Here is a 57,671-nt window from a genome sequence, read left to right as displayed (position 1 = left end):
AAGCGTAGAAGCATTTTCCGCGTCGGGATGTAGCGCAGTCTGGGAGCGCACTTGAATGGGGTTCAAGGGGTCGAAGGTTCAAATCCTTTCATCCCGACCAGGTATCCAGAAAAGAACAAGGGACTTGATCCAAAGGGTCAGGTCCCTTTTTTCATATCCCTTTGTTGCCCTTGGATAACATCTTGTGAACATGAGACAAGTTGCCATGTTGTGCAAACGCTTGTGTTGCAGGGCAAGGGCTTTTCAACTATGTTTTTTCGGATACTTCCCATTCCCTGCCACGTGTTTGTTTGTGTGTTACGGTTTTGGAAATAACAAGCATTGAGCCTTCCGTATCCCTCACGGAATTTGCAAGACATGCCTGACAAACAGATTGCAAAAAGAAGGAAATCTTAGATGGAAACCTGTCATATCCTGCCCCTGGGCCCGTCTTCTATAGGGAAGACAACACTAGTCTGCAGTGTCCTTGATGCCATGCGCACGCTCTTTGCCGGCAGGAAGGGCGGCATCACCATACAGATAGACAACGAGGCTCGCCTCGACGCCTGTGTGCGTTCCCTGCGCCCTGCCAAAGGCGAGCTTCCCGAAAAGCTTCTTGAAGGGACTCATGATCCTGTAAGCTTTTCCGTGAAGGCCGGAAGCACTGCAGGACTCTTGGGCAAGGTTCTTGGCAACAAGGCTGCCCTGGAACTGGTCTTTCACGACTACCCCGGTGATCTTGCCGAGGATTTGCCAGCCTTTACCGAGAGGGTGATGGGCCTTTGCGACGCAGAAGTGCTCCTTGTGCCAGTGGACGCATCCCTTTTCATGGAGGCGGACACCCCGCAAAAGGAGGTGGCAGCCCAGACCCTGCACAAGGTGGCGGCCATCGAGGAACTCATTGTCGAATGGGAAAAGGGGCGCGCAAGGACTGCCGGGCACGGGCTCATTATCTTTGTGCCCATGCGCTGCGAAAAGTACTTTGCCGACAACGGCATGCAGGCAGACCCCGCCCACGCAGACAGGCTTTCGGAACTGGTGAGGACACGCTTTTTCTCCAATATCATCGACATCATCACCTTCTTTGGCCAGAACATAAACTGTCTCTACGTGCCTGTGGACACGCTCGGCAACTGTCGTCTCACAGCCTGCAGCTGGGATACGCAAAATCCGGCCTTCAGGGCCACCTACACCATGGAAGGCGATCCAAGGCCTTTGGGCTGCGAGATGATAGCCCTCTTTATTCTCGACTACTGCACGCGCCTTGCAAGGCAAAGAACGCCCAGCAGGACTCTATCCGAGATGGAAAAGACTGTGGACGGCTTCATAGACGAGTTCAAGGAGAAGGGACAGTACAACAGGGCACTGCGTCTTTGCTAGAAAAACAGGGCATACCTTTCTCAAACAGGGGCTGCCCTGCATACGGGTAGCCCCCTCATACCCCAAACATGAAGGAGGACGCCATGGACAAGGCATACGGCATCTTGGAACGGGACATGGAGGGCTTCAAGCGCGCAAACGTGCTGGGCACCATGGCGGAATTCGACTTTGCGACCCTGATCCTTGAGGCTGGCAACAGTATGACGGCAGCCCAGCTTGCCGCAAGGGCCCAGTGCGACGCGCGCGCAACAGAGTGCCTTCTGGATGCGCTGGTTGGCATGGGCTACTTTGCCAAGAATGGATTCTCCTACAGCGTACGGGAGGAATTTGTCCCCTATCTCGACAGCAGAACCCCTGTGACACAGGTTCCCATCATGCGCCACTACGCGGGCCTTCAGCGCGCCTGGAACAGGCTTTCCTATGCCGTGAAGGAAGGAAAGCCGCAAAAGCAGAACTGCCAGCCTGGCATACTCGGGCCTGAACAGGACAGGGTGTCCTTCATCATGGGCATGAATTCGGTGGCAGTGCGTCTCACAGACGGTGTCCTCTCCTCCATGCACGAGGCAAAGGTCCTGCCTCTGGCAAAGGGAGCCGCAATTCTGGACGTGGGCGGAGCCTCGGGCACCTACACAAGGGCCTTTTTGCAGGACATGCCGGACACTACAGCTGTCATTTTCGATTTGCCCCCGGTCATCGAGATGGCGAAGAAGAGCTTTGCGGGTGATCCCCTTGAAGGCAGGGTTGGTTTCGTGGCCGGTGACTTTCATGAGGACGAGCTGCCCTCTGGCTTCGACTTTGTGTGGGTGAGCGCCATCATCCATCAGATGGACAGGGAAGAGAGCGTTCACCTCTATCAGAAGTGTCTGAGGGCGTTGAAGCCCGGGGGAACCATAGCCATCCGCGACTTCATCATGGACGAGACGCGCACCTCGCCTTGCGCAGGAACGCTCTTTGGCATCAACATGCTCGTGAACCGTGCGGGAGGGCGTGTGTTCAGCTTCCCGGAAATCCGCGAGGATCTGGAAAAGGCAGGCTTTGTGCAGCCAGTACACGCAGTGAACGTGCCCACCATGTGCGCCATAGCCACTGCAAGGAAGCCGGGGTAGGGAGCTTTCGTATTTCCTTCCCCTCGCGGGAACAGTTTTTGTTCGAGGGCCTCTTGTCGGAGGCCCTTTTTGCAGTTGCAAAAAAAGCCTGTCGAGAGATACCAACAGGCTTTGGAAATACAAAGAAATGCTCTGGTTAGGCCTTGGGAATGGGCTCCCAGGTTGTGCCCGAGAAGGCGCACAGAGCCTGAATGAGAGCCTGGGTTCCCTTCTTGCCAAAGCCCTGGCCCTGCATGGAGCGATAGAAGGAGTCTGCCAGGGTAGCTCCGGGAAGGACTATGCCCATGCGGCGGCATTCTTCAAGGACAAGGCCCAGGTCCTTCACAAAGTGATCGATAAAGAAGCCTGGCTCGAAGTCTCCGTCCATCATGCGCGGGGCAAGGGTCTGCATGGGAACGCTGCCGGCAGCGCCAACGGACACAAGCTCATGCCATTTGCGCACGTCAAGACCTGCCTTTGCGGCGTAGATGAGGGATTCGCAGACGCTGAACATGAGGCCTGCCACTGCCACCTGATTGGCCATCTTGGCCTGCTGGCCCATGCCAGCCTCGCCGCAGTGCATGATCTTCTGGCCCATAATCTGCAGGAGGGGAAGCACACGATCGAAGCCTTCCTGTGCTCCGCCCACAAAGATGGAGAGGGTAGCCTTGCGGGCGCCCACGTCGCCGCCTGTCACAGGAGCGTCCAGGGAAATGATGCCCTGGCCTGCAGCCTTTTCAGCCAGTTTGACTGCAAGGGAGGGGCTCGAGGTGGTCATATCACAGATGATGCCGCCCTTTGCCATGCCGGAAAGAGCGCCGTCTTCACCAGCGAGCACGGATTCGACGTCCTTCGGATAGCCCACGATGGAAAAGACGATGTCGCTGTTTTCGCCCACTTCCTTCGGGCTTGCGCAAAGTTTGGCACCCTTGTCCACTAGGGTCTTGGTCTTGGAAACGGTCCTGTTGAAGACGCTCACTGTGTAGCCTGCGTCCATAAGGTGTCCTGCCATGGAGGAGCCCATGACGCCTGTTCCTATCCAGCCAATGCGCGGTTTGTCCATTGTACTTCTCCCTTGCCCCAATGAGGGGGATGATGTGTGTTTAGAATACTGGACGCGCAGGAGTTGCGTATCTTGCGCGCTAGATCTTTTGCGAGGCGTTGATGTCCTCAAGGATCTTCTTGTCCCCGAGTTTCTGTTTTTTGGCAAGAGCAGCGTTGTGCCGCTTCACCATGCCGAGGTTTGAGGACATGCGCTTGTTGTAGAAGTCGTTGCCAGCATAGAGTTGCTGCAGTTCCTGCAGGGCAGCCTGCACGTCCTTCTGATCAAGTTCCGCAATGTCCTGCATGTCGTTGCGGTAGTAGGAAAGGGTCGTCTGCATGGCACGCTCAATGTTGGCAAGAGCAGTCTTCACCACCTTGTCCGCGCGCTCCATCATGTCTGCAGGAATTTTTTGCGCCTTCATTCTGGCAAGCTCTGTCTTTACCTCGTAGGCCTGCTTGCGCAAATTTGTCTTCCTGTAGAGGTAGTTGCGCACGGATTCGAGGTACATAGCGCAGTTTTGCAGCTGGGAGCGTATCATGGCGACACGGTTCTTGGACTGCAATATGTTGTTCTGCTCAAGCTGACCGCGCAGGGAAACAAGGTTCTTGCGCACATCCTCGCTTGGGGCGTTCTCTATAAGGCGATTGAGCTCGTCCAAAGGCGTGCTTGCTGCAAGGATTTTGGGCTGCTTCTTGTCCTTCGCGGGAGTTGCGTCCTTGGGCATGTGACCGCTTAAGGATGCGTATTCCTTGCCGAGGAGTTCAGGACGATTGCCGCCAGGAGTGTTCACGCCGGAAACAACAGGACGAAAGCCCAGATCCCTGGCTTTCAGGGCGCCGGTCTTAAGAAATGGGGCCATCTCCTCCCTGCGGCCGGGCATGATCTCGTCCTTGCCCGAGAGGTAGGAGCCGCCCTTGCGGACAAAGCCGCCCGCAGAGCCCTGCAGCTGGCCGCCCATGGAGAAGCGGAAGGCGTCGAGCGTCATCTCGGCAGCGTTGCCGGCTGTGTCGTGCAATCCCAAGGGATTGGGCAGGCGCGAGCCTATGGGTTCCAGGCCTTCTGCGCCGTGCGAGGTGCCTTCCATGCGAAAGACCGCGTAGTCGCCAAAGCCTGTGCCCTCGGTCATGCTGAAAAAGTCCTGCTGCCTGTAGTTGATTGTGTCCTTCTGGCCGCCGCGGGCAGCGTACTCCCATTCAGCCTCGGTGGGCAGGCGCACAAAGCCCGTGTTGCGGGTATCATTCCTGAAGGAAGGCAAGGCATCGGGGTGGTTTTGCAGAAGCCAGTCCGTGTAGCGCTGCGTAAAGGTCATGGCCTCGTACCAGCTTATGCCTGTCACGGGCTTGGCATCGTCGGGGCCGATTTTGCCTGGATCGAAGTTCTCCTCCATGACGGCGCGCCACTGCATGCGGCTCACTTCGTATTTGGCAATAAGGTAGTAGTAGAAATCGCCGTCAGCACCCTTGGGCAGGCTCTGCTTCCAGGATGCCGGAACGTCTAACGCAGAGAAGGGGGCAGAAAGTACTGCCTTGTGGGTGCTGTCGTAGTAGGAGCGGGAGGGATCGCTTGTGTCGGCAACGCCCAAATCGAGGTTGAGCGACCAGAGAAAACCGTTGGCAGGGACAGCCACCACCCTGAAGACCATGGAGAGATTGCCTGGCATGGGAAGGATCACGTCCTGTGCTTCCGGCTTGGGATTCCAGGTGTCGTCAAGGCTTGCCTCACCCTTGCGCTTGAGCGCGGCCCAAGCCTCCGGGCAGGGAAGGACAAGGGAGAAGGCAAGAAGCAAAAGGACAAGGGCGTGCACAAGGTTCGGGCGCACTGTTTTCTCAGACATCGCGGATGACCTCGGAGGGTTCGATTTTGCTGCTCTGCCAGGCAGGCGCAAGGGCAGCCAGAAGGGAGACGCCCACACTGATGGCATAGGCTAGGGCAAAGTGCCAGGGCATGAGCCTGCAAATCTGTTCAAGGCCCTGCAGGGAGCCCGCGAAGGCCTGGTTTAAGAAATGGGCTGCCAAAGCGTAGGCGCCTATGGCTACGCTTGTGCCGAGGAGGGCTGTGAGCACCACCTGGGCTAAGGGGAAGATCACAAGTGTTTCCTTGGAAAAGCCCATGAGCTGCAAAAGGCCAAGGGTGCGCTGCTTGCGCCGTATGCCTGCCAAAACGCTGCTTGTGGTGGAAAAAAAGAAGCCCGCCATGGCAGCAAGGCAGATGAGGGAGAAGATGAGGGTCAGCCCCCGCTCAAGAGTGGTTATCTGCTCGATTTCCTCTGCATGGGTGTAGGTATCGCAACCATTCTTCGCCAGGGTGTCGTGCAGCCTTGAGACGGAGTTCAGATCCTTCGCGTACATGCGAAAGCTCGCGTACTCCCTGGGAACCGAGGGCCTTGGCTCGCCGCTCCAGCCATTCTTTGTCCCAAATTCCGGACAGGCCCGGCCGTCGCGAAAGTCCTCGCAGGCTTCCACAAGCTCCAGGGGGACGTAGGCAGTCTCCTTCTGCTGGGCAGCCAGGGGGAGTACGCCGTGTACACGCAGGCGCACGTAGGCGCTTGAGACAACGCCGCCGTAGGCCCGCTCGACACAGCCTAGCAAAACGTCCCCGACCCTGACGTTCAGCTTGCGTGCAGCCATGTCCGAGAGAATGGCACCTGCCTCGCGAAGCGAGGGATCGTTGGCTTGGGGGCGCTTCACAAGCAGGGGATTGGCCGGTTTTGCAGCTTCCCCGGATTCCGGATTCGCGGACAGTGTCTGTTCGACCATGGTCACAGAGGGAAGCTTGTAGCGCTCAAGGAGCGGATCCCCGGAAGCCGTGGGCTCAAGGGAGACCACAAGATGGGGCTTTCCCTGGACGGAAAGATTCATGGTGGCCGCTATGGAGCGCGTCCTTGGCAGTACGAACGCAACACCGGAAAGTTCCGACAACCTGTGCACATCGTGCTTCGTGTAGCGCCCGGAAACCACTGGCGTGATTTCCAGGGTGTTGGGATCCGAGAGCATGCGCTCTGTCAGGGTGTTCAGAACCCCGAACTTGACCCCGTAGAGGATGAGCAGGGGGGCAAGCACTGCGGCAAGGCCAAAGATGGCGCAAAAGGAGAGCAGTCTTTCGTGGCGGTAGTCCGCAAAGGCCAGGAGAAGAACATGGATGAGCTCGCGCATTGCTATTCCCCCTGCCAGTCGAGAGAGGCCACAACCTCTCCTTCCCCTGCCAGGACTCTGATGGGCACAAGGGTAAAGCCCACCTCGCGGGCAAGGGCCTGATCGTGGCTGACCATGATGACTGTCGCACCCTGATTGCGCGCAAGCCTCAGGAAGAGCTCCATGACAGTGCGCGAGTGTGCTGGATCCAGGGCAGCAGTGGGCTCGTCAGCCAGAATGACAGCGGGTCCGTGGGCAAGGGCGCGGGCTATGGCTACGCGCTGGCGCTCGCCGACCGAGAGCTGGGCAGGGTATTTGCCCAGCAGATGGCCTATGCCAAGGGCATCCGTCATTTCCCGGATGGCTGCTATGTGGGCAGGCATGGTGTTGAGCACCTTGCACAAAAGGGTGATGTTGTCCCTGGCTGAAAGGAAGGGCAGAAGGCCTCCGGTCTGCAGGACATAGCCTATGTGGTGCATGCGATCCCCAGCCAAAACGTTGCTGCCGCCCCGCCGCCAGGCATCCAGGATGTCTATGCTGCGCTCATTATCCGGGGAAAAGAGGAAACGCGCTCTTCTTTCCCCATTCTCCCCGGGATCGTCGGGGCGCAGGGCGCAGGCCAGCAGATCCAGGGCCGTGGATTTGCCGCAACCGGATTCCCCCACAAGGGCCAGGGTGTCCCCCTGGCGCACATACAGGTGTTCGATGTGAAGCCTGTAGCGTTCGGCGCCAGGGCGGGATTTTGTCACGCGTGCGAGATCAAAGACAGCCATATGTCCATCCAAAACCTAGGGAAGCATGTTCAGAGGCACGCGATAGACCCAGTCGTTGGCAGAGAAGGTGCCGAAGGTCTCCCAGTTCTTGCGGTCGCGATCGTACTCCTCGTAGCGGGCAAGCTTGGACTTGAGTCTATTGATGAAGGCAGTCTGTTCGCCAATGCTCTTGCGATACCAATCCTCTTCCGTGAGCAGCATGACCTCGCTTCTGTAGGGCAGACCGTCCAGAAATTCCCCGAGAACGCCCAGCTCCGCTAGGGTCTTTCCTTGAGTCGGCATATTGGGATCGCGAGCAGTCCTGGCAGATGCGGACAAGATGCCCTGGAAGAAGTCCGTGGAATCCGTCTTCTTGGTGCGCTCTGCGTTGTCGATGATGGCGCCAATCTGGGCGTGGAGGTCATTGAGCTGGGCCTTGGTCAGAAGGACTGCCACTTCCACGTTGGGCACGCGCTGGCCCCTTGCCAGATGCGCAAGGTCCATGTCCGTGATCCAGCTGCTCACTACCTGGGGGGCAGGGGTCCTGTTTGCGCGGCCAAGGTATTCCAGCTGAAGGGCATAGCCCAGGCGCTGGGCAAGCTGGGCAGCGTCCTCTTCCGGATTTTTGGGTGCAGCGTCCTTGGGACGGGTGAGCATCTTGCCCTGGGTTGTCAGGGTGACAACCTGTTCCATGGTCTTGGCAAGCGATTCGGCAACAGCCGCAAAGTAGCGGGCACCCTCCTTGGGGTTGCTGGTCTTGATGCTCTGGTACTGGGCAGAGCCGTTCTTCATGCTAAGTGTGCGGTAGGCCTGTTCGGCATAGTCGTGATTGCTCGCCCCTGCAGGTGTCTTGATGTGGACAGCCACGATCCAGATGCCCTTCTGACCCGCAAAGTCGGCCATTTCCTGGGGCTCCATGGCAACGGAGCGGTAGCGGTCGTCACTTGGCAAGGGGCCTGCGTCCGTGACCAGGAGGATGATGCGGGAATCGTACTCGTCCCAGCTCAAGGATTCGATGGCATTGTAGACGCCGGCAAGGCTGTCCTCGTTGAAGCTGTGGGTGGAGACTTTGGCCTCGCGCACCTCTGCAAGGCGGCTTTCGAGTTCCTTGCGGTTCGAGGCAGTCACAAAGTCGCTGACCACAGTGGAGACGTATTCAAGCTCTGGCACAGCGGCTGTGCTGTTGCGGAAGGCCACAAAGGCAAAGCCTACGTGCTCTGCCAGCTTTTCCTTCTGCAGGCGGTCGTAGATGGTCTTTATGAGCTGGCGGGACTGCTCGATATAGGGCTGCATGGAAACAGTGGTGTCCATGACAATGGCAATACCGGTGCGCGGAGCCTTCTTGGTGGTTGGGTCAGAGGCTGTGCCCCCCTTCCCCTGATGATACTGTGATCCGGGGATCTGGCCGGGATCGATGGAGGCCACGCGCAGGAACTTCGTGCCCTCGTAGGGCTCCTGCATCTCGAGGATGGGCATGAGGTAGAAGCGATCGAGATCAACGGAGCTTGTCATGGGCTCTGAGGCAACGACCTCGGGGCCAGTCTTTTTCTTGGCGACCGCAAGCTGCAGGGAGACCAGTCGCTCGCTCATGTCCGGGGCATCGCAGATATCCTGCAGGGCCCTGGTGTCCCTGAAAAAGATGACAGGATCACGCTGCGATCTGTTGGAAAAGAGGAGAGTGAGGGACTGGTTCCAGGGTGTTGTGAGGTCGGCCTTGATCCAGCCGTCGGCCTTGTTGGTCCCCTTGCCTACGTTGAGCCAGCCCTGGCCCCTTTCGTAGACATAAAGGGGAGTGAAGGGGCGAAGGCCCTTGTCCACGACCTGGCTCTGGTCAGAGGCCTGGGCGTAGAGCTGGGCCGTAGGATGGCTTATGACACGCTGGTACAGGGTGCGTTTGCCTTCCTGCAGAAGGGGGGCAGCCTCTGTGTTCGAGGCCAGTATGAGAGTGCCACACAAAAGGCAAAGCAGGAAAACTGTCAGGCGATGCATGGAAACCCCCTCAGAAAGAAAAAAAAATACAAAGACAAAAAGTTTTTAAGCGTTAAGTATATTATTTTTTTAATCAAACTAAAAGAAATTAAATAAAATTAAAAATATTTCTTTAATCTGTTATACCCTTGAATTATTTTATTGTTATTTGATTTTAAATTATTGACAGCATGGGAATATAATGAAAATGCTTCTCTTAAATTTTTATTTTCTCCAAATGCGCCAGTTTCATAAATTGTTGCTAAAAGTAAAATAGCATCTGTGTTATTGTTATATGCAGAAATTTTTAAATAATATAATCCCTGATCCACATTTCGTTCAACGTCGTCACCCTCAAGATACATTTTAGCGAGATTTAATTGAGCTGCATCATTATTATATTTTGAAGCTTCCTTAAAAAAGACAATGCTGTCGAATGAATTTTTTTCTACACCCATACCAAATTTATTCATTATTCCTAGTATATTTGACGCAGCACCCTTAAATCTATCATGCCTTTTGCAACTTGAATTTATGACATCGATGAATTTATGATAAGATGAACTATAGTATTTTGAATTATATAAATGTATTGCTACATTGTAATTATCAATAAGTGCTGAGCAAATTTGATTTTCACGATTTACAATTTTCTCAGGAGAATTAGGAAAAATATTTAAATGATCTATTAATAAAAATGACGGAATAGCTATCAATAAAAAAGAAAGTAGATATAATAATTTACTGTTGTTTGAGTTCTTTGTACTAGTTTCTTTAGATATATTTTTCTTTTCTGTATATTTATGCTCTTCTGTAATGTTTGATTGTTGAATTATCTCAAAATCTTCAGTACTTGTATTTGTTTTATTTGAAATTATTTTTGGATCGTTTTTATTATCATTTTCTTTATTTAAATTTAAAATTTCTTTTAATTCTCTAATGCCATGAATTCTTTTTTTATAATCTAATATTAAACAATTAATAATTCCGTCTGCAAGAAATTGTGGTGCTATGTTGTATAATTGTTTTTTTAATTTATCTAAAGGATCTATATTACTACTTGCAATTTGAACAATTCGTTCTTGAGAAGAAGGTGGTGGATTACCAAGTAGGCATTTCCATAATACTGCTCCAACAGCATATATATCAGTCCATGGACCTTGACTTGCAATATCTGAAGAGTTTTGTTCGGGTGGTGCATATTCAGGTGTTAATATTATTGTATATCCATGGGTTCTCTCAAAAGCATTTCTGGCGGCACCAAAATCAATTAAAATTGGTTTTCCATCGTATGTAATATAAATGTTAGATGGTTTTATGTCTCTGTGTAATAATCCTTTTGAGTGTAAAGTTTGTAATGCGTCAAGTAAACTTGGTAACCATTTTAATATAGAATCACTAGAAATAGTTTTTTGAGGACATTTATTTAATATTGAGTCTAAAGTATCTCCTTCAAGATATGGCATCACTAAATATGCAGTATTATTTTCTTGAAAATAATCAAGAATACTACAAATATTTGGATGTCTAAAATATGCTAAATTTCGTGCTTCTTCGAGAAAAGATTTTAGACCAGCTTCAAAACTTTCTTTTGATTCAGCAGAATTTATATAAACATTTACACCTTCTCTGACAGTTAAATTTTGTGGAAAATATTCTTTTATTGCAACAGTTCTTCCAAGAGATTTATCAATTGCAGTATATGTTATTGAGAACCCCCCTCTGCCTAATATTGAATTTATTTTGTATCTCTGGTGTAATAAAATACCAATTTTAAGGCTTACTTGACGTGTTTCAATAGACATTTTATTTGCCTAAAATTTTTATAATTTGCATGGAAACATTATCAGGTGCACCATATTTTAGTGTGAGATTAATTAGTTGTTCACATATTGTCTGAGCACTATTATTAGATATTAAACATTTTGTGATTAATTTTTTTTCTACAACATTCCAAAGGCCATCTGTACATAATAAAAAGCATTCACCGCAACTAAATAAAATTTTTTTTGGTAAACATCTTTTAATATCAATATTTCCACCAAGCGATTGTGTTATTACATTTTTGGGGTAATTTTTAGCTTCTTCTGAATTAATTAAGCCTATTTCAAGCATATCTTCTACTACTGAATGATCTCGACCTATCTGATTAAGTCGACCGTCGGACAGTATATATAAACGGCTATCCCCTGCATGAATATACCATGCACAATTGTTATTAATTAATAGTGCAACTATAGTAGAACCACAACCATAGTATTCAGGATTAGATATACCTAAATTGTGAACAGCCTTTTCACTAAACTTCAACCCACCTAGTAACATTTCTTCTGATGTTCCATGGTATAGGTTGAAGTATTTATTCCAAGATTGAACTGCGCATTTTGATGCTGCAGCGCCACCTTGATGACCTCCCATACCATCTGCAATTATAAAAAGTTCTCCATACTTTGTTGTGAACCATCCCAACGAATCTTCATTTTCTTTTCGTATTTTCCCTGTATGTGTTGCTTGGCCTACATCTAATAGGAGATTGTTAGAATTATACATTTACTGTAAGCCTCTATTTGTACTTTTAACATTTGTTTAAGTTTTATTTGGAAATTGACTTTATTGAATAGTTTATTATGTTTGGAATTTTCACGAAAATATATTTATATTTCCCAATTTCTATAATATCCGCATGATTGAGTTCAATTTTTCCTAAAATGTCTATTCCATTAACATAACTTCCGTTTGTAGAAAGTAAATCTTCAAATATAAATTTGTCATGCCTACTTAGTATTACTGCATGCTCCTTTGATAATTGTTTATCATCAATTTGAATTGTAGCTGTTGTACCTCTCCCTATGATTTCTTTTCCTTCATGAATTGGATAAAACACACCAAATTCATTTATATCATATGTAATTAAAAAGCCTGTTATTCTACCAAAACCATCTAATTTATTATTTGATTTGTTTAAAACAACTGTTTTATCATTGTAGTTGTGGTCATATACAATTGTGTTTTTTGAAGAATTTTTAATTTCATGTATATCAAATGTAATAGTATTGTTTTTTGTTTCTGATTTTCTTTGATTATTTGCATCTAATAAAATTGATTCACCACACCATGGACAAAATTTAGCTCCATTAGGTACAATGTGTCCATTTATACATCTGCGAAAACGTTCATTATCCACAGAATATACCTCATTTTTTATTATATTATTTATTTTGATATTATGTTACATTTGATAATAGCTTTCGCACGACCAAAATATAGTTGGTCACCAGCTCTTAATAATGTTGCTCTATCAATTTTCTTGTCATTAACATAGATTCCATTTGTAGAATTCAAATCTTCAATTTGACAACCTGTTTCTGTGACAATTAACAAAGCGTGTTTACGAGATACTGTTGGTTCATCTATAACAATTGTATTGTTTAAATCAGAACCTAAAGTAGACTGTCCAAATTGAAGTGGAAAAATTAGACCATAAGAATTAAATTCTATAGTGTATGGACTTATTAGAATCTTTTTAGAATAATCTCTAGATACAGCTGTTCTTTTCTTTGTTAAAAAAATAAAAATTAATAATAAGATTAATATTAAAAATACAATAATTATAGATTTATAGTTTTTAACTTTATCTATAAAATAGTTGTCTTTTTTTTCAGTCTGTATTGTATGTGAAATATTTATCTTAGTTGTAGATGCATAGTCATTATCTTTTATGATTAGATTTCCTGATATAGAAGTTGAACTTCTATAATTGTCTGGAATAGTAAATAATAGCTCATGTTCTTTGGTGCCGAGCCTTCTATTTTTTTCTAAAATAGTAAATAAAACTGACGAAAGTGAAAATGGTGTGTCAGATTTCTCATATATTCCATTTGTTTTTTCTGCTAAAATATTAAGATTTTTATAACCATCACGTGCATTTTTTGTAATTGAGGGAAGGCTTATAGTAAAGATATTAACATTGCTATCAAGTGCATGTTTAATTATATCTTCAATTTTTAAATTATTGCCCTCATCATATCCATCAGAAATTATTATTAATGAACGTTTACCTGGAATATTTTTTAATATGTCACAGCTTGATTTAATTGATCTATATAGCTCAGTTTTTTTTCCCCCAATTTCTAGCTTTTGTATAGTACTAATTAGTTCTGTTTTATTAGATGTAAATCCACATAAAATTTGAACGGTGTCATTGAATGTAATTATTGATATTTGTTCTTCTTTTGATAAATGTTTAAAATAATTTATTAAGCCTTCTTTTATTGCAGAAACGAAATCTTTGCTTATACTTCTACTTGCATCTATCGCAACTAATGTATTTATGTGAGCATCATCGTGATATTTAATATTGACAAGATTAGGATGAATTTTTTCTTTGCCATTATTTAGTTCTAAATTATAACTTGATAAATTTTCTATTGTTAGTGGTAATTCTAAAGTAATTTTTATTTTAGGCCATAGAGTTTCATCAATATCGTTTATTTGAACTTCGCTCGATAGCACATTTGTTGTAATGGATAAATACATTAGTATTGAAAATATAATTTTTAGCATAAGAACTCCATTAATATTGTATTCCTATATTTTTTAAATATCTTTTCAATGTTTCTACTGAAATAGCTGCATTAAATTGACTATTTGTTAATTTATCGGGTATTACTAAAGTATTTACTCCTATAATATTATGATTTCTATCAAGTAATGGACCACCACTATTCCCATGTGCCAAATTTGCGCTATGTATTATGTACTGTGGATATACACCATAACTATCACTACTTACCTTACCATCTGTCATTATTACATTTGGTATATTATTATTTAAGTTATTTAATATAAATCCTGGATATCCCCAAGCTGTTACTTCATCGCCAATATGGGGCATTTCTCCAAATGTTAATATATGCCCTTTATATGGAAATTTAACTTTTAGAATTGCTAAATCCAATACTTTAGAAGATGAAACAATAGTGGCAGTTTGTAAATTTGAATATAATTTATTGTAATAAAAAATATCTATTGAATTTTTTATGACATGGAAATTTGTAATTATATAATTGTTAGTTATAAAAAAACCAGTTCCGCTTGATATACCAGTTTTAGTTTTACATACAATCATTACAATAGAAGTTTTAATATCTTGAATATTATATTTTATACTTTTTTTTAAAAATTCATTATATAATAAAAAAAATGATAATATTGCAAGTGCTGCAATTATATATATGTTCTTATTGAATGTTTTTTTTGTAATTTTTTTATTCTTAGAAGCATCATGTATACTTTTTTTCAATGAAATATTGGTTTTATTTTTATTATGAATTTTGTTGATTAATTCTTCTCCTGACAATTTATAACTTCCAAATTTAATTCTTGAAGTAAAATTTATATGTTTTTGTTTGATCTTTATATCGTCAACATATGTGCCATTTTTTGATGATAAATCTCTTAAAAAATATTCATTATTTGGTAATATTTCAATAATTGCATGTTTTCTTGAAATACTTTGCTCGTTAATAATAATATCATTGTAGGATGATCTTCCAATAGAAAATGTTTTTTTTGATACATTTTCTTTATAGAAGCTGTTATCTATATTAGTTAGTTTTTTTCCACAGTTCTCACAATAAATTGCGCCAATTAAATTTTCATGATTACAATATAAACATTTCATGACTAAAAGCTATATGTGTATGGTATGTCTTTTGAAAGTTCGATTACTTTTTCATCGTTGCTTTTTTTGTTTATTTGTTTGCTTTTATTATAATTTATATTTTTGTCTCTATCTATACTTGTTCTTGTATTTGTATTTGTGCTGGTTTCAATTGGATATGTAACATCAGATGCTATATTTCTGTTTATTGAATAACGTGCAAGATTATTTTTCATTTCATTTGCATATATTTCATTTAATACTTGTGCTGCATGCGGACACCCCCTTTGGTGTGCTATTTGCATATAATAGCGACCACGTTCATAATCTTTAGGAACTCCTTTGCCATTTAAATATGCAAGTGCATAAAAATAATATGCATATCCTGATTCACGTATATTGGAGTTAGACAAAATATAAAGTGCCTGTTGAGGACTAGCAGTTGTTCCTATTCCAAAATAATAACATCGTGCACTGTTTACTGTTCCTTCAGCTAGACCTAGTGAATGAGCTTCTAAATAGCAATCAAGAGCTTCTTTGTATTTTCCTGCATCTTCATAATCAGCTCCTTTATTATTATACCGTCCGGCTATATTAATAAGAGGTTCTTTTGCGCAACCAACTGTAATTATAGATAATGATATTATAATAGCAAAAATAATTTTATTCATTTTTTTCTCTCTCAAAAAATTAATAAATAACTACCCATAGTTCCTTCTGACACACTTCTATCAATGAAACATGAGTCTACTTCACTTCTCTGTTGGCGTTCTGGCTGTTGTTTCATAGGAAATATAGTATGACTAGAGCGTTGTTAAAGTAATATCATGTTATATTTGTATTAATCTTGTAGAGTCTTCCGTTGAATATATATTTAAATATTCTGCAAAAGCCTCTTTGCCTCGGCGTCACCCGAAGCGGCCTTTTGCTCAAGCTGGGCCTTGAGGGCCTTTAGTGCAGCATCCGCCTCGGCAATGCCGTTTTGCGCAGCCTTTTTGTACCACTGGACAGCCTGGCTCACGTCAGGCTGGATTGAGCCGCGGGGCAGCGTGCTTGCCGGATCGTAGTACTGGGCAAGCAGGAACATGGCCTCGGCATTGCCCTTTTGGGCTGCGTCCTCAATGAGCAAAAAGGCACCATCCGAGGTATTGGAGTCAGCCTCCATAGTGCGCATGGGCTTTGCCAAAGAAAGGCTCTGGGCGGGATCAGCGTTTCCCTGCAAATGCTGCCTTGCAGTGCTCAGGAAGGGAGTGGGCGCTGCAGCTTCACTTGCCTGTTCTGGCTTTGGGGCATCCTGCGGCTTGGGCTCGCTCTGGAGAGGCTTTGGCTCTTCCGGTTTGGCCTGGGCCGGCTCGCTTGCTGCCGGCTGTGGTGCAGGCTCTTCTCCCTTGTCGCGCAGGACAAAGAAGTAGAGTGCAGCTCCGAGAGCCAGAAGCACCAGGATGACAATGGCTATGAGAAGACCCTTGCCGGATCCCTGTTTGGTCACCTCGGCTGTGCCCATGGAAAGGGGGGCTGCCTGAGCCACAGGTTCCGGGGCAGATTCGGGTTCAGGTTCAGGCTCAGGCGCAGGTTCGGGCTCCGGTTCCGGCACAGGTGTTGGTTGCAGTCTTGTGGCAGAGGGTGACAAGACTGCCCCCACGGCACCGGTGGTGTCCGGGAAAAGACCGGTAGGAAGGACAGGAGGGATCTCAAGGGCTACCGGATCCAGGCCGTTCAGGGAGAAGACGTGGTTTTCCAGACTGTCCAGCTCGCTCAAAATCTCTGGACCAATGGGAATATAGTAGGTGGAGTCGCGGTAGAGCCCCCCGCAGACCGGTATGCGTTCCAGGGTATTGAGCCAGCGGGCGTTGGCGGACAGATACATGCGGTCCGAGGCGCGCCGCAGGTAAAACCAGGGTGTGTCGCCCGGAGGCGGGCAATCCTGGACGGTGATAAAGGCGTGTCCGCTGGCAAAGCGGCCGTCGTTGGCAATGCTGACCTGCATAGTTTTTTCCTTGATGTGACTATTCCGGATATCCGGATTTTTGTGGCCTTGGTTACAGGGGGATCAGAGCTTCAGGCTGGTTATGATGGCGCCCAGGCGCTTGTTCTGCACAGGGTCAAAGTCTTCCCCGTGTTCATTGAGGCTTGCGGTTACGCTGTCAAAGAAGGCCATGAGCCAGCTCATGGAATAGGATCTGTCGTATTGCTGCTGCTGGGCAGGAACAATGGGTTCCCCGTGTTCGCCAAACTCGAGCCTGGCCGGGGGAAAGAGTTCCTGCATGGTGCCGTTGTAGACGATGGCAGTCTTTTGCCCAATGCGCGCGTCGTGTCCAAGCCAGGACACAAAGCTGTTGATGCGGTAGGCAGCCTCGCTTGCCATGCGCCAGGCAGCAACCTCGCGGGTGATGTTGCGAAACGAGCTTATCTTGCGCACTGCCTCGCGCATCTCGTCGAGCAGGCGAGCGTGGCGCGCTCCCAAAATGAGCTCCTGGGCAAAGGCGTCCAGAAAGTCGGGCGTGACATTATAGATCTTTGGAAGGTAGGGGATCTCGGCCTGGGCGCGGACAGTCTCGAACCAGTGATTCACTGCCCTGCGGCAGAAGACCGAAACCTGGTCCGTGTCCGCCTTCTCCTCCCTGACGCTTTCCGTTGGTCCCTCGTCTGCACAAACGCCTGCGTCAAGGTCCGGTCCGGGCCCGAAGAGCGATCCCAGGATATCGTCCGCGTCCATGGCAGTGCCCACCACGGTCTGCTGTGGGGCGTCGCTCTCCTCGTCCGCTTCCGGGATTTCCGCGCATTCGGCTGCCATCTTGTAGAGGTCGTAGTCGCTGACAAGGAAGCGCGAGAGGAAGTCGGCGAACTGCTGGCGGGAAACAACTCTTGCCAGGGTAGTCAGAAGTTCCTTGGCGAGCTTTTCCTTCTGTTTCTTGCGCTCGTCCATGTCGTCCGCGCGGTAGTAGGGCTCAAGGCGGGCAACAATTTTTGCGCTCAGCTCGAAGGCCCTGTCCCTTGTCTGGTTGTACTTGCGATCCGGATCGCAGATTGGGGCAAGCTTCTTGCGCAAGAGTTCGATGCCGCCATCGTTGAGCTTGATGGCCGCCTGCCAGGACTCTTCCGGATCCTCGAAATGGTCGCGCACAAGCTCGGAGTGGAGAAAGTCGCTGTGCACCTTTTCCACTGTCTCGCGCATGTCCGGACGTATGGCTGTCTCGCGGCCGTCCTTGTCGAAGGTGAAGACGGCATCGCAGAGGAAATTCGGGTTGCGCAGCAAGAAGACGTTGCGGAAGGGCTTGCCGTCCCAGTTGGCGGGCCAGTCGTACTGGGCGCCAAAGAAGTTGGTGAGCGAGGAGGCAAGGCGAATGTCCCAGCTGTTGACATTGTCGCTGTCCCCGGACTCCGTGCCGCGCTTGCGGGCAAACTCCATGTCGACCTTGGTCAGGATGAAGAAGAGCGTGGGGGCGTGCCCCTTGCGGCTTTGGGGTGTCTCGCCTTGCGTGAGGCAAATCCAGTTGTTGATGGCGCCCGGCAGATCCTGCACTTCCTGGTTGCTCGGACCTATGCACAAGAGCATGCTCGTGAGTTCCTGCTCGTCGCAGTAGCGCTCGAAGAGATAGGCCACCTTGCCACGCAAGAAGAAGGTCTTTTCCAGGGCGCCGGGGCTTGTCAGGGCCTCGCGCAAATCGTTGGTCTTCAGGCGCGACCTGTAGCCCGGAAAGTCCAGAAGGTCCGTGTGGGCAAAAAACGCGTCTGGCTCATGGGGCATGTAGATGGTGAGCTCTGCTGTAAGAGCAGTGACAAGGCGGCGTGGCAGATTGAGGCTTTTGCCATCAAGGGTAGAGATTTCCAGCTCCTCGTCCGCACCTTGCGCGTCCGGGGCGAGCAGGGCCACGTCGATGATGCTCTTTGAGCGCGGCAGAAGGGCCTCAAGGGGACAGTTGACCTCTGCCGGGTTGTCAAGGTTTTCCAGGGCCTTTGCCAGGGTGTAGAAGTAGCTGTCGAATTCCGGGATGTTCTCCCAGATGAGGCCGAAAAGTTCCTTCCTGTCGACAAGGGCAAGGCGCGGGGCAAGCTCCATGGCCCTTGTCCAGTACACAAGGGAAAGAGTCTGAAGGCGCGGGCGCGAGGCAAAGTTCTTTTGCAGATACTCGCGCAAATCCTCCACGTCGTCTGCCGTGATCCCGCACACGGGCTTGTCGCTTGAGCGCTTTTCCAGACTCTTTAAGGCAGAGACGATATCCTCGAGGACAGGGGGCTTTTTGTGGTCGCAGTCCGCGTAGTAGGTGTTGGCAAAGACGCGCACAAGGTCCATCTCGGAAAAAAGGCGCAGGCGCACGGGCTTGTCCGGCGTTGTGCCTTCCGGGGGCGTGGTGGTGAAGCGTGTGACAAGGCCAGTGGACTCCTTGCCGCCCTGGGGGTTGATCTCCTCGATAAAGTCGATCCTCTTGCCCATGAAGTCCGCCACAAGGTTGCCTTCCCTGTCCTTGGCAAGAACCGAGATGAGGTAGCTCTTGCCAGCCTGGCTGGGGCCGAAGACGCCCACGCACATCTTGCGCAGGGCTGCTGTGGCAAGGCGGTTGTACATCCTTGCCTGGGCGCGCATGTTCTTGCAGAGCAGATCGCATTCGCCGCCAACGCTGTCCCTGTTGTCGTCCAGCCATTTTTCGGCATTGCGCACGGACTGGCCCCATTTCTGGCACAACAGGGCAAGTTCCCTGTCCTTGTCTCTCATTGCCATATATGTTCTCCCGCGTGTTCGGAAAAATTCGGACTATTGTCGTCTCTGGCTCACGGTTGTTTTAGCTCTCTGTAATGATGCCGGAGTCAAGCCAGTAGCCGTCTATGCTCGGCAGGGTCTGCAGACTTGCCTGCATGAACCTTGGCGGAATGATGCGCCCGTCGGGTCCGAGAATTTCCCGCACGATGATGGTGCCCTCGGCCTGGGCCGGCTCCTCGTCGTTTTGCGGCCTGTTCCTCGACTCGTCGCGGGAAAGAGCCACCTTGACCTTGTAGGGACCATGGCCTGTCTTGTCCTGGAAGTCGAGCTTGTAGTAGGCGGAGGCAGGCCAGCGATCCACTGCCAGCTGGCGGTAGCCCACGGTGATGGGGCTGTGGTAGGTGATGGTCTGCTCTTCTGGCTCCACGCTGCCGTCCTCGTTGACAACAAACCACACCTTGGCCGCCTCAAGCTGTCCCTGCAGATTGAGTTCGCCAACATAGCGGGCCGTGGAGGTCATGCGCATGCGCGCTGCGTCGAAATTGATGCCTTCCAGATTTCCGGAAGAAAGTGCGCACAATATGGCGCCCACAACCACAGTGGTCTTGGGATCGGCTATGCGTCCGAAAAGGTCCGCGCAAGGATACCAGCTGCCCACATTGTAGGAGCGCATGGCTATGACGCGGCTTGGCGGAAGTGGTGTCTTGGCAAGGACAGTCTGGATGACGCCCTTCCAGGAACTGGGACGTCCGGTGAGCAGGAGAAGATCCGCGTCGTAGAGGTTGACCATCTCGCACAGGCTCGAAAGCGTGTCTCCAAGGGTCCTGCGTATGCACTCGCTCACTGCGTCCAGGGAGAAGACAAGGCGCACCTCGCCCAGGTCGATGTCCTCTCTGGCCCCGCAGTCACGCAAAATGTTTTGCGCGTACTCCATGACCTTGCGCTGAGGCTGGGGCGAGAGCTGGTCCGGAACATAGGAAATACGCCCGCTGTCCTCGGCATTTTCCCCGGAAGCATCCCCTGTTTCCTGCTCTGCTTCGTTCCTTGCTGATTTGCGGACCTTTGTCTCCTGGACTGGCTTTTCGAAAAAGTCGCCCAGCCTGCAGACATAGACGCGGGAGTCGTCCCTGTCCATGAGCTCGCAGGCGTGGAGTATGCCAAGGGCTGCCGGGACAGCCACCTGACGCACAAACTGGCCCTGGCGCACGCGCTGTTCCTCGGTCTTGTTCTGGGTGTAGCGACCGAAGAGGGAGAGGATGACGTTGCGTGGGGCCAACTCGTGCTTTTCAAGGGTCTTTTCCAGGGCAGGAATGACCATGGTGCGCACTACTTCGCGCACGATTTCGTCGCCTGCCAGGTTGAAGCCGTCGCGAAATTCCATGTGCGGCACGATGCGGGCGGATTCCGAGGGTCCGGACGTGAGCACGTGGGTGGTTATGGACAGATCCGTTGTACCGCCGCCAACGTCTATGGAGGCTATGCGCACAGAGGGCATGGGCTCGTCACATCCCTTCACCTGGCGTTTTTTGCCAAAGAGATTGAAGTACTGGCTTGCGTCGCCCACATGCTTGACCATGATTTCGTTGTAGAGCAGCACAAGCTGGGAGCAGCTCGCCTCGTCCCATTCGCAGACAACCTCGGGCGGCGTCTGGTAGTGGAAGTCGTCGGCGCTCCTTTCCCTTGCCGCATTCCAGCCAAGGCCTGCCCAGACCGTGTGGACAGCAAGGTTGACCCAGCGCTCAAGGATGCGCCTGGAGGCTACGGGCATGGCAGTGGGCACAGTGTAGATGATGCGGCGCAAATGGCGCGGCTTGTCCGAGAGCAGCCGCTTGTTGCGGCTTGCAGGGGAATTGATGTTGATGAGTGCCTGGGTCAGGATCTCCGCAGCCATGAACATCATGAGCGAGGATCTGGTAAAATAGGATCCAAAGAGGGGATCGGGCTTTTGCTGACGCAGGGCAGGCGTCGAGAGGTAGCGGCGCAGCTGGTTGTCCCTGAAACAGGCAAGGGGGGTTCCTTCCTCGTTGAGCTGGCGCGGGAAAAGGCCGCGGGTGACCATGGGTTCGGTGTTGGTGCCGGTGTTGTAGCGCCAGCTCTGCGTCCAGCGCCGCTCGTCCCAGAGGTAACGCTTTGGGCTGGACATGCCCGTATTGCCCTCTGCACAGGTGGCGTAGGTAGAGAGGCGCACGGCCTCGGGGCCAACGCGCACGCAGGAGGGCCAGGCAAAGGCCGGGGTCCTGCGGCCGGACCTGCGCGAGAGCATGTCGCTGCCAAAGCTCATGTCCACGAATTCCACCCTGGTCTGAAAGGGATCCGTGGAGATGTGGTTGGGATTGCTCAAATCGCGCAACTCAAGCAGGTAGCTGTCGTTCAGATCGGTCTTCTTGTTGGACGAAGTTTCGACAAGAATGCCTGTTGTGCGGGAATTTCCGATGTCCAGGATAAGGTCCACGTCTATGGCGTCGGATCTGTTGGCGTCGGACACCTTCACGTGCACGTTGTTCATGGCCCGTCTCGCTGCGTCGAGCCAGGTCATGTAGGAGGCAATATGCTTCAAGTAGAACTTTTCCCCGTAGTCGTCCTCGAAACGCCCCAGTTTTCGCTCGTGGGCCGTGTAGAGCTGCAAGAGCCACTCGTCCACCCACTGCTCGTTCACAAACCAGCTGTTGTCGCGCACCTGCCAGGCAAGGAGAAATTCAGAGGCCGCGTTCAGATCGTCCCTTGAAAGCGCAAAGTAGCGCCCGTCCGGGGTATTGGGCTTGTCCTCCACCTTTGTGTCGAAGGCAACGCACAAATGCCAAATGTTCGGATCGTCGTCCAGGGGCAGGAACATGCCCCGTGCCCAGTTGGAGGGGCCCTTTTCCACGCGGGAGAGCCCGTCCGGCCACATCTGGCCTGTCATGCGCAAAAAGGGCATGGGCAGCCACTCGTGGCTGAAGCATTCGAGGGCCTCGGGAAGGGTGATGGTGTAGTTTTCGTAGAGAGCCCTGGGCTGCACCCCGTCGTCTGCCGTTCCCCTGGCCTCGCGGGCGTCAATGAGCACGTCGTCCTGGCTGACAAGGCAGCGCAGAAAGTGCGGGTACTTTTGCTGCTGCGCCTCAGGCAGGGTCTCCTCGGCAAAGGAGCGGGACTCGCGGGCTATGCTTTCGAGCTCGATGCCGAAATCCAGAAACTGCAGGCATCCCCCGGGGATAAGATTGACAAGGTGGTTGTACTTGGGAAACTTGATGGGCATGACGTGACCTCATCGGGGCGAAAATTGTCCCTTGCCCTAGGCGTTTTTGTGATGCGGAACAGGACGGGAGACGGGACAGTTCCCGTCTCCCGAAAGAGGGTGGAGGCTAGATGTAGCTTCCTTCCATGATGGCGCTTACCAGCAGATCCTGGGATTCAGTGCTCTTCGTGATCTCGTTCTTCTGATCAGCCATGTCCTGCGCTGCCTGCTTGCGGGCCGAGGACTTGTAGGCAATGCTCTGCTTCTTCTTGGCAGAGGCCTTCTTCGGGGTCACGGACGGGGCCGCGGTGTAGTCGGAGGCAAGAGCTGCCTGGTATTCTGCGTCCTTTTGCTGCATCTGATCGTAGCGTTCTGTCAGGATATAGGAAATTTCCTGCAGGCCGGAGCGGATTTCCTCGTAGCGGGTCTTCAGCTCTTCCTTGGTAACGCGCTTTGCCTTGTAGTCGGCCACAAGGCGCTTGAATTCCGTGTTGTAGCAGTTTGTTGCCACCCTGGCGGCCGCAGTGGTGCGGTTCATGCTGGCCGTATCCTCGTCCAGCATCTGGGCGTAGTGGGCGATATAGGCAGCGTCACGCTGTTGCTGCTTGTGCTTGCCGTAGGCGTGGCCTGCAACTGCGCCGCCGGCACCACCAACAGCAGCGCCGGCAAGGGCACCCTTCCAGTCTCCGGAGGCAAGGCCGCCGATGGCAGCGCCAATAAGGGCACCACCTATGGCACCAGTGGCAGTGGATTTGGCGACTGCGTTTTCGTCTGCGCGCAGATCGGAAACTGGCTGGTAGCACTGGGGGTAGTAGTTGACCTTCGTGATCTGGTCACCGTATTTGCTGGCGCAGCCTGGCGCCAGAAGGGCAAGGGAAAGAATCAGGACCGGGATGAGAAAACGGGTACGCATGGTCTCATATCCTCGAAGGTGGAGAGTTGGGTGAAGCAGGAGCCGCTTTTCCCTGCTCGTGAAAGGGGACAGGCAAAATCTAGCAGGAAAGCGGGCAAGTGTATAGCAGCACGTCCCCCAATCCGGACTTTGCAAAACAGGAAAAAATGTCCTGCTTTTGGAATCCTGTCATGTTCTTTCCTCAAAAAGTGATGCGAGTAAAGGGGAGAGGGTCCACACAGTTGTGGACTGGTGTCGTTTTGCTCTGACTTTGGAAGCCATATGGTCGGCAATACGGAAACTCGGACTAAAAAGAGTACCTTTTCGTGGCCTCGCGTGGGACGGAAAAATTTTTCATTCCACACTGGCATGGACTGGCAAAAGGGGGATGGCAGAAAGAGAAAGGGCTTGTGAGAGAAATTTTGGCATTGTGAAGAATCTTGTCCACACATCTGTGGATCAGGCCAGAAAAGGGGCTTGCATGCCTTGCACAAGAACAGCATAGTGGCAAGGTGATTCACATATTTGAGGAGTAGAGGTCGTGGACAAGAATCCCGCAAAACAGTTCCCCCATTTTGCCGACGACAGAAATGACGTGAAGGCATGCGGGCTTACCCAGGAAAGTTCCCGGGTGAGCAGGCTCTTGTATCTGGCGCAGGCTGTGCGCGAGGACCCCTTGCAACAGCTGGGCACGCTGCTCGACAAGCTCGGCATTGGCCGCAGCCAGTTCTACAAGGACAAGGCTGCCCTGGAGGATGTCGGCTTCAAGTTTGTCTACAGCAAGGCCAAGGGGTTTCGCATCACCGAGGACAAGCTTACCCCCATTACAGGCCTGAGCGTTTCCGACCGTCTCATACTCATGATCGCACTTGAGCAGTTGTGCCAGGCAGGAGATGGAACACTCGCGGCCATGGCAGTGGAGGCAGGGCGCAAGCTTGTGGGTGGTTTGCCCACGCCCTTCAGGGACGAGATGTCGCAGAGTTTCGAGACCATGGTGACCTCGACCCTGGGCGTCAAGGCGATCATCTGGAGTACCCTGCGCGACTGCATTCTTGCGCAGCAGCGCACGCGCATCCTCTACACCCGCAGCGGGACATGGGATCAGCGCTGGCGCGAGGTGGACCCGCGCTACATCTACATGCGTGACAGGACTCTCTACCTCTACGCAAGGACTGCGGACGAGATACCAGCCAAGTGGAAGGTCTTTCGTTTGAGCCGCATGGCGAGGGTTGAGGCCACAGGTATCAGCGTGAACTGGAAGCCCGGGGATGACGGAGACTTTGCCAGAAAGAAGCGCAATGCCTTCGGGGCCTTCATAGGTGCCGACACGCACACTGTCACTGTACGCTTTCGCGGAGAGGCAGCCCACTATGTGCGCGAGCGGCAGTGGCACGCAAGCGACGTGAAGCGCGAAGAGCCAGGAGGCGCGCTTCTTTACCAGGTGACTGTGGCAGAGCCCATGGAAGTTGTCCGCTGGGCCAGGCAATTCGGCGAGGAGGCCGAGATTCTGGACATCAGCGCTCTTTCCGAAGCCTCGCAGGACGAGGAATAGTTCAGAGAACTGGACAGCCGCCAGTTTTGCGCAAAACAAAAAATGCCCCCATACAAGGGGGGACTTGGGCTGCGCCCTTTTTTCGGAATGGCGCAAGGCCATGTGTACGACAAGTGTTCGGGGCCATGCCCGCAAAGGTTTGCCCTGATACAAAAACGCGGCCCGGATAGGCATGCTTTGGGGAAAGTTGCCCGGGCCGCGTCATCCATCACTCGCTTATGGAGGAGGAAGATCATGAAACTGTTTCGTATGTGTTCGCTCACACTTTGCTGTGCTTTGCTTCTCACAGGGTGCCTTGCCGGCATGACAACGTCAAGCTCGCTTTCGCAGGAGGGTCTACAGAAGAATCTTGTCGTCGGCAAGACCACCAAGGCGGAGGTGAAGAAGATCTACGGCGAGCCCACATCCGTGAAAAAGAGGAAGAGCGGCGACGTTTGGGTATACATGTACGATCCCGCGAAAGGCAATTCCGTTGCTGCCGGCGTAGCCCAAAGCGCGACCTCGGCCGCTGTCGCAGAAGGAACAAGCCGCGCGACCCTTGCCGGTATAAAGGCCGGCGGCATGGCGGGCGGCCTTGTGGCAGCGGACGCCTCAATGCAGGCTGGTTCGGTCGCGACATCCTCTGTGGACAAGGCCTTCCCGAGGAATCCCAAAAAGCTCACGGTGCGCTTCAACAAGTTCGACATGGTCAGCAGCTATAACGTGGAGTAAGCTGCATATCTTGAGCGTAGAATGCTGGTATCCGTCCATATCCCTTGTGGGCGGATACCATGATGCTTTTCATGGAGAAAAAGATGCTTGCCAAAAGGATGGTGGCTCTCTGTCTGATTCTTTCCTTTTCCCTCATGTTGTCTGCGTGCTATACGCTCAGGAAATCCGACGTTCAGCACAACACTGTTCCTGTTCCTGAAGTGCAGTACATTGATCTGACAATAATCGAGGGAAAGACGACAAAGCAGGAAATTCTCGATGCTGCAGGGATACCGGATGATATCAGTGAATCCAGTATGACATATAGTGTATACAAAAATAAAGATATAAAAATAAAGCTTCAATTGGTTCAAAAAGACGGAATAAGAATAAATACTATTGTTGGCGAAGACGAAAAACATCAAAGTATATTGATATTCTTTGCTGTTATATACAAGAAAAATACATCGTATACAACAAATATTGTCGACTCGGTCTCACTGTAGTATGAAAAAAATATTGTGTGTTCTGTGTGTGCTTTGTCTTGCTGCAGGCTGCGCGGGACAGAGAAGGACACTGGTCGTCAGGGACTATGTTCCGGCAAGCCAGGTACAGATTCCGGATTTGGCGCTGATGAGGCAGGAAGCTGCCCAGGGCAACGCGCAGGCGCAATTCGAGCTTGGCAGATTGTACGAGAGTGGCCTTGGTGTTCCCAAGAGCCACAGGAAAGCCATGGAGTACTGGAAGCTTGCAGCCGAACAAAACCACGCTCTTGCGCAATACGGTCTTGGCTGGCTGTATTTCTATGGCGAGGGAGTTATGACGGATTTCAGGGAAGGCTGCTACTGGATGCGGCGCGCAGGCTCCCAGGGCGTGCAAAAGGCCATAGAGCACTGCAATGCATTGTGTACCTCGCCGTGACACAATCTTGCAGACTGATATGCGGGCACCGCGAACAGGACTTGTTCGCGATGCCCTTTTTTCTGTTACTTTCTTAAGAACGTCGCCTTCCACTTGTTGCGATTGCGGCTGTGTTCCTGGCCCCGGCACTGGGTGGAGGACTCGGAACCCGTGCAGGTTACGTCCTGGGCCACATAGCCTCCGCCTCTCGGGCAGGATGCCTCGGGTGCCTCAATGATCAGCCTGTTGCCGCTGAAGCGCGCCCTGGCAGCACCCGAGCAGCGCTGGCCGTTTTTCTCGTAGACAAAGCGGCGGCCTGTACCGTTCTTGTTGAAGCAGTACTCGCCCTCGATGGGCTCGCCTCTGGTGTTGAAGAGATCGGTCTTGGAGCGCCAGCAACCCTCAAGGAAGGTGAGGTCCTTTTTCTTGGCAGCGTCCTTGGGGATTTCCATCTTGCTGTTCCGTGGCACAGGCTTTGGTTCAGGCTTTGGCTCGGGCTTTGGTTCCGGCTTCGGAACAACCTTCGGCTCCGGCTTTGCCTCAGCCTTTGGTTCCTCGGGAATGACTGGGGCTACGCCAAAGGAAGGCGGAGTCACGGGTTCCTCGGGAACAATTTCGGGTTCTGGTTCTGGCACGGGTGTGGAAAAATCCGGAAGTACGGGCTTGCGCTCCGCGTGCAGGTCTTCCTTGGGAGGCGTTTTTGGCACGCACAAAGCAGCGCGCTCATCCAGCTGACGCAAAAGGCGTGCAAGATCGTCTTCAAGGCTTTGTTTGCGCAAAAGCTCGCTGTCCATGCTAACTGATTGGCGGAAGCAGCTGGACGGCAAGGGAGAGGGCAGATGCCCAAGAGCCGCCAGCAGGAGCCAGAGCAGGAGAAGGAGAAGTGCCAGGGGCAAAAGCCAGGACAGGCAGCCGGGGAAGATGGAGGCTGCCACAGGAGCCGCTACGGGTGCTGCAGCCACTGGGGCTGCTGCAGGAGCAGCTGCTGCCACGGGAGCAGCTGCTGCCACTGGGCTTGCCGCAATGCCGCCAAGGCGCATGATGTCCTGGGGAACAGCTCCCTGCACGCCAGGGGCAAAGCCCCAGTTGATGAGGATGGGGGCGCCGTTTTGGACATAGAGATCGTCGGGACCCGGATGTTGCAAAGCCTCGTGCAAAAGGCCTTCAGCCATGCCGTTTCCCTGTGATTTGGCAAGCAGGGCCTGCAGGGCGGACGCGTAGTTGTTGAGCGTGTCCATCACCATCTGCTGTTCCACTTCTCCGAGAGAGGAGAAGGGAACAGGCTCGACGTCACCTTCCGCGTACCAGTCGATGGCACCGGAAGCGTCGTGCATGGGCTCTGCCAGGAAGGAGGCTGCGTTGGGCATGCCGCGGGCAGCCAGAAATTCCTCGTTCTGGGCAAGGTAGGCGCGCAGCTGATCGTAGCAGTTGGTAGCAAAGATACCCTGGAAGGCCAGGGGGCGCATGTCGTTGCGCTGGCTTGTGGCAAAGAGAATGCTCATTTTGCACCTCCCGTACCCTGGCTCTTGGCTGGCGTGAAGGACACCTTGTTGGCCTCGAGGAAGGCGGCAATCACCGTGGAGGGGATGGCCAGGGAGGACTGCCTGTAGGACTGGTCGTCAAGCTTGATCATGGTATTGATGCCCACCACATCACCTGCAGCGTTGACAAGGGGGCCTCCGCTGTTGCCCTGGGACACAGTGGCAGAGTGCACGACCAATGGAGGCTTTCTGTTCAGCACCACGTTGACGGAGCCTTCCGTGTAGACAACTTCGGGCGCTGCCTGCATGTTGCCCTGCAAAAGCCCCAGGAATTTCGGATCGTCGGACATGACTGCGCTCGGGAAGCCCCAGGCGCTCACCCGCTCCATTTTCTGGACCAGATCCTTTTGCAGCTTCAAAGGCTTTACGGGAATGGGTTCGCGGGTCTTCAAAACCGCGAAGTCTAGGCCCTGCTCGCGCACGCGCAAGAGTACGCTTGCCGCGCGCACTGTACCCACGAATTTGTTGATGTAGACAACCTCTGTTGCATTGCCCACCACATGGGCGTTGGTCATGATGGTGTCCGGGGCGAGGAAAAAGCCCGTACCCATGGAAACGCCCTTGCCCACAAGGGCCAGGATGAGCACTGTGTTCTGCTCGAGAAGTTCGGCCACATTGGCTGGCTCCCTGGCCTCAAGGCGCTTGGGGGACATATTCGTGGCAGGCTCTTTTGCCTGTGTGGCAGGAGCAGCGGCTTCAGGTGCTGCATCGCGGGGAATCTGCAGGGGCTCGCCCGAGCGCCCGGACTTTCCGTTTTGTCCAGATTGTCCAGATTGTTCGGACTGCCCGGTCTGTCCCGATTGCTCCGTTTGTCCGGATTTTTCCTGCGTGCCGGAAAGTCCTGCATCCTCTGCCTTGCCGTCATGGCTGCCATCCCCTGGCAGGACGGGCAGTCCTGTGCCTGCAGGGGGCTCGATTTGCGCAAGACGTGCGGGAATGGCACAGGGGTCTTCCTGAAGGAGTGCGCGCAATTTTTTCAGATACTCTTCCTGGGCGTCATTGTAGGCCTTGAGGGTTGCAAGATTTCTTTCCTGCCTGGCCGTTTCCAGTTTTTCGGCATTGTATTTCTGGTAGATGAGCCAGCCCAGATCGGCCAGAAGGGCCAGCAAAAGGAGGATGACTATCCAGATGGGTGCCCGGGCGTACCAGGGGGCTGCGACTGCGGCAGTAGTGGCGGCAGCGGCAGTGCCTGCGCCAGCCTCGGAAGAATTGCCTTCATGGGCATCTTTTGCATTTTCCTGACCCTGCTGCTGGCTTGCCCGCTGATCATCCTGGGGAGGTTGCGGCTGGGCTTCTGGACTCTGTTTTTGCTCTTGTTCTGCCATGGAACACTCCGGCATTGTAGGGTTTGTATTTCGGGATGTCTTGCTGTCTGACTGGTCTGCCCGGGGCGAGGATTCGTTGTCCCCTGTGTTACCTACCAGTAGCTCAGGATGTTCTGTGCCTTCCTGTCTCCTTCGGCTGCCTTGCGCGCGATGTAGTTTTTGAGTTCGTCGCAGGCGAGGGAGGCCTTGGCAAGACCGCCTTCACTGGCGCGCATGTACCACTCCCTGGCAAGGCAGGGATCCTGTTCCACACTGCCATGGGGCAGGGGAGAGAGGGGATCGTAGTACTGGGCCAGCATATACATGGCCTCGGTATTGCCATCATTGGCCGCGTCCTGCAAAAGCTCAAAGGCCGTATCCGTTTCCTCTTGCGGGGCTCCTTCCACGCGCACACGCTTTGCCAAAAGGACGTTCAGATCCGAGGAGACAAACGAACTTTGCAAATACTCACTGACAGTATGGCTGAACGATTCTACCGTACCGGCCTTGCCAGACAAAAAGCCCTGAATATCCTGGGAAGGGGGAGTTGCGCCTTCCAGGGAAGACGAATCGTTCTCAAAGGTAAAATAGGAAGTCTGGGGCAGTATGCGCGCCACGTTTTCCATTGTGGAGGCACTCACGCTTCTTGTTGTCCTTAAGCTCGTGCTTTCCTGCCCATCCCTGGGAGTAGAAGTAAGGCTTATGGCCTTGTCCTGCAACGGGAAGATTTGGTCGCGGGAAAATTGGCGCAAGGCAAGGCCTATGCACAGGACAAGGGCAAGAATGGGGATCAGCAGGGCTCGCCAGCCAGGGCCATGGTGTGTTTGGCGGACAGAGTCGTCCCTAGTGTCATTTTCCCCTCTGTCCCCGCTTTCCTGGTGGAGTTTCTGGTATTCCTCAAGAGCAGCCTTGCCCTGGAGGGCTGTAAAGATCTTTCGTTCAACAACAAGTGTAAAGGAAGCGCTGTCGTTGATGGACATGCGGTAGCTTGTGTCGCTGTCGAGCTCGTAGAGAATGTCCGGACCAATGGGAATACTCAGTGTACCACCTTTCTGCCTGTAGTCGTCGCTGCGGAAGGCGTCTCTGGCAGAGCGCCAGAGAGAGTCGGCAGAAAGATATTTTCCGTCCGGAAAGCGCTGCAGGGTAAAGAAGAGGGGACCGGAAACGACTGGGGCCTCGCGTACCACAATGACGCCGCGATCCCGGCCCTGTCCCCCATCAAGCCTGATTGTTGCCTGCATGTCCTTGCCTCCTCGGGGCTTGTGCTGCGTCGGCAAACCATGTGCCGCCTCAAGGGAGGGGACTTTTCATACAAGTTTTCCCTGGTCCGGCACGCCTTGAGTATAGGTGTTTTCCAAACGCTTTCCAAGAGGAAGAAGAGTTCGAGCCGGATACAATCCGGGTCTTTGGAAATCTGGGGCGTAGACCAAAAAAAGGGAGCCCTGGGCCTTGCGCCCATAGCTCCCCGCATTCTTGGACCTACTCGTCGTTTACGTCGGCCCTGGTCAGATAGATGTTGCCCTCTGCGTCCGTTGAGATGCACAGGGGCGGCTCGCTCTCGTCCTTGGACATGAGATAGATATTGCCTTCCTCGTCCACGTACACTTCGCCGAGAGAGGTGTTCACGCGCACAGTATCGTCTGCAAGGGCCTTGTTTTTGCCGTTCTGGGTGAACTCCCAGGTACGTTTCTCAAGGTTGAACTTGAGCTCTCCCTGCACCCGGGTTGTTTCAGTGTCTTCCAGATTGCTTATTTGCGCAACGGTACTTTTGCTTTCGGCTGCCTGAACAGCCCCGGGAATACAAAGGACAAGGGCCAGAAGAAGGCCCGCAAGAAGAGTTTTCATCGTTTTCCCCCCGATATTGCCTGAACAAAGAAGCCTGCAGGCCGAAAAAAGCGTTCTTTCGGCTCTGCAGGCAAGGAGTGCAGTGTTTTTTCAAATGTTATTTCTGGGCACCTGTCTCATTGGGGCGCGGAGCAACTGCGCGCACCACGAAGTTCAGAGCCTCTTCGTAAAAGTTGTCCGGCGCGTAGGGTGTGAGCACACGCGTTCTGTTCACGCCCACCATGAGCGAGACAATGATGATGGCGGTCTGCACAGGGTCCACCTTGGCTATGGAGTGATCTTGAAGGCCCCTTTCCAGGGCAGAGATAAGGACCTGATGGATCTGCACAAACTTTTCGATCATGATGTCCCGATCTGCGGACGTCTTCATGTCCGAATAGGGCGAGCAGCGCACAAGCACAAGCCAGTTGGTGCTCGGATCCACGGAAAAGTCCAGATAGGCCTTGCAGTAGTTGTACACCGCAGCCATACCGTTTTCGGCGCTGGCTGTGGCCTCGCTCAGTTTTTTGTGGAAGTTTTCCAGCACATCCAGGCCACAGGCCAAAAAGAGCTTCTCCTTGTTGCCAAAATGATGCGTCATGAGGCCCATGGCCACATCTGCCCGCTCGGCAATTTTTTTGAAGGTCGTTTCATTGTAGCCGCATTCGCCAAAGAGATCCTTCGCGGCCTGAAGAAGGGCTTCCTTTTTGCTCACTGCCATCGTGCGCTCCAGGGTTGCAAGCCTTATTTCAAGAGCTTGCAGATGAATTTTCTGTATCGACTGTATAATCAACCAAGATCGATTAGTCAACCAGCCAGCGCAGGGCGTCAGGCCCCAGCCAGGGGTTGGCCCAATGAAAAGGCCCCTTTGCGAGGGGCCTGAGATGTTTTTTGTCAGGGTGAAAGTGTCAGCTTCTTGAGCGGCGGAAGGCATTTTGTCCGTATTCGCCAAGCCTTGTGAGCCTGCGATCCACCTTTTCGTAGAGAGAGCCGCGGGTAAAGGTACCGTCCTTGCGCCTGCGGCCGGCAGGCATGCCTGTGAGCAAAAAGAGCGCTTCCTCAATGCTCTTGACCGGGTAGACTGCGAACTTGCCCTCGTCCACGGCCTTCAGGACATTGGGGGCGAGCATGAGGTGATCCACGTTATCGTAGGGCAGGATAACGCCCTGGGTCCCCGTGAGCTTCTGCCTTGAACAGACCTTGAAAAAGCCCTCCACCTTCTGGGTGACGCCGCCAACTGCCATGATCTGTCCCGAGTGGCTCACAGCGCCGGTAAAGGCGAGATCCAGGCGTATGGGCACCTCGGCCAGGGCCGAGAGCAGGGCGGCAAGCTCTGCTCCGGAGGCAGAATCGCCCTCGATGCCGGCGTAGCTTTGTTCGAAAAAGAGCGAGGCCGACAGGGCCAGGGGCTTTTTGCTCGCAAAGACACCCGTGAGATAGCTCACGAGGATCATCATGGCCTTGGTGTGGATGGGACCGCCAAGCTCGGCCTCGCGCTCAAGATCCGTGATGCCGTCGTGGCCCACGCCCACAGTGCAGGAAATGCGGTGCGGCAGACCGAACTCGAAGTTGCCGTAGGTTGTGACAGCAAGGCCGTTGACCTGTCCCACGGCCTTTCCGCTCGTTTCCACGCGTATCATGTTGCGATCGTACTCTTCCATGTACACGTCTTCCACGAGGTTCACGCGATAGGTGCGGGCTGCGTAGGCCTTTTCCAGTATGCTTCCCGTGACCATCTCAGCCTTTTCCATGCGGGCAAGGGCAGCTGCCTCCACCATGTATTCGCGAACCAGGGGGAACTTCAGGGAAAGGCGCTTTTGGTCCTCGCTCAAATGCGAGCCGAGTTCCACAAGCCAGGCAAGGGCCGTGCGGTCAAAGGGCGGCAGGCTGTCCGCCTGGATGATGCGGCAGACAGCGTTCAGATACATGCGCACGCCTGCAGCGTTCCTGGGCATGACGTCCGTGAGCTCTGCCTTGATGCGGAAGAGTTTCCCGAAGCGATCGTCGGAGTCGAGCAGACCCTCGTAGACAAACTCGTCGCCTATGAGGATGACCTTGAGGTCCAGGGGCACGGCATCCGGGAGCAGACCCTTTGAGCGCATGGCTGTCTCGGGCATGTCCGAATTTTCGTCCATGCGGGCGGAGCCGTTGCGCAGGGCGCGCAAAAGCCCTTCCCAGGCGGCAGGGTAGTGGACAAGATCGTCCATGCGCAGGACAAGAAAGCCGCCGTTTGCGCGGTGCAGGGCTCCGGCCTTGACCAGGGTGAAGTCCGTGACCAGGGTGCCAAGCTCGCTTTCGCGCTCAATACAGCCGAGCAGTATGCTGGCTGTTGGGTGATCCTCGAAAACAATGGGCGCACCCTTGCTGCCACCGTTGTCTACAAAGAGGTTGACACGGTAGCGGGAGAGCACCTCGTCCCGGCTCCAGTTTGGAAGCTGCCCCGGCATGGGCGGCTGGCCCGGCTCGGGCTTGGGCTTTGGCGCAAGCAGGGACTGTGTGTTTTCGGTCATGTCCTTGCGCACATCTTCGAAATAGGTGGCAAGGCTTTCCGCGGACCTTTCAAGGCCGGCTGCGCGGCAGAGCTTGTCCATGCGCTCGCTCAAGGGCCGCAGGTCCTGGTCCAGAACCTGGGTCAGCATGGCCTTTTCCAGATCCTTTTCCTTGTCCTGGAAGCCTTCTTCCGTGCGGGTGAGCTCCTGGACATAGCCGGACATGTTCTGGATGAGATCGGAACTCCTGCTCTTGAGCTCGCGCTGGAGCTTCTGGTCCATCTTGGCGAATTCGTCGTCCCCCACCCTCTGGCCGCCGATAATGGGGAAGAGGGTGATGTTGCCGCTTTCGTCAAAGTCCATGTTGAAGCCCTGGCGGACGGCTATCCTGTTCATGCGATCCAGAAGGCGGTTGCGGGCCGTGTGGTAGGATTCCACAATCTGGGCGCGCTGCTTCAGATAGCCTGCGCCGTGCAGCTTGTGCTCCATGTGGGAACAGACGCTCTTCATCACTTCCTGCATGCTCAGGCGGAACTTCCTGCCCTGGCCCGGAGGAAGCAGAATGAGCACTGGCTTGTCCGTGTCCTTGAAATTGTACACGTACACCTGGTCCGGGGGTGTCGGAAGCTTCTTGGCAACCGGGGTCAGGTAGTTGCGCACAATGTGGCTGCGGCCGATGTTGGGCGAGCCTGCAAGGTAGACGTTGAAGCCGTCTGCGCGGATGTTCAGGGCGAGATCCAGGGCCTTCATGGCCCTGTCCTGGTAGGGGATACGGCCTGGAGTCTGGCTCAGCTTGAACTGTGTGCTGTCGTCCACAGGGATGAGAGCAGGATCGTAGGTCGCGTGCAGGCGCGATGAGGGAAGAGGAGAAGGTGTGCCCATGATAGGAATGTTTGTAAGAAGTGAAAGGAAGCTGAATGTCCGGATGTGCGATACGAAAAGCTACCCCTCGTCCGGGTGTTCGGCGTACAGGCGGGCAAGGATGTCGCCAGCGCCCTCCTGCTTGAGGTCCGAGGCAAGGTCCCTGCCAAGCCTCGCTGCTTCGGTGGCAGGTCCCATGACAGCCCTGCGGAAGACCTGGGATCCGTCGCATTCGGCCACAAGGCCGTCCAGGCGCACCATTCCGTCCAAAACGTCTGCATGGGCACCGATGGGAACCTGGCAGCCGCCGTCAAGGCCTGTCAGAAAGGCGCGCTCGGCCTCGACGCACACCCTGGTTTCGGCGTGATCGAGCCTTGCCAGGAGGGCGAGGATCTTTGCATCATCTGCGCGGCACTCTATGCCGAGCGCTCCCTGGCCTACGGCCGGCACAAATCCCGCTGGATCAAGCTCGTGCATGTAGGTTGCAGAAAGGCCAAGGCGCTTCATGCCGGCAGAAGCAAGGACAATGGCGTCGAACTCTCCTTCCTTCATCTTGCGCAGGCGTGTGTCCACGTTGCCGCGCAGGGAAAGAATTTCGAGATCCGGGCGCAGGGCCAGAAGCTGGGCCTGCCTGCGCAGGGAGGAGGTGCCAACGCGCGCGCCGTGGGGCAGATCGTCCAGGGTGGCGTATTTTTCCGAGACAAGGCAGTCCGTGAAGATCTCGCGCTTCGGGATGCAGCCAAGTGTCAGTTTCTCGGGCAAAACCATGGGCACATCCTTTATGGAGTGCACGGCAAGGTCCGCGCTGCCGCAAAGCAGGGCTTCCTCTATTTCCTTGACGAAAAGGCCCTTGCCGCCGACCTTGGAGAGCGGAACGTCGAGGATCTTGTCGCCGCGGGTGCGGATGACGGAAAGCTCGACTTCAATGTCCGGTTCAAGGGAAAGCAAGGCTTCGCGGATGTGGTTTGCCTGCCACAGGGCAAGCTGACTGCCCCTGGTCGCTATGACTATTTTGCGCATGGTCTAGTGCCCGCAACAGGTGGAGCAGTGGCCCCCGGAACAGCCTGCGCAGCCGCCGCCGGAGCAGGAAGAGGATCCGCCGTCGGAAGAGCCGGATCCTGTGTGGCAGGCGCAGGCGCTCAAAAGGCGTTCGGTGTCCGTGCTCTTGCAGGAAGGGCAGGCCACGGTCTCGTCGGCAGAGGCTATTTCCTCGAAAAGGGCGTTGCACTTGTGGCAACGGTATTCGTACATGGGCATGATTGTTCTCCCGGATGGTATTGGTATTGATATGGTTTCCTCAGGCGCGGTCCAGATCCTCGCGCAGGGAGGAGGCTCCTGCCTGGAGCATTTCCCTGACAAGTTCAGGCTTGCCCGAGAGATAGTAGTCCACAAGATCGTCCAGAAGGCAGACAAGGTTCATGTGCAGTTCGTGCACAAGGCCTTCCTCTATGCTCGGCACCCTCAGTTCCATGTCGAGCAGATCGTCCTGGCCAAGGAGGCCGCCGTCACCGCCTGTGAGGCCTATGGTGAACATGTTCTGCTCCCTGGCTGCCCGGCAGGCTGCCTGCAGGGCGGGGTGCATGCCGTCCTGGGTTATGAGGACAAGCACATCGCCGTCAGCGCAGTGGGCCTCGATTTGCCTTGCAAAGACCTCGGAAAATTCCGTTCCGTTCTCGCGGTCCTCCTCAAGCCACAGGGACGGGGAGAGGACCTGTACCGGCAGGGGCGCGCGCCCGTCCGTGGTGCGCATGAAGCGGGAGGCGAAAATGGCCGCAAGGTGCGCGGAAATGCCGAGACCGGCCACATAGACATGCTGCTCGCTGTAGAAGGCGAGAGCCAAAAGCCTCGCCACCTCGTGGATGTCGGAGCTGAACATGTCGTAGAAATCCCCTGTGACCTTCAGGGAAGCGTCAGCGCGCTGGGCAATGAGTTCGGGACAGTCGTCCTTGAGACCGAGTTCGAAGGGCATGGATGACCTCGCTTAGTGCTTCACTGCCAGGCTTTTTTGCCGGACAGGGGTTCCTCAATATGCCAAAGAGGTATGGGGATCAAGGGCAGAAGAAGGTGTGACAAAAGGGAAAAGGCAGTACAAACAAATGCTTGGAACATCCTACCTTCCTCATGGGCAGAATGTTCCTGCACATCCACGATATACAAAGATTGAACAGTCTTTTTGTAAGTCAAGGGCCCGAAATCCGGAAAAAACACGCATGCACCGCAGGGGCTCATGGCTGTCCCAAAGGTCCGCCCTTTTTCTTTTGCCTGCTACCTGCTAGAAGAAGCCCATGTTCACTGCCGTTGACTACATTAAGGCGCTTCTTGAAAAGGACGTCTATGCCCGCGCGATCACCTGCCACAAGGTCCTTGAGGAGGAGCCTGCGCGCACGGCCGATGTCAAAAGGCCGTACCCAAGGGCCATACGCGAGGTTTTGGAGCGCATGGGGGTTTCTGCGCTCTACACCCATCAGGCCCACGCCATGGACGCCATACGAGCGGGCCAGGACGTGGTGGTGACAACGCCAACAGCCAGCGGCAAGACCCTTGTCTACAACCTGCCCTTTCTGGAAAGGCGGCTTTTGGACCCTGATGCAACTGCCCTCTACCTCTTCCCCTTGAAGGCCCTTGCCCAGGACCAGAAAAAGACCCTGGAAAGCCTGACACTTGGCTGGCCAGAGCATGCAAGGCCCAGGGTAGCCCTCTATGACGGCGACACGGACCAGGCAGAAAGGACAAGAATACGCAAGAACCCGCCCGCAGTGCTGGTCACGAATCCGGAAATGCTGCATTTGGGGATTTTGCCCTGGCACGAGCGCTGGACTACCTTTCTGGCCTCGCTCTCGCTCATTGTGCTGGACGAGGCCCACATCTACCGCGGGGTCTTTGGTGCGCACATGGCCTGCCTTTTGCAGCGCCTTGAAAGGGTCTGTGCGCGCTACAACGCCCACCCTGTGCGCGTCTTGTGCACGGCAACGCTGGGAAATCCCGGCCAGCTGGGAGAGCTCCTTCTTGGCCTTGAGAGGGAGCCGCTGGTGATCTCGGAATCCGGGGCACCCAGGGGCAGAAGGCACATGGTGTTCATGGATCCGGAAACAAGCGCCTCGACGCTTGCCATTTCCCTGCTCAAAGAAGCCCTGGACAGGGAGCTGCGCACCATTGTCTACTGCAGGTCCAGGCGCATGACGGAACTTGTGAGCCTGTGGGTCTCGCAGCAGGAACGGCGTCTGTCCCGGCGCATCTCGGCCTACAGGGCAGGATATCTGCCTGAGGAGCGCAGGGACATAGAGGCCCGCATGGCCTCGGGCGAGCTTTTGGCAGTGGTGAGCACCTCGGCCCTGGAGCTTGGCATAGACATAGGTGCGCTCGATGTGTGCATCCTTGTGGGCTATCCTGGCAGCGTCATGGCAACCCTGCAGCGGGGCGGGCGCGTGGGCCGCAAGGGCCAGGAAAGCTGCGTTGTGCTCATAGGCAGCGAGGACGCACTCGACCAGTACTTTGTGCACAATCCGGAAGAATTCTTCACAAGGCCAGCCGAAAAGGCCATGCTCAATCCGGAAAATCCCGTGATCCTCGCGCGCCACCTCGAATGCGCGGCTGCGGAATCGCCACTTAGGCTCGCAGAAAAGTGGATGCAAAGGAAGAATGTGCATGCGCTTGCAAAAAGGCTCGCAAGAGAGGGAAAGCTCCTTTTGTGCGACAAGGGCACAGAGTACCTTGCTGCGCGCAAGAGGCCTCAACGGGACGTGAGCCTGCGCGGAAGCGGCGCCTCCTTCCAGATAGCGGACGAGGCCGGGAACATCATAGGCTCCGTGGACGCGCATCAGGCCTTTCGCGAGACACACGAGGGTGCTGTCTACATCCACAGGGGCAAGTCCTACGTCATAAGGAAGCTGGACATTGCCGGACACATGGCCTGGGCAGTGCCGCAGCGCTGCCACTGGCACACCAATGTGCGCACGCAAAAGTCCACGCAGATCATGGACGTTGCCCTGGAGGGAAGGGTCTTTGGCATGCCCATCTATCTTGGTACCCTCAAGGTGACGGAGCTCATCACAGGCTACGAGCGCAGGGAAAATGCCTCACGCCGCCTGCTCGACATACAGCCCCTGGACATGCCCCCGCAAGTATTCGAGACAGAGGGGCTTTGGATGTGCATCCCGGAGGAGGCGAGGCTTGCGTGCGAGGAAAACTTCTACCACTTCATGGGCTCAATCCACGCGCTCGAACACGTCTCCATAGGCCTCATGCCCCTTCTGGTCATGGCGGACAGGAACGATTTTGGCGGCATTTCCATTCCCATGCACCCGCAGGTAGGCGGGCCTGCGGTCTTTGTCTACGACGGGCTTCCCGGGGGTGCGGGACTTTGCGCCTCAGCCTACACGCGCTTTGACGAACTGCTCCTCTCGGTAGAAAAGACTCTTGAACAGTGCCCTTGCGAAACAGGCTGCCCATCCTGCATACAGTCCCCGAAGTGCGGTTCCGGCAACCGTCCCCTGGACAAGCAGGGCTCGCTCCTTCTTGTGCGCACCATCCTCTCCCACAGGGATGAGGGTATATCCTGGAAAACATGCGAGAAAAATCCCTTTACCACTGAAGAGACGGCTTCCGGGAGAGCGTCCGATGAAGGTGCCGCTGCCGAGAACATCGTAGCTCATGCAGGGATTTTGGAGGAGGAAAGCCCGGTTCAGCCCCAAGAAAGGTCTGCGGAAAAAACTGTGCAAGAGGCTCTTGTGCACGAGGCTCCTGTGAAAGATCAGCCAGTGCAAGATGATCTGGAAAAGGAGGCGACAGGAAGTGTTTTTGCGGATGGAGGAAGCGAAAACGTGTCCGGACACGTGGAAATTGATGTGGAGAGGAGAAACGCTTCCCATGGCCCGCAAGGAGGGAAAAGTCCCGAAGCCTCGGGCAAAAGAAAGCCCGCACGGGCAAAGAACGGCAAAAGGGCCCCGCAAGGAGGGCTCATGAGCCTTCTGACACCCTCCATGCTGGCTGGCACGGGCTTTGATCTGTCTGACGAGGAGGAAGGAGATACGCAGTCACCCCTGCCCGAAAGTCCCACTCCTTGTGCAGAACAGGATCCTGCGCCGGCATTGTCTACAGTGCAGGGGCCAGCAGCAGAGAGGCCGGTCTATCCGGGGCCTGTCATGGTCTTTGACGTGGAGACGCGCTATTCGGCTGCCGAGGTGGGCGGCTGGCAAAACGCCGCGCGCATGGGGGTAAGCGTGTGCGTTTGCTGGGACGGTGAGCGCTACCGCTCCTTTGTCCAGGAAGAGCTTGGGGCAATGTTTGCCCTGTGGAAGAAAGCAGGCCTTGTTGTCGGCTTCAATTCGAGCCGATTTGACATGAAGGTCCTGGCACCCTTTGCTCCCTATCCACTGGAAAGCATTCCCCATCTGGACATACTGACCGAAGTGCACCGCTATCTGCACTACAGGGTGTCCCTGGACAATCTCGGGGGCGCCACCCTGGGTGCAGGCAAGAGCGGGGATGGATTGAAGGCCCTTCAGTGGTGGAAGGAAGGCAAAGTGGATCTCATCCGCAGCTACTGCGAAAAGGATGTGGAGATAACGAAAAGGCTCTGGGATTTTGGCAGGGAGAACGGCTACCTTCTCTTTGCCAACAAGGCTGGCCAGAAAGTGCGTGTGCCTGTAAGCTGGTAGAAAAGTGCGCCCCCACTTCCAATGGGGGAGAGAGGGGGCAAGGCCATGTTGTTCCTGGGACCCTATTTTTCCAGGGCAGTGATTTTTTCGTAGAGCCAGGCATTGACCGGGGCCTCGATGGCAAAGGTTCTGGCCTTGGAGAGCAGGGTCCCGGAAAAAAGCTCCACTTCCGTGGGCCGATGGGCCAGGGCATCCTGGCGCATGGAGGGCATGCTCTCGGAACTCAAGGCGTCGGCCAGGGCCACGTATTCCTCGAAGTCCCTCTCGTCCAGGGCAATGCCCTGGGCATTGGCAACAGCCATGGCCTCGCGCATGGCGCCCTTGAAGACTTGTCTTGGCTCGCCCTCGTGCTGGAGGGTGCCATAGGTGCCCTCGAAGACTGTGATGGTTTGGTTGATGCCGCAGTTGAACATCCATTTGGCGTAGAGCCTGTGCAGGATGTCCTTGTCCACCATGTGGGGGATGCCCACTCTTTCGAAAAAGGCCGCAAGTTCCTGCACGCTTTCCTGAAGTTCCTCCCGATCCGTACCGATCACGAGCTTGCCGTGCTGGGAGCATGAAAGCTTCTGATCCACGCGCAAGGCGTCCATGCCTTGCGCAATGCAGTGAATGACGCGGGCCTCGGGATAGGCAGTGCGCAGCATGTCCTCGCTTGTGACCCCGTTCAGAAGGGAGATGATGATGGTCCCTTCGCCCACATGGTTGGCAATGTCCCGTATGGTCTGCTCAAGGCCCGTCGCCTTCACGCAGACCATGATAAGGTCCGCCTTGTGTTCGGGTTTTTCCTCTGGGGCCATGAGGGAAAGGTCAAGGCGTATGTTGTTGCAGAAGATGCCTTCCCTTGCGTAGCGCTTCTGGCGCTCTGTATCTGCGATGCATGTGAGGGTGCAAAGATCAGGGTGGCTTGCGAGATCGCGGGCGTGCAGGATGCCAAGGGCGCCAAGGCCTATGAGGGAAACTCGGACAGGGTGTGTGAGGGACATGGAAAACCTCGTGTTGCAGGATGGTGAAATGGGAGCTTTAGCCTTGCACCCCTTGGGCAAATTGGCAAGGCATTTTTCTTGGAAAAAAATCTGCTAATTTTAAATAATAGCAATTTCTGCCGAAAAATACCTTTGCCAACTACTGCAATCTGATGTCTGTCTGAACTTTGACAACCGATACTTGCTCAATAATATTTTCCCACAAACCAGCGCGAGAGTGGCGAAATAACAATACAAATGCTACAGACTTGGGGTAAAATGTCAAGGGCCATAGACATGGCGAAGTTCTCCTTCATGAAAAAACATTGACGAGAATAGAATATTCGGCTAATTATGCTAATTAACAAATTTTAGCCGAAAAAAAAATTGAATTTATGTTCGGCAATATTTTTTAGATCGTGAAGAAGACTTGTTGCAGGAATGGAGGAATTGAGCATGCCCTATCTCAAGCGACACATGGAAGATCTTGTTCTGGCTTTAAGCGATTCGTGGCCAGCCATTCTGCTCACAGGCCCGCGCCAGGCAGGCAAAACTACGATGCTCAGGCATCTCGCGGAGCTGGAGAACAAAAACAGGAACTACGTGAGTCTTGATGATCTGACAGTTAGGGAATTGGCAAAAACCGATCCCAAAATGTTTTTGCAGCGATATAGACCCCCGGTTCTCATAGACGAGGTGCAGTATGCGCCGGAGCTATTTACCTACATCAAAATTCACATTGACGAAAAACAGCGTTCTGGAGACTTCTGGCTCACGGGTTCCCAGATTTTTCGCCTCATGCGTGGAGTTCAGGAATCCTTGGCTGGGCGTGTCGCTATACTCAATATGTCTCCCTTGTCCCAGAGGGAAATTACAGGCAATGCCCAGCAGCCTTTTTCCCTGGATTTTGAGACACTCCTGAAGCAAAGTGACACGATTTCTCCGGTATCCGTCCCCGCCATGTACGAACGCCTCTGGTTTGGCTGCATGCCTGGGCTTGTCAGCAACAGACGTGTGAACCGTGACACCTATTACTCTTCTTATATAACGACTTACGTGGAACGAGATGTGCGCGATCTTTCCGGGGATATTGACGCGCTCAAGTTTTTGCGTTTCTTGAGGTCTGTAGCTGCGCGCGTCTCCCAGCTTGTGAGCTACAAGTCCATGGCGGACGATGCAGAAATCCCCCTGAGTATAGCCAAAAGTTGGCTCGATGTTCTTGAAACACAGGGCATAGTTTTCCTGCTGCACCCATATTCAAACAATGTCCTGAAGAGAACCATCAAGACACCAAAACTCTACTTTTATGATACGGGACTGGTATGCTATCTGGCCAGATGGGCTTCTGCCGAAGTCGCAGAAACAGGCGTCATGAACGGCGCTCTTCTGGAAAACTTCGCTGTCTCCGAGATCGTGAAAAATTATCAAAACGCGGGGCTTGAGCCATTTGTGTATTACTATAGGGACAGGGATGACAAGGAAATAGATCTTCTTTTGGAAAGAGATGGTACCCTGTTTCCCATAGAGATTAAAAAGACCACAATACCTGACAGGCGTATAACCAAGGGATTTGGCGTTATCGGGAAGTCGCCTCTCAAAAGGGGAACTGGCGCTGTCCTTTGCCTTGCCGACACCCTTGCGGCCTTTGATGCGGACAATCTCATAGTCCCAATATGGCTGATCTAGCGCAGCACAAAAACTGCTTGTCTCCCTCTCTTGCCTGCCCCGTGTCTGGATAAACACGGGGCCTTTTTGTCTGCATGTGAAACATGCCTTGCTGTGAAACAATCGTTGACATCTGACGTACTCGTGTCATTATGGCACAAATTGTGGACCAGGGACATCGGTTCACTATGTCACTTTTGTGTTTCACTCACATGTTTCAATGTTTCACTTTTACAGTGTTACAATACATTGCAGATGAAACGTTGTTCATCCGGGAACACCATCACGCTGAAAGGAGGAGAATATGTCAGAGAACATTCGCAAACTTAGGCAAATGCTGAAAGTGCTACAAGTGGAGCACTGGCTGGGTCTCGTCCTTGGCGTGGTGGCCTTTTTGCTCATCACTCTGAACGACCCCTGTTTCGGTATGCCGGACAAGGCCTGGAAATGCCTTGGTCTTGTGCTGCTCATGGTCATCTGGTGGGCAACGGAAGCAGTGCCCCTGCCTGTAACGGCCCTTCTCCCCATGATTTTCATCCCGCTATTGGGGCTCGGGACAACGAAAACAGCCACAGCTCCCTACGCAAATCCCACAATCTACCTCTTCTTTGGCGGCTTTCTGCTTGGCCTTGCCATGGAAAAGTGCAATCTCCACAAGCGCATTGCCCTGAACATCCTGGCAAAGGTGGGCTCCGATCCCAAAAGACAGATAGCAGGATTCATGATTGCCACGGGTTTCATCAGCATGTGGGTGAGCAATACAGCCACGGCCATCATGATGCTGCCCATTGGCATATCCGTAGTCTCTGTCGTGACCCACGGCCAGGAGAAGGGAGAGGCCAGGCGCTTTGGCAGTGCGCTCATGCTGGCCATTGCCTATGCCTCAAGCATAGGCGGCATGGGCACACTGATTGGGACCCCCCCAAACGCGCTCCTCAGGGCCTTTCTGGCCGAGAGGTACGGTATTGTCATAGGCTTTGGACAGTGGATGATTCTGGGCGTTCCCCTGGTCATCGTTCTCACCATCATCACCTGGTGGTGGCTGACAAGAAGGGGCTTCAACTTCGAGCAGACCAACGTGCATGAGCATATTGAAAAAGAGCTGGCAGAGCTCGGGCCCATCAGCCACGCCGAGGTGCTCACCTCGCTGCTCTTCAGCGGTGCTGCCGCGTGCTGGATACTGCAGCCTCTCATCAGCTCTGTCCTGCCCTTTGTGGACGACACATTCATTGCCATCACCTTCGGCATCCTGCTTTTCATAGTGCCAGTGGACTTCAAGCATCATTGCTGCGTCATGGAGTGGAAGGACGCGCGCAAGCTTCCCTGGGGCATACTCCTGCTCTTTGGCGGCGGACTTTCCCTGGCAGGCACCATCAATTCCTCCGGCCTTGCCACCTGGATGGCAGATATCCTCAATTCCCTGCAGCATGTGCCCTTCGTGGTCATGCTCTTTATCCTGGTCATTGTCGTTCAGCTCCTCACCGAATGCACATCCAATACCGCGACAGCTGCGGCCTTTTTGCCCCTTGCGGGCATCATGGCGGCAGCCCAGGGCATGAACCCGGCAGCCTTCGCAATCCCTGCGGCAGTTGCCGCAAGCTGCGCCTTCATGCTGCCGGTGAGCACTCCTCCCAACGCCATAGTGTTCCGCAGCGGTGTCCTCACCATCCCGGACATGCTGAAGGCAGGAATGTTCCTCACCTTCACGAGCGGCGTTGTGGTCACCCTGCTGGTCGCAACCATTGGTCCACTGATCTTCTGGTAATCCTCACTGGGGCCAGGATGTGCAAAAACCCGCTTGCTGCGCACTCCCTGGCCCCAACCGCATTTGAGCCCCCGCCTGCTTGTGCTTCGGGGGCTTTTTCTGTACTCCAAGGTCACCTTGAAGGCGGAGGCTTTTTCTGCCTCAAAGAAAAATTGTGGGGGACGTCACGTGAACGCGAGTGAGAAAGGGCCAAGCGCCATCTTCTTCTATACAGCACGCCTGCACTGGCTTGGCAAAAGCTATATTACTCGGGAACTGGAAAAGGCCGGGCTTTGCTGCAGCATTGTGCCAAGCCACGGCGACATTCTGAACCAGCTTCTGCACCGCGAAAGCTGCAAGATGACCGAACTTGCCCGCCTCATTCACAAGAGCAAGTCCACCCTGACAACCCTGGTGGAAAAGCTGGAAAAAAACGGCTACGTGCGCCGCGTCCAGGATCCGGACGATCAGCGGGGCGTGCTCGTGACCCTGACGGACAGGGGGCGAGAGCTCGCACCATTTGTGGAAAATGTGTCCAGGGGCCTGGACGATATGCTTAGGGCGCGCCTTTCCGAAGAAGAAATGGCAACTCTCGAGGCATTGCTCAAGAAAAGTCTCGGGCCTGAAGCAAAACATCAGGACAATTCCGCAGCATCTTCTCGCAGGGCATGAAAAAAGGGCGGTACCTTGCGATACCGCCCAAGGCATAAGTCTGTATGGTGTGCTACCAGAGGCCCCTTTCCTGGCAGGGACGTTTGACAAACGGATTCTCGTTGCCCTGCAGGTTTTCTATGCGCCTTGCCCTTGTGCACTCCCAGGAGTCCACGGGATAGGTTCTGTCCCAGGCCTCGAACAGGCGCTTTTGCTGTGAGCTCAGCCTGTATTCGGGGTAAGCCCAGGCCATGTAGAGGCCTGCGCGGGCGACCTGTCCCTTTGCGCGCGCCGGAGGCTCGAAGCGCCTGCCGTCCACCTTGGCCTCACAGCTGCCAAAGTCCGGGGCAACACCGGGGAGTTCGCTGTACTGGAAGTTGCCGCGTATTGCGTTGACTGCACCTATGGAAGGGAAGAGGTTGTACATGTCAGCCTGCATGTAACGGTAGCGCTGATTCACCTTTTCCGCGCACTTGCGCCCCTTGAAGGGCTTGCCGTTTTTGTTGACGCACAAGGCGTCGCCCTCGCGCCATTCCACAAAGGCACGTCCGAAGTTTTCTGCCGGAACAGTGTGTTCCCACTCTACCTTAAGAGCGCGCTTGGCATGGGAGGGAGTGGTAAAGCCCTGCGGCAGATCTATGTTCTTTTTGCTGTCAAAGGTTGCCCCGCAGTACACTGTCACCCTGTGGTCGTGGTAGACCTGTCGCTCAAGCAGGCGCTTTGCCGTATTGAAGCTGTCGTTGGCGGTATTGCCCCTGTCTGCAGCCTGGGAGAGGGGAGCCATGGCAAGCACAAGGGCCATCACGATGGGTGCGAATAAAATCTGTCGCATTAGTCCTCCTCCTTGGCATTCTTCTTGCCGAGGGCCTTGCGCAGAGCGTCGCGCCAGGCCTTCAGCACTTCCACACGGGCGTACTTCTTGTCCTCTGCGGAAATGATGCGCCAGGGCGCGTAGGCCGTGCTTGTGCGCAAAAACATTTCATCTGCAGCAGTGACGTACTGATCCCACTTCTCTCTGTTGCGCCAGTCCTCGGGCGTTATCTTGTGGCGCTTCCAGGGGGTCTGTTCGCGTTCGCGGAATCTGCGCAGCTCCTCGTCCGGGGAAATGTGCAGCCAGAATTTGAGCAGAATGTTGTTGTTGCGCACAAGCTGCTGTTCGAAGTGGTTGATTTCGGCATAGGCCCTGCTCCAGTCCGTGCGCGGAGTGAGCTTTTCCACGCGCTCGACCAGAACGCGGCCGTACCAGGAGCGATCGTAGATGGTGACAAAGCCTGCGCCCGGAATGTGGCGCCAGAAACGCCACAGATAGTGGTGGGCCAGCTCCTCGTCCGTGGGCGAGCTGATGGGGATGACGCGGGCTATGCGCGCGTCGACGCCACCCAAAAGCCTGCGTATGGTGCCGCCCTTGCCGGCAGCGTCCATGCCCTCGAAGAGCAGGGTGCTCGAAATCTGCTTCCTGTAGGCCTCGAAGGTGAGCTCCTGCAGCTCCTTTTGCAGGGTTTTAAGCTCCTTTTTGTAGACGTCGCGCTCGATGGTCTTTGAAAGGTCGATAACTTCCAGGGTGTTCAGGGGAATTTTGGCAAGGAAACCCTTGCGCTCCACTGGCTGTCCGAGCCAGTCTACCTGGCTTCCGGGAACAAGTGCATCCGCGTCCTGCGCTGCGCTCTCCCCCTGTGCTTCGGCCGGACGGGTTGCAGGGTCCGGCTTGACGGAAGGCGACGTGTCCTCCTTTTTCAGGACCTCAAGGCCTGCCTGCACTGCGGCCTTGAGGCCGAGGGCACGGTTCACCGTATCGATGATGGCCTTGCCCACTGCCAGATTGCGGAAATTTTCGTCCTTGGCGTCGATGATGTTCCAGGGAGCGTTGGTGCGATCCGTGAGGGTGATGGCTTCGGCAGCAGCGTCCACCTGGGTGTCGTAGAGCTCGGCTGCCTTCTTGCGCAGGGGGGCAAGGTGGTGGAGGTTCAGGGTGTCAATCCTTTGCTGCAGGCGCTTTTCGTAGGTCTTTTTGTCCAGATGCAGCCAGATCTTCACGATGATCATGCCGGAAAGGGCGAGGCTGTCCTCAAGGCCCTTGAATTCGTTGACAAGGGAGTAGTACTCGCCCTGACCGATTTCACCCATGCAGTACCTGTGCAAAAGGGTGCCGTACCAGCCGTCGAAGAAGAGAGCTGTTTCGCCCTTGCCGGGCAGACAGCGCCAGAAGCGCCATTCAAGGGGCCTCTCCCTCTGCTCGTCCGTCTCCCGCCAGAACACGTGGTTGGTGAGGAATTTTCCGTCCATCCACTCGGATATCTTGTTCATAACCTGGCCGCGACCTGTGCTTTCAAGGCCGCTGACTATGATGAGCAGGGGGATTTTCTTCTCCCTGCAGGCCTGCTGCGCCTCGAAGACCTTCATGCGCAGCATGGGTTCGTACTGATCGTATTCCTTTCCGGGGCAGCTCCTGCCCAGTATGACTGTGTCGAACATCTGTATCTCCCGGGGTGCCGGAGGGCGCCTCCTTTTCGGTCCCGCTTTTTCCCATGTTCCGGAGTATGCGAGAACCGCCAGAAAGTATGGAAGAAAAGCAGGGCATGTGCAAGAGTTGGTTTGTCTGGATTTTGGGACGAACTTGACAGGGGAAGGGCCCGACACTAGGAAAAAAGTCCGCTACCACACGAAATGCCCGCCTGCAGGAAGATTCTGCATGGGGGCCCAAAGGACGGGGCAAAAGCCCGGGAGGAAGCCATGGCAGTCACAGTTGTTGATCACCCCCTTGTTCGCCACAAGCTTGGCATTCTTCGTCGCGACGACACTGGAACAAGCGATTTTCGCCGCATTGCCAACGAGATTGCCCAGCTTCTGGTCTACGAGGCGAGCAAGAACTTTGTGACGGAGAAGAAGGTGGTGCAGGGTTGGGCAGGGCCCGTGGAGGTGGACTGCCTGCAGGGCAAGAAGGTCACCATAGTGCCCATACTGCGCGCAGGTCTTGGGCTCATGGACGGGGTCTTGAGTATGCTGCCCGGCGCCAAGATCAGCGTTGTGGGCCTCTACCGCAACGAGGAAACCCTGGAGCCTGTGGAGTACTACGCAAAGTTCGCCTCGGCCCTTGAGGAGCGCCTTGCCATTGTGCTCGATCCCATGCTCGCCACAGGCGGCTCCCTGATAGCTGCCCTGGATCTCTTGAAAAGGCGCGGGGCACGCCACATCTGCTCCCTGCACCTTGTGAGCGCACCGGAAGGCCTTGAGAAGGTCACAAGGGCCCACCCGGACGTAGATATCTACACGGCAGCCATAGATGATCATCTGAACGAGAACGGCTACATCATCCCGGGCCTTGGCGACGCAGGAGACCGCATCTTCGGCACAAGATAGGAAGACGCTGTTTTCTCATTGCCGAGGCTGGGGCAGGGCTTTCATGTGCAGCATGGGGAAGCCCTTGTCCTCGCGTTTTGGAAAAGGATGCCGGTCTTTCTGCAAACCCCCATATCCTCTTCTTCATGTTGCGAGCAAAAACAGGACAAAAAGAAAATGTTTCCTGCAAGGTGCATGGTTTCTTTTGTACAATGTCGTGTACAAAAAGACAGAATCTTGCCAAAACAAGGGCAGAAAGAACGCAAGATGCAGGAAACAAGAGGCAATATGTTTGCGCAGGCTTGACATTTTTTTCCCTCTTGGGCAATTTTGATCAAATTCCTGTCGGGCACAGGAAATTCAAGGAGATCTTCTATGAAACGTATTCTGCTTGCGCTGGTGATGGTGTGCGCGCTCGCACTTCCCAGCGTTTCCAATGCTGCAAGCGGCATGTACCTTGCTCCCAAGTTCTTGATGACCGTACAGAACACGGGAACAGTGGACCGCGGCAACGGCATGGGTGGCCTTGGCATGGATCCCTACAGCCAGTTCACCCTTGGTGGCGCCCTGGCAGCCGGCTATGACTTCTGGCCCCAGAACATGTTCCCCCTGCGCGTCGAGCTCGAATTTGCCATGCGTGGCAACAGCGAGACCGAGTGGAGCGGTATTTTGGGCACTGGTGACATGACCTTCAATTCCACCACCCTTCTTGCCAATGTCTACTACGACTTCCACAACTCCACTGCCTTCACCCCCTATGTTGGTGCAGGTCTTGGCCTTGCCTTCAACTACTTTGGTGTTGACTGGAAATATCACGACGGAACCCCCGGCGGCAGCATTGACGACCGCCAGACCAACTTTGCCTGGCAGGTGGGCGCAGGTGTTGCCTACAGCTTCACCGACAACATGGCTGTCGACGTCGCCTACCGCTACCTCGACCTTGGCTACACCCAGGTCGACGGCCACTACGGCGACGTGGGTATCCGCCCCTACAACCACGAAATCATGCTTGGCCTGCGCTTCGGTTTCTAGGCCGCGCGGCTGACATATTCCTTGGTCCCCTGTCCTTCGTGATGGGGGACTTTTTTTGTGCCCAGAACATGGACCGATGGGGAAGGGCGCGCATGATCTCTTTCCCTTGCATTTGTTCGCTTTTGCATTGCCTCTTTGCCTGAACGGGCCTATAGTAGGTTTTGCGCCCGCTCATTTTTGTGGGCGATATCGTTTGGGAGGTCGGTCATGGCTATCGTCAAGGGAGAATTTTCCCTTATCATCAAACTCTTGGTTGGCATATTTGCAGGCGCGCTTTTGGGCATGCTGCTTGGCTCGAACGCCGACAGCGGCTTTGTGCAAAGCTGCATGAACGTGGTGGTTTCCCTGAAGCATCTCTTCGGGCAGATCATCTTCTTCCTTGTGCCCCTGGTCATCGTGGGCTTTATTACGCCAGCCATCATCCGCCTGGGCGCAAACGCGAGCAGAATGCTCTTCGTGGCTGTGTCCCTGGCCTACATCTCCTCGCTGGCAGGCGCCATCTTCTCCATGACAGCTGGCTACATCATCATCCCCAATCTGTCCGTAGCCACCTCCGCAGACGCTCTGCGCAAGCTGCCGGAGATCATTTTCCGCCTGGATATCCCGCCGCTCTTTTCGGTCATGACCGCCCTTGTGCTGGCGCTTCTCTTCGGTCTGGCCGTAGCGCTCACAAAGTCCGAGAGTTTTGCCAAACTCTTCATGGAGCTTGAGCGCATAGTGAGCAAGCTCATCAACCTTGTCCTCATTCCCGTTCTGCCCCTCTTCGTCGGCCTGTGCTTCCTCTCCCTCGCCTACGAGGGGCTTTTGAGCATCCATCTGCCCGTCTTCATCTCCATGGTGCTCATCGTCATCTGCGGCCACTTCATCTGGCTCGCAGTGCTCTACGGCATTGCCGGTATCATGTCCGGCAGAAAGCCATCCGAGGTCTTCAAACACTACCTGCCTGCCTACCTTACCGCAGTTGGCACCATGTCCTCGGCAGCAACCCTGCCCGTTGCCCTGCGCTGTGCACGCAAGTCCTCGGTTTTGAGCAAGACCATGACGGAATTCATGATCCCGCTTGGATCCACAGTGCATCTGTGCGGATCGGTCATCACCGAAACCTTCTTTGTCATGACCCTGCATCTCATGCTCTACGGTGCGCTGCCGAGCCTTGGCACCATGCTGGTCTTTTGTGTGCTTCTGGCAGTCTTTGCAGTGGGCGCTCCAGGTGTTCCCGGCGGCACTGTTGTCGCCTCCCTTGGTATCGTGACAGGCGTGCTCGGCTTTGACGCCAATGGTGTCGCACTCCTCATCGCCATCTTTGCCCTGCAGGACAGCTTTGGCACAGCCTGCAACGTGACGGGCGACGGCGCCCTTGCCCTCATGATGGAAGGCCTGTTCAACAAGCACGGCGAGCTCGGCCCCTTGCAGGGGGAAGAGGAGGCCACAGAAGCCTAGCCGTACCCCGATTCTGACTAAAAAAGGGCCGAGGTTTTTCCAATGGAAAGACTGCGGCCCTTTTTTGTCGCAAAAAAAGTGCTTGACTCTCGCTTTGTGAAGGCTGTACCAAGGGCGCCCCATTTCCCTGTTTTTCCTGTTTTTCCTGTTTTTCGCACGCATTTTTTCGGAGGCGTGGATGGAGCCTGATACCCTTGCCCTCGTACGTTTTTGCATAGACATGGCCTGTGTCGCAGCCTTTGCCCTGTCAGGCGTGCTCGCGGCCAGAGACCGCAAGGCGGAACTGGATCTTTTCGGCGTGGTGGTGGTTGCCGTGGTCACGGCCATTGGCGGCGGCACACTGCGTGATGTCCTTCTCGATGTCCCTGTCTTCTGGCTCGAGGACACCACCTTCATCTACTGCCCCATCATCGCGGGCCTCATAGGCTTTATGTTCACAGCAGGGCGCGTTCACCCGAAGATCGATCTCATGGTCAATGTACTCGACGCCATAGGCCTTGCCTACTTTTCGGTGCTTGGGGCGGACAAGGCACTGCAGATTGGCATGAGCCCCATGACCTGCGTGCTCATGGGCGTCATGACTGGTATATGCGGCGGCATGATGCGCGACACCTACACAAGGCAGGTACCCTTTGTGATGCGCAAAAACGGCGAGATGTACGCAACTGCCGCTCTGATAGGCTGTGTTATCGTGGTCTGCGTGCCGAGAACAGAGGGATTGTGGGCAGGAGGCCTTGTCTGCCTTGCCATCAGGCTTGCCGCCATACGCTGGAAGATAAGGCTTCCAAGCGTAACCTGGTAGAAACGGGAACAAATCAGCTGGGCGCGAGGGGCTTCAAAAATGCAGACCTTGCACCCTCTTTTTTCGGGCCTTGATCTTTGCTCCCATTTGCGCAAAGGTGTGTAGGAAAGTACAGACTCTTGCGCGACATGCTTTTTAGCAGGTTTCACGCAAGGGGACTGCCATGGGGACGCATGTCCCGGAGGACGGCTATGGCTTTGGCAGACACAATTTTCGGAAAAAAAGGCGCAGTAGCATCGCGCTCTTTTTCCGTGTCCTGCGTTCCCTGAATTTTTGTGCGTGCGGTGGGACAGGTTGTCCCGCGTCGATTGCCGGACCCTGTGGTTTCATGCGCGCACAAGATGTCTCAAGTGTGATCAAATACGCCCCGGGAATCTGGCAAGAAGTTCCACCGCATGCAGGCAGATGCTTGAGAGTGCGGTTTTTTTGTACCCTTTGGCATTTGTCCGAAATTCAGGATTTTTTCAGGCATCTTGAAGGAGGGAAACATGAGGAACAACTTTCTTGCCACCACACCAGGCGTTATCATCGTGGGCGCATTGATTGGTGTTTTGGCCATCTTTTTGCAAAAAATGGGCAATCCCGGAAACATGGGCATATGCGTTGCCTGCTTTGAGCGCGATCTGTCTGGCGGCCTTGGCCTGCACAGGGCTGCCATTGTGCAGTATCTGCGCCCCGAAATCGTGGGTCTTGTCTTCGGTGCCTTTGCGGCTGCCATAGCCACTGGCGAATTCAGGCCAAGGGGTGGCTCCTCCCCCATAATACGCTTTGTTTTGGGCATTATCGCTGCCATGGGTGCCCTGGTCTTCCTTGGCTGCCCCTGGCGCGCCATCCTGCGCCTTGCAGGCGGTGACGCAAACGCCATCCTGGGCATAGCAGGCCTTGGCGTGGGCATCTTCATTGGCACGCTCTTCTTCCGCAAGGGCTACTCCCTTGGCGCAAGCCAGAGACAAAGTGCTGCCACAGGCCTTGTCTTCCCCCTCATCATGTTTGGCGTGCTTGCCCTCTACCTTATCTATCCCCAGATTCAGGGAGAGATCCAGTCCGGCCCCATCTTCTACTCCGTGTCCGGTCCCGGCTCCAAGCACGCTCCCTTCCTCATTTCCCTGGGCGTTGCCTTTGTCATAGGCATAGGGGCCCAGAAGAGCCGCTTCTGCACAGTGGGCGCCTTGCGTGACCTTTTCCTCTTCGGCTCGACCCACCTCTTCCTTGGGCTTTGCGCCATGTTTGCGGCAGCCCTTGTGGCCAACCTCGCAACCGGCGGCTTCAACTTCGGCTTCGAGGGCCAGCCCGTAGCCCACACCATGAGCGTGTGGAACTTCATGGGCATGGTGACTGCTGGCCTTGCCTTTGCCCTGGCAGGCGGCTGCCCCGGAAGGCAGCTTTTCATGGCAGGCGAGGGCGATGGTGACGCAGGCCTCTTCGCCCTTGGCATGATCGTGGGCGCAGCCCTTGCCCACAACCTCGGCACTGCAAGCTCTGCCACTGGCATTGGCGCCCACGGCATAGCGGCGACGATAGTCGGCCTTGTTGTGTGCCTTGCCATCGGCTTTGCCCATATCCGCAAGGCCTAGTGTCCCGTATTTCGGAAACAGAGAAGAACAAAGGAGAACAAGAGGATGAGAACCATTGACTGCAGAGGGCTTTCCTGCCCCCAACCCCTGCTCATGTTTACCGAGGCCCACAAGAAGGACAGCGAGAGCCCCATGGATGTTCTGGTCGACAACCCTGCCAGCATGGAGAACGTGAGTCGCGCTGCCCGCAAGAAGGGCTGGAAGGTCGAGGTCGTGCCCTGCGAGGAACAGGGTGCCGGTGTCGTGCGCCTGGAGCTGCGCAAGTGAGTTTCAAGGCAGCCTTTGCAAGGATTTTCGGAGCCGGAAAACCGGCTACCGAAAAATCCGCGCCTTTGGGCAGTGCCCGCAGGAAGGGGGGCTCTGCCATGGAGCAGGGCTTCCTTGTCTTCGAGCAGACAGGAGACGTCATCTCGGCTGAGAGGCTCTTGAGAAAGCAAGGCTTTGCAGTGGAGGTCAAGGCGCCTCCGGCCGCTTTGCGCAAGGGGTGCGATATGGTGGTGGTCTGCCCCATCATGGCGCATCTGAAGATTCGCGCCCTTCTTGAGAAGGAGGGCCTGCATCCTCTCGACTACGTGCCTGTGTCCGATCCGCTCCTTGCGCCAGTGTCCCTGTTCCAGGTCACGGACTTTGGCAAATGGTTCATGGTGCGGGCAGCAAACATGAAGGTGACAGTGGAGAAGGAAAGCGGGCGTATCGTGAACGTTTCCGGAGGAGGGTGTCCGGACGTGCCCTATCTCGCAGGCCTTTTGCTCGGGAAAAGCCTTGACGAGGCGGACGAGCCAAGGCTGTACGGAAAGACCCTCTGCTCCTATGCCCTGCAAAGGGCCTTCGAGGAGGCTAAGCGCGTATGGCGTGGCTAGTGTGCGGGACCATTCCCGATCCTTCCCTGCCCCTAGGCTGGCAGACCCTTGCCTATGATATTGGAGAAGGGTGCCTCATTGGGGATGCGGATTTTGCAAGGCTTCATGTGCAGCGCGGAACCCCCACCCTGTATGCGGCATGCCTTCTTGCCTGCAGGGTCCTCGGTGTGGAAAGCCCCAGGGCGCTTTTTGTGGGCGACATTGGCGATGGAGTTGGCAGTGCAGCGCTCTACGCAGAGCTTTGCGCAAGGCTTTCCCCAAACGCGGACGAGTTTTCCGGCATCACCTTCCACTACCTTTTTCCGGATCTGGACGGGCACAACAGGGTGCTGGCAAGCCTTGAGGGGCATGCCAGGCGTCCCATGCTCGTGGCGGACGCAGGCTTCATGTACGCTGCCAAGATGAGCGGCTACGCAAGGGAATACGATCTCTTTACTCCTGATGCAGGCGAGCTGGCCTTTCTGGCGGATGAAAACGCGCCCCATCCGCTCTACACCAGGGGCTTTTTGCTGGACAGCGGGCATGAGGATGTGCCTGCCCTTGCCAAAAGGGCTTGGGAGTGCGGCAACGCGGCCCAGAACATGCTCGTGAAGGCCAGGGTGGACACCCTGGTTGTCGGCGGCGAGGTCAGGGGGAGAGTCGAGACTCCCAACGTGCCTGCCCTTGAGGCCATAGGAGGGACTGGCGACATCGTGGCAGGCCTTGTGTCCGCCATGCTGCACGCAGGCCTTGCCATGGAAAGGGCCTGCCTTGTGGCCGCACGGGCAGCCAGAAGGGCAGGGGAGCTTGCTTGTCCCACCCCGGCAACCCAGGTAACGGACATCCTTGCCCACATGGAGCAGGCAGTGGAAGAGACGCTTGCAAATACAGGCTGTTAGCTGACCCTGACTACGACAGAAGAGCGCCAGTCACACAAGGCGCAAAACAATGTCCCGGCATCGGGACAAGTATTTCCAGAAAAACGGCGACCGCCCAAAAGGCGATCGCCGTTTTTTCCCTTGAGCTCGCGGGTCTATACCGCTCACCGCTCCATAGACCTCCATGGGCGAACCGCGATATGGAGGATAGGCAGTATTGTGCTTTCCGGGCGCATCCAACGGTGTTTTCGAAATGTTGCCTTCGAAATGCAGTCTTCGATTGGGCAGCTCAGGGCAAATCCTAGGTCGTGTTGACAAAATCCAAGGGAGAACGGTCCTTTGGGGAAATTGGTATGCCCAGAGCCCGCTTCACAGGAAGATAGTCACGTGATGGATGCGGGCGAAGGTAGGCGTGAACTCCCTCGCGCCACCCTGATGGACTATTCATCCATACTGATTTCCCGGCAGAATCGGGAGACTGTGTATAACATATTTAAATTACTGTTGAATCCACAAGGTCTAAATTTCCCTCTAATCCGATATTTGACATTTGCCCAAAAAATAGCTTAGCATCCATTTTATAGCATAGCCCTACTGCTGTTCGAGTAGCAAGCTTGGCTTCATGTATCCATTCAGTCACCTCTCCTGAAAGCGGCACCCTTTGTGGGCAAGTGTACATTCTGCCGGCTTGCTTACTGGCTTAGCTGGATGAAATGACTTAACCACGTGGAGTTGAATAAAAATTTCGGAGAGTGCTAAATCGCGGTTGGTTCTTTGGGTTTAGGTATCAAAAATATCAGTAACTTAGGTGAGCAACGCCCACCGTGAGTTACCACTCTCCAATGGTCATGCTTTGGGAAAGAACTTTCGGACACTGTTTCATTCAACCTAGTAGTCTACTGATGTTCTGTCACTTTCTAGGGGAAATTCACGGCATCCTCCTGAACTTTTTCTAGCTTTTATAAAGCAATGTACATTTGTGATAAATTGGCAGTAAAAAGTCGAAAAGCGCTGATATAAATTATAGGAGATATTATGAGCAAATTTACATTAGAAAAATCATGTGTTGATACAATTAATGAAAAGGTACTGTACTCACTTGGAGCTAAAAAAAAGTTAGTTGGTAAGACTATCTTTAAACTTTCTCCGCAGTGGGAAAATTTTCTCCGTCTGCTCGCAAAAACTTCTCACCTTACAATTAGAGAGTTTTTGGATTCACTTGCAACAATTGCTCAGCAGGCGCATTCCAAGGGAGAGCTATTACTATCTTCTGAGCAGACAGAAGGCAAACGTATGAGTTATACTATCAGCAATGAAGCAAAAAAAACGTTTACTAAGTTAGCTCAAGAATATAGCACTACAAGAGATAATATTGTTCAAAGTACTCTTTCCTATATTGCTAATGAATTTAAAAAAAATTCATTAAGTATTCAGGAAAAAATAATGTATGGAAACATACTAAACGATGCACTTCATAAAATGTATAATATATATTTTTCTGAAGAAGTTTCAAATGCACGCAAAAAACTTTGTGCGGCAGGAGATCCATCGTTTTCAGAAGTAGATGAAAAGCTTGTTTATATAGAACAATTATCAGAAATAGACTTGTATTTGGATAATTATATTAAAGAAAAACAAAAAGAGCTTGTATAAGATTACAGTAATTATAATATATTAGATGTGCACAAAATATATATTGGATCAAGTAACTAAGAGTATATTTGCTTGTGATCAAGAAGCATATGAGAATAAGAGGATATCCGAAAACTAGCTCAATGATTACAGTATAGTAGATGAAGCTACCGTAGTGGTATTGTAGCTATAATACATGGTCCTCTACCTACAAATTGCCATTATGAAGAGCTAATTGCCTCATAGTATGCCAACAACGACTAATATCAATTCTACTAACATCGTGAATTTCCAGAAATCAGGCAACAGCTGACGTCAAAAATTGTATTCAACCATCGTTCTCAATGTATTGTAACTATTTGAAAACAAATGATTAACCTATTATAACCTAAGAGTTGAGCAAAAGTAGAACCATATTTTCTGGAGTGCTCAAAAGGATTCCTTATCAGAAAACTACACTAAGCCTGTGTAGGAGCAATCATCATTCGACA

46 protein-coding genes and 1 tRNA gene are annotated in these 57,671 nt (G+C 53.6%); 20 read left to right on the top strand and 27 right to left on the bottom strand.

Annotated elements, in window-relative coordinates; translation table 11 throughout:
* The first annotated feature begins 23 nt into the window (after positions 1–23).
* From B5F76_RS02965 to B5F76_RS02955, 3 genes are all read left to right on the top strand, one after another.
* Positions 24–100, top strand: a tRNA-Pro gene (locus tag B5F76_RS02965).
* Positions 101–396: 296 nt separating this feature from the next.
* Positions 397–1,359 carry a hypothetical protein gene (locus B5F76_RS02960; protein ID WP_087350855.1) on the top strand — a complete coding sequence of 321 codons (963 nt, stop codon included), beginning with the start codon at positions 397–399 and terminating at the stop codon, positions 1,357–1,359.
* A gap of 83 nt (positions 1,360–1,442) precedes the next feature.
* A complete protein-coding gene (locus B5F76_RS02955; protein ID WP_087350852.1) occupies positions 1,443–2,465 on the top strand; it encodes a methyltransferase in 1,023 nt (340 codons plus the stop codon).
* 136 nt (positions 2,466–2,601) lie between these two features.
* Here B5F76_RS02955 and B5F76_RS02950 read toward each other — a convergent pair whose 3' ends face one another.
* From B5F76_RS02950 to B5F76_RS02885, 15 genes are all read right to left on the bottom strand, one after another.
* The gene (locus tag B5F76_RS02950; RefSeq protein ID WP_087350849.1) at positions 2,602–3,507 is read right to left on the bottom strand and encodes an NAD(P)-dependent oxidoreductase; all 906 of its coding nucleotides are present in this window, start codon (positions 3,505–3,507) and stop codon (positions 2,602–2,604) included.
* A 79-nt stretch (positions 3,508–3,586) separates the two neighbouring features.
* Positions 3,587–5,323: a formylglycine-generating enzyme family protein gene (locus tag B5F76_RS02945; protein ID WP_162608653.1), complete on the bottom strand. Its 1,737-nt coding sequence runs from the start codon at positions 5,321–5,323 to the stop codon at positions 3,587–3,589.
* The gene (locus B5F76_RS02940) at positions 5,316–6,641 is read right to left on the bottom strand and encodes an ABC transporter permease (RefSeq protein ID WP_087350843.1); all 1,326 of its coding nucleotides are present in this window, start codon (positions 6,639–6,641) and stop codon (positions 5,316–5,318) included. Before B5F76_RS02940 ends, B5F76_RS02945 begins: the two co-directional genes overlap by 8 nt.
* 2 nt (positions 6,642–6,643) lie before the next feature.
* Positions 6,644–7,393: an ABC transporter ATP-binding protein gene (locus B5F76_RS02935; RefSeq protein WP_087350840.1), complete on the bottom strand. Its 750-nt coding sequence runs from the start codon at positions 7,391–7,393 to the stop codon at positions 6,644–6,646.
* 15 nt (positions 7,394–7,408) lie between these two features.
* Positions 7,409–9,361 (bottom strand): vWA domain-containing protein, encoded by a 1,953-nt coding sequence (locus B5F76_RS02930; RefSeq protein WP_087350837.1) that lies wholly within the window; start codon positions 9,359–9,361, stop codon positions 7,409–7,411.
* A gap of 98 nt (positions 9,362–9,459) precedes the next feature.
* Entirely contained in the window at positions 9,460–11,145 is a 1,686-nt protein-coding gene (locus tag B5F76_RS02925; RefSeq protein WP_087350834.1) for a serine/threonine-protein kinase, read from the bottom strand.
* 1 nt (position 11,146) lies between these two features.
* Complete coding sequence (locus B5F76_RS02920; RefSeq protein ID WP_087350831.1) at positions 11,147–11,890, bottom strand: PP2C family protein-serine/threonine phosphatase; 744 nt, start codon at positions 11,888–11,890, stop codon at positions 11,147–11,149.
* 43 nt (positions 11,891–11,933) lie between these two features.
* Positions 11,934–12,524 carry an FHA domain-containing protein gene (locus tag B5F76_RS02915; RefSeq protein ID WP_162608652.1) on the bottom strand — a complete coding sequence of 197 codons (591 nt, stop codon included), beginning with the start codon at positions 12,522–12,524 and terminating at the stop codon, positions 11,934–11,936.
* Positions 12,525–12,553: 29 nt separating this feature from the next.
* A complete protein-coding gene (locus B5F76_RS02910; RefSeq protein WP_087350823.1) occupies positions 12,554–13,903 on the bottom strand; it encodes an FHA domain-containing protein in 1,350 nt (449 codons plus the stop codon).
* 10 nt (positions 13,904–13,913) lie between these two features.
* The gene (locus B5F76_RS02905; RefSeq protein ID WP_087350820.1) at positions 13,914–15,023 is read right to left on the bottom strand and encodes a trypsin-like peptidase domain-containing protein; all 1,110 of its coding nucleotides are present in this window, start codon (positions 15,021–15,023) and stop codon (positions 13,914–13,916) included.
* Between the two features lie 2 nt (positions 15,024–15,025).
* A complete protein-coding gene (locus B5F76_RS14420) occupies positions 15,026–15,673 on the bottom strand; it encodes a sel1 repeat family protein (protein WP_144268375.1) in 648 nt (215 codons plus the stop codon).
* Between the two features lie 203 nt (positions 15,674–15,876).
* Positions 15,877–16,989, bottom strand: coding sequence for an SEL1-like repeat protein (locus tag B5F76_RS15075; protein ID WP_087350818.1), 1,113 nt, complete (start codon positions 16,987–16,989; stop codon positions 15,877–15,879).
* Between the two features lie 63 nt (positions 16,990–17,052).
* Positions 17,053–19,722, bottom strand: a complete 2,670-nt coding sequence (locus B5F76_RS02895; protein ID WP_087350814.1) for a virulence factor SrfC family protein — start codon at positions 19,720–19,722, stop codon at positions 17,053–17,055.
* Between the two features lie 61 nt (positions 19,723–19,783).
* Positions 19,784–22,936 carry a virulence factor SrfB gene (locus B5F76_RS02890; RefSeq protein WP_087350810.1) on the bottom strand — a complete coding sequence of 1,051 codons (3,153 nt, stop codon included), beginning with the start codon at positions 22,934–22,936 and terminating at the stop codon, positions 19,784–19,786.
* Between the two features lie 106 nt (positions 22,937–23,042).
* Positions 23,043–23,828 (bottom strand): glycine zipper domain-containing protein, encoded by a 786-nt coding sequence (locus B5F76_RS02885; RefSeq protein WP_087350805.1) that lies wholly within the window; start codon positions 23,826–23,828, stop codon positions 23,043–23,045.
* 520 nt (positions 23,829–24,348) lie between these two features.
* On the opposite strand from B5F76_RS02885, the gene B5F76_RS02880 reads away from it, so the two are divergent.
* From B5F76_RS02880 to B5F76_RS02865, 4 genes are all read left to right on the top strand, one after another.
* The gene (locus tag B5F76_RS02880; protein ID WP_087350802.1) at positions 24,349–25,359 is read left to right on the top strand and encodes a helix-turn-helix transcriptional regulator; all 1,011 of its coding nucleotides are present in this window, start codon (positions 24,349–24,351) and stop codon (positions 25,357–25,359) included.
* Between the two features lie 234 nt (positions 25,360–25,593).
* Positions 25,594–26,070, top strand: coding sequence for a hypothetical protein (locus tag B5F76_RS02875; protein ID WP_087350798.1), 477 nt, complete (start codon positions 25,594–25,596; stop codon positions 26,068–26,070).
* Positions 26,071–26,129: 59 nt separating this feature from the next.
* Positions 26,130–26,555 (top strand): hypothetical protein, encoded by a 426-nt coding sequence (locus B5F76_RS02870; protein WP_144268374.1) that lies wholly within the window; start codon positions 26,130–26,132, stop codon positions 26,553–26,555.
* Between the two features lies 1 nt (position 26,556).
* A complete protein-coding gene (locus tag B5F76_RS02865; protein ID WP_087350790.1) occupies positions 26,557–26,970 on the top strand; it encodes a tetratricopeptide repeat protein in 414 nt (137 codons plus the stop codon).
* Between the two features lie 65 nt (positions 26,971–27,035).
* Here the strand turns inward: B5F76_RS02865 and B5F76_RS02860 are convergent, their stop codons facing one another.
* From B5F76_RS02860 to B5F76_RS02820, 9 genes are all read right to left on the bottom strand, one after another.
* Positions 27,036–28,451: an SrfA family protein gene (locus B5F76_RS02860; protein ID WP_087350787.1), complete on the bottom strand. Its 1,416-nt coding sequence runs from the start codon at positions 28,449–28,451 to the stop codon at positions 27,036–27,038.
* Positions 28,448–29,815: a S1 family peptidase gene (locus tag B5F76_RS02855; RefSeq protein WP_144268373.1), complete on the bottom strand. Its 1,368-nt coding sequence runs from the start codon at positions 29,813–29,815 to the stop codon at positions 28,448–28,450. The genes B5F76_RS02860 and B5F76_RS02855 overlap by 4 nt, the downstream gene beginning before the upstream one ends.
* A 92-nt stretch (positions 29,816–29,907) precedes the next feature.
* Positions 29,908–31,035 carry a tetratricopeptide repeat protein gene (locus tag B5F76_RS02850; RefSeq protein WP_087350782.1) on the bottom strand — a complete coding sequence of 376 codons (1,128 nt, stop codon included), beginning with the start codon at positions 31,033–31,035 and terminating at the stop codon, positions 29,908–29,910.
* Between the two features lie 238 nt (positions 31,036–31,273).
* A complete protein-coding gene (locus B5F76_RS02845) occupies positions 31,274–31,639 on the bottom strand; it encodes a hypothetical protein (RefSeq protein ID WP_087350779.1) in 366 nt (121 codons plus the stop codon).
* A gap of 97 nt (positions 31,640–31,736) precedes the next feature.
* The gene (locus B5F76_RS02840) at positions 31,737–32,339 is read right to left on the bottom strand and encodes a TetR/AcrR family transcriptional regulator (protein ID WP_087350777.1); all 603 of its coding nucleotides are present in this window, start codon (positions 32,337–32,339) and stop codon (positions 31,737–31,739) included.
* Positions 32,340–32,526: 187 nt separating this feature from the next.
* Positions 32,527–34,989, bottom strand: coding sequence for a Lon protease family protein (locus B5F76_RS02835; RefSeq protein WP_087350773.1), 2,463 nt, complete (start codon positions 34,987–34,989; stop codon positions 32,527–32,529).
* A gap of 60 nt (positions 34,990–35,049) precedes the next feature.
* Positions 35,050–35,988, bottom strand: coding sequence for a hydroxymethylbilane synthase (hemC, locus tag B5F76_RS02830; protein ID WP_087350770.1), 939 nt, complete (start codon positions 35,986–35,988; stop codon positions 35,050–35,052).
* A gap of 3 nt (positions 35,989–35,991) precedes the next feature.
* Positions 35,992–36,225: an FmdB family zinc ribbon protein gene (locus tag B5F76_RS02825; protein WP_087350767.1), complete on the bottom strand. Its 234-nt coding sequence runs from the start codon at positions 36,223–36,225 to the stop codon at positions 35,992–35,994.
* Positions 36,226–36,265: 40 nt separating this feature from the next.
* Entirely contained in the window at positions 36,266–36,937 is a 672-nt protein-coding gene (locus tag B5F76_RS02820) for an SIS domain-containing protein (protein WP_087350765.1), read from the bottom strand.
* A 316-nt stretch (positions 36,938–37,253) separates the two neighbouring features.
* Between B5F76_RS02820 and B5F76_RS02815 the strand changes: the two genes are divergently transcribed.
* Complete coding sequence (locus tag B5F76_RS02815; protein ID WP_087350764.1) at positions 37,254–40,625, top strand: DEAD/DEAH box helicase; 3,372 nt, start codon at positions 37,254–37,256, stop codon at positions 40,623–40,625.
* Positions 40,626–40,687: 62 nt separating this feature from the next.
* Here B5F76_RS02815 and B5F76_RS02810 read toward each other — a convergent pair whose 3' ends face one another.
* A complete protein-coding gene (locus B5F76_RS02810) occupies positions 40,688–41,608 on the bottom strand; it encodes a ketopantoate reductase family protein (protein WP_087350762.1) in 921 nt (306 codons plus the stop codon).
* Positions 41,609–42,043: 435 nt separating this feature from the next.
* Between B5F76_RS02810 and B5F76_RS02805 the strand changes: the two genes are divergently transcribed.
* From B5F76_RS02805 to B5F76_RS02795, 3 genes are all read left to right on the top strand, one after another.
* Complete coding sequence (locus B5F76_RS02805) at positions 42,044–43,273, top strand: ATP-binding protein (RefSeq protein WP_204218303.1); 1,230 nt, start codon at positions 42,044–42,046, stop codon at positions 43,271–43,273.
* 283 nt (positions 43,274–43,556) lie between these two features.
* Positions 43,557–45,017: an SLC13 family permease gene (locus tag B5F76_RS02800; protein ID WP_204218302.1), complete on the top strand. Its 1,461-nt coding sequence runs from the start codon at positions 43,557–43,559 to the stop codon at positions 45,015–45,017.
* A gap of 168 nt (positions 45,018–45,185) precedes the next feature.
* The gene (locus B5F76_RS02795; RefSeq protein ID WP_087351095.1) at positions 45,186–45,668 is read left to right on the top strand and encodes a MarR family winged helix-turn-helix transcriptional regulator; all 483 of its coding nucleotides are present in this window, start codon (positions 45,186–45,188) and stop codon (positions 45,666–45,668) included.
* A gap of 52 nt (positions 45,669–45,720) precedes the next feature.
* Here the strand turns inward: B5F76_RS02795 and B5F76_RS02790 are convergent, their stop codons facing one another.
* Both B5F76_RS02790 and B5F76_RS02785 read right to left on the bottom strand, forming a co-directional pair.
* Positions 45,721–46,479, bottom strand: coding sequence for an endonuclease (locus tag B5F76_RS02790; protein WP_087350759.1), 759 nt, complete (start codon positions 46,477–46,479; stop codon positions 45,721–45,723).
* The gene (locus B5F76_RS02785; protein WP_087350757.1) at positions 46,479–48,119 is read right to left on the bottom strand and encodes a polyphosphate kinase; all 1,641 of its coding nucleotides are present in this window, start codon (positions 48,117–48,119) and stop codon (positions 46,479–46,481) included. Before B5F76_RS02785 ends, B5F76_RS02790 begins: the two co-directional genes overlap by 1 nt.
* A gap of 258 nt (positions 48,120–48,377) precedes the next feature.
* Here B5F76_RS02785 and upp point away from each other — a divergent pair, with 258 nt between their 5' ends.
* The 9 genes from upp to B5F76_RS02735 all read left to right on the top strand — a co-directional run bounded on the left by upp (position 48,378) and on the right by B5F76_RS02735 (position 57,201).
* Entirely contained in the window at positions 48,378–49,004 is a 627-nt protein-coding gene (upp, locus tag B5F76_RS02780; RefSeq protein WP_087351092.1) for a uracil phosphoribosyltransferase, read from the top strand.
* A gap of 354 nt (positions 49,005–49,358) precedes the next feature.
* Positions 49,359–50,015, top strand: coding sequence for an outer membrane protein (locus tag B5F76_RS02770; RefSeq protein WP_087350751.1), 657 nt, complete (start codon positions 49,359–49,361; stop codon positions 50,013–50,015).
* Positions 50,016–50,222: 207 nt separating this feature from the next.
* Positions 50,223–51,455, top strand: a complete 1,233-nt coding sequence (locus tag B5F76_RS02765; RefSeq protein ID WP_087350748.1) for a dicarboxylate/amino acid:cation symporter — start codon at positions 50,223–50,225, stop codon at positions 51,453–51,455.
* Between the two features lie 178 nt (positions 51,456–51,633).
* A complete protein-coding gene (locus B5F76_RS02760) occupies positions 51,634–52,257 on the top strand; it encodes a trimeric intracellular cation channel family protein (RefSeq protein ID WP_087350745.1) in 624 nt (207 codons plus the stop codon).
* A 488-nt stretch (positions 52,258–52,745) separates the two neighbouring features.
* Positions 52,746–53,831: a YedE family putative selenium transporter gene (gene yedE / locus B5F76_RS02755; protein WP_087350742.1), complete on the top strand. Its 1,086-nt coding sequence runs from the start codon at positions 52,746–52,748 to the stop codon at positions 53,829–53,831.
* Positions 53,832–53,876: 45 nt separating this feature from the next.
* A complete protein-coding gene (locus B5F76_RS02750; protein WP_087350738.1) occupies positions 53,877–54,098 on the top strand; it encodes a sulfurtransferase TusA family protein in 222 nt (73 codons plus the stop codon).
* On the top strand, positions 54,095–54,691 hold the full coding sequence (locus B5F76_RS02745; RefSeq protein ID WP_239406933.1) for a DUF3343 domain-containing protein: 597 nt from the start codon (positions 54,095–54,097) through the stop codon (positions 54,689–54,691). The genes B5F76_RS02750 and B5F76_RS02745 overlap by 4 nt, the downstream gene beginning before the upstream one ends.
* Positions 54,679–55,569 carry an NAD(P)H-hydrate dehydratase gene (locus B5F76_RS02740; protein WP_087350735.1) on the top strand — a complete coding sequence of 297 codons (891 nt, stop codon included), beginning with the start codon at positions 54,679–54,681 and terminating at the stop codon, positions 55,567–55,569. Before B5F76_RS02745 ends, B5F76_RS02740 begins: the two co-directional genes overlap by 13 nt.
* Positions 55,570–56,583: 1,014 nt before the next feature.
* Positions 56,584–57,201 (top strand): hypothetical protein, encoded by a 618-nt coding sequence (locus B5F76_RS02735; RefSeq protein WP_087350732.1) that lies wholly within the window; start codon positions 56,584–56,586, stop codon positions 57,199–57,201.
* Positions 57,202–57,671: the final 470 nt, after the last annotated feature.

Source organism: Desulfovibrio sp. An276, from assembly GCF_002159665.1.
Classification (GTDB): Bacteria; Desulfobacterota; Desulfovibrionia; order Desulfovibrionales; family Desulfovibrionaceae; genus Desulfovibrio; species Desulfovibrio faecigallinarum.
This window is presented reverse-complemented; position numbering and strand designations above follow the sequence as displayed.

Excerpts from the sequence above, each read along its gene's own strand:
- B5F76_RS02920 (WP_087350831.1), bottom strand. The coding sequence starts at position 11,890 with ATGTATAATTCTAACAATCTCCTATTAGATGTAGGCCAAGCAACACAT.
- B5F76_RS02805 (WP_204218303.1), top strand. The coding sequence starts at position 42,044 with ATGCCCTATCTCAAGCGACACATGGAAGATCTTGTTCTGGCTTTAAGC.
- B5F76_RS02750 (WP_087350738.1), top strand. The coding sequence starts at position 53,877 with ATGAGAACCATTGACTGCAGAGGGCTTTCCTGCCCCCAACCCCTGCTC.
- B5F76_RS02815 (WP_087350764.1), top strand. The coding sequence starts at position 37,254 with ATGTTCACTGCCGTTGACTACATTAAGGCGCTTCTTGAAAAGGACGTC.
- B5F76_RS02895 (WP_087350814.1), bottom strand. The coding sequence starts at position 19,722 with ATGGCAATGAGAGACAAGGACAGGGAACTTGCCCTGTTGTGCCAGAAA.
- B5F76_RS02810 (WP_087350762.1), bottom strand. The coding sequence starts at position 41,608 with ATGTCCCTCACACACCCTGTCCGAGTTTCCCTCATAGGCCTTGGCGCC.
- B5F76_RS02945 (WP_162608653.1), bottom strand. The coding sequence starts at position 5,323 with ATGTCTGAGAAAACAGTGCGCCCGAACCTTGTGCACGCCCTTGTCCTT.
- B5F76_RS02865 (WP_087350790.1), top strand. The coding sequence starts at position 26,557 with ATGAAAAAAATATTGTGTGTTCTGTGTGTGCTTTGTCTTGCTGCAGGC.
- B5F76_RS02845 (WP_087350779.1), bottom strand. The coding sequence starts at position 31,639 with ATGAAAACTCTTCTTGCGGGCCTTCTTCTGGCCCTTGTCCTTTGTATT.
- B5F76_RS02760 (WP_087350745.1), top strand. The coding sequence starts at position 51,634 with ATGGAGCCTGATACCCTTGCCCTCGTACGTTTTTGCATAGACATGGCC.
- B5F76_RS02950 (WP_087350849.1), bottom strand. The coding sequence starts at position 3,507 with ATGGACAAACCGCGCATTGGCTGGATAGGAACAGGCGTCATGGGCTCC.
- B5F76_RS02800 (WP_204218302.1), top strand. The coding sequence starts at position 43,557 with ATGTCAGAGAACATTCGCAAACTTAGGCAAATGCTGAAAGTGCTACAA.
- B5F76_RS14420 (WP_144268375.1), bottom strand. The coding sequence starts at position 15,673 with ATGAATAAAATTATTTTTGCTATTATAATATCATTATCTATAATTACA.
- B5F76_RS02840 (WP_087350777.1), bottom strand. The coding sequence starts at position 32,339 with ATGGCAGTGAGCAAAAAGGAAGCCCTTCTTCAGGCCGCGAAGGATCTC.
- B5F76_RS02825 (WP_087350767.1), bottom strand. The coding sequence starts at position 36,225 with ATGCCCATGTACGAATACCGTTGCCACAAGTGCAACGCCCTTTTCGAG.
- B5F76_RS02820 (WP_087350765.1), bottom strand. The coding sequence starts at position 36,937 with ATGCCCTTCGAACTCGGTCTCAAGGACGACTGTCCCGAACTCATTGCC.
- B5F76_RS02925 (WP_087350834.1), bottom strand. The coding sequence starts at position 11,145 with ATGTCTATTGAAACACGTCAAGTAAGCCTTAAAATTGGTATTTTATTA.
- B5F76_RS02940 (WP_087350843.1), bottom strand. The coding sequence starts at position 6,641 with ATGCGCGAGCTCATCCATGTTCTTCTCCTGGCCTTTGCGGACTACCGC.
- B5F76_RS02765 (WP_087350748.1), top strand. The coding sequence starts at position 50,223 with ATGGCTATCGTCAAGGGAGAATTTTCCCTTATCATCAAACTCTTGGTT.
- B5F76_RS15075 (WP_087350818.1), bottom strand. The coding sequence starts at position 16,989 with ATGCAGGTCAGCATTGCCAACGACGGCCGCTTTGCCAGCGGACACGCC.
- B5F76_RS02935 (WP_087350840.1), bottom strand. The coding sequence starts at position 7,393 with ATGGCTGTCTTTGATCTCGCACGCGTGACAAAATCCCGCCCTGGCGCC.
- B5F76_RS02870 (WP_144268374.1), top strand. The coding sequence starts at position 26,130 with ATGATGCTTTTCATGGAGAAAAAGATGCTTGCCAAAAGGATGGTGGCT.
- B5F76_RS02890 (WP_087350810.1), bottom strand. The coding sequence starts at position 22,936 with ATGCCCATCAAGTTTCCCAAGTACAACCACCTTGTCAATCTTATCCCC.
- B5F76_RS02735 (WP_087350732.1), top strand. The coding sequence starts at position 56,584 with ATGAGCAAATTTACATTAGAAAAATCATGTGTTGATACAATTAATGAA.
- B5F76_RS02790 (WP_087350759.1), bottom strand. The coding sequence starts at position 46,479 with ATGCGACAGATTTTATTCGCACCCATCGTGATGGCCCTTGTGCTTGCC.
- B5F76_RS02930 (WP_087350837.1), bottom strand. The coding sequence starts at position 9,361 with ATGCATCGCCTGACAGTTTTCCTGCTTTGCCTTTTGTGTGGCACTCTC.
- B5F76_RS02885 (WP_087350805.1), bottom strand. The coding sequence starts at position 23,828 with ATGCGTACCCGTTTTCTCATCCCGGTCCTGATTCTTTCCCTTGCCCTT.
- B5F76_RS02785 (WP_087350757.1), bottom strand. The coding sequence starts at position 48,119 with ATGTTCGACACAGTCATACTGGGCAGGAGCTGCCCCGGAAAGGAATAC.
- B5F76_RS02860 (WP_087350787.1), bottom strand. The coding sequence starts at position 28,451 with ATGAGCATTCTCTTTGCCACAAGCCAGCGCAACGACATGCGCCCCCTG.
- hemC (WP_087350770.1), bottom strand. The coding sequence starts at position 35,988 with ATGCGCAAAATAGTCATAGCGACCAGGGGCAGTCAGCTTGCCCTGTGG.
- B5F76_RS02850 (WP_087350782.1), bottom strand. The coding sequence starts at position 31,035 with ATGCAGGCAACAATCAGGCTTGATGGGGGACAGGGCCGGGATCGCGGC.
- B5F76_RS02770 (WP_087350751.1), top strand. The coding sequence starts at position 49,359 with ATGAAACGTATTCTGCTTGCGCTGGTGATGGTGTGCGCGCTCGCACTT.
- B5F76_RS02955 (WP_087350852.1), top strand. The coding sequence starts at position 1,443 with ATGGACAAGGCATACGGCATCTTGGAACGGGACATGGAGGGCTTCAAG.
- B5F76_RS02905 (WP_087350820.1), bottom strand. The coding sequence starts at position 15,023 with ATGAAATGTTTATATTGTAATCATGAAAATTTAATTGGCGCAATTTAT.
- B5F76_RS02855 (WP_144268373.1), bottom strand. The coding sequence starts at position 29,815 with ATGGCAGAACAAGAGCAAAAACAGAGTCCAGAAGCCCAGCCGCAACCT.
- B5F76_RS02740 (WP_087350735.1), top strand. The coding sequence starts at position 54,679 with ATGGCGTGGCTAGTGTGCGGGACCATTCCCGATCCTTCCCTGCCCCTA.
- B5F76_RS02960 (WP_087350855.1), top strand. The coding sequence starts at position 397 with ATGGAAACCTGTCATATCCTGCCCCTGGGCCCGTCTTCTATAGGGAAG.
- B5F76_RS02875 (WP_087350798.1), top strand. The coding sequence starts at position 25,594 with ATGAAACTGTTTCGTATGTGTTCGCTCACACTTTGCTGTGCTTTGCTT.
- upp (WP_087351092.1), top strand. The coding sequence starts at position 48,378 with ATGGCAGTCACAGTTGTTGATCACCCCCTTGTTCGCCACAAGCTTGGC.
- yedE (WP_087350742.1), top strand. The coding sequence starts at position 52,746 with ATGAGGAACAACTTTCTTGCCACCACACCAGGCGTTATCATCGTGGGC.
- B5F76_RS02910 (WP_087350823.1), bottom strand. The coding sequence starts at position 13,903 with ATGCTAAAAATTATATTTTCAATACTAATGTATTTATCCATTACAACA.
- B5F76_RS02835 (WP_087350773.1), bottom strand. The coding sequence starts at position 34,989 with ATGGGCACACCTTCTCCTCTTCCCTCATCGCGCCTGCACGCGACCTAC.